The following is a 46,736-nucleotide window of genomic DNA, read 5'->3' on the forward strand; positions in this document are numbered from 1 at the left end:
ATAACTGTTAATTTTTAGTTGTTTATATATTAACAAGCAGGAGCAATTTTTGATCAAATTATTGTAAATCTGCGTAATACCGGATCGCCACCCATTATTATGCAAAGATTACAAGTGATTTTGTTGGAGAAGCTGAATTGTTAAACAGTATTTTAACCTTTGTTTTCGAAAGATTTACTGACGATTTGGGCACCTGCTGGACAGTTTTCGATTCGAAACTTGCAGTCACAACCAACCGGCTTTATAATCTCGTTACAAAAAAACTGCACGAGGACTACTGGATTGAATACCGGGAAGACGTGAACAGGTATCTGGATATTCTTCATTCCAGATCCAATCATCTCGACTATATTTACAATATGCCAAAATCAATATAATTATGCCATACGAATTACCAAAATCGCAGAAAAAAATTGCCCGCGAGATAATTGAAAAAGGTCTGCGGCGGGAATATCAAAACAGCATTGAAAAAGCAAATGCTGTTATTGAAAAATGGAAATCCGGGAAACTGGAAACCCGGGAAGCTTACTTTTCCATCTACAAACAACTGATTTCCCATGACAAGCACCTGGCCCGCAGGTATGATAACATGTCGGGATCAAAATACCTGATGATTATTTCCGGGCAGGTGGCCGATGGAGTTATCTCATTCGAAGAATTGAGCGAGTTGAACGACCAGGCCCGGCAGGTTGTTCAAAACTGGCTGGATGTAATTGAATCATAAGAGATTATTTTTAAATAAATGAGAATGAAGTATTTAGTAAAAATTGCCGGATTGTTTGCCTTTCTGGTTGCAGTAATATTTAATGCAAAAAGTCAACATGTTCATAAATGGGAAGCTTATCCAATTGTTTTCACAGCAGACGGACAATATTCCAATCCGTATGCCGATATACCCGCCCATAAACCGGATGATTTGCTGAGGGTTACTTTTAAAGGTATTGATGGCGAAGCCAAAGATAAAACAATCGAAATTGTGGGATTCTGGGATGGCGGTAATGAATGGAAAGTGAATTTCGCTGCTCCTTATACAGGAACCTGGGAATACACTTCATTTTCAAATGACGACGGGTTGAACGGTGTTACCGGGGAAATTAAAGTTGTTGATTGGAGTGAAGAAGAATTGAAGTCAAACCCCATCAGAAATGGTTTTATTCGCGTCAGAAAAGACGGTATAAATGCCGGACATTATTTTGAGTATGACAACGGAGAGCCATTTTTGTGGATAGGCGATACATGGTGGAACTGGACAAACAGAAGAATTTATTTTGAAACTTTTCAGAAAATGGTGGATAACCGGGCTGAAAAAGGTTTTAACGTTGGGCAGTTGTTTGTTCCCGGCAATGGCTGGGGAAGGGAAAGTTCTCTCCTGGATGAATCGTATTCTGTTCTCGATGCTGATCACGCCCGAAAAGTGGAACAAATGATTGCTTATGCCAACTCGAAAGGAATTACGGTTTGGATTCACGGCTGGTGGAGCCGTCCTGAACTGAATGAAAAGATTGGGGCAGAAAAAATGAAGCGCTGGTGGCGTTACCTCATTCATCGTTTCGGAGCCTATAATGTAGTTTGGGTACTTGCAGGAGAATACAACATGCACAACAACGCTGGTTTTGACATCGATTTCTGGAAAGAACTGGGCGAACTGGTAAAAGAGGAAGATCCTTATCAACGCATTGTCAGTTTGCATAATACGCCTCCGTTCTGGGACGGCGGCGCAGATGCTCCGCAGTGGTCAACGGGGGAGGTGTTGAACAACGAACCCTGGCTAGATTACAATCAAATGCAATCGGGGCACGGGAAATATGCCAACGAAATGATACCGGTTGTTGTGGCTGCTGAATACCAGCGACAACCTGCAAAGCCCATTGTGGTTACCGAGCCCTGGTATGAATTTGTGGAAGGAAATCCAACCGGTAAAGATGTCCGGCTGGCTGCCTGGGGAGCTGTTCTTTCCGGGGCGGCAGGGCACACTTATGGTGGTGGACATGTTTGGCTTGCAAGCGTGCCGGAAGCTCCCTCTCGCGGAGGTGGCTCCTGGCCCATTGAGGTTGGGGCTGAAATCGAATCGTTTGACTATGAAGGAGCAGTTTCGATGCAGCACCTGGCTAAGTTTTTTAAAAAGGTGAAGTGGTGGGACATGAAACCTTTACCAGAACTGGTAAGTGATTCGCCGCAACCGTTTTGCCTTGCGAATCCGGGAAAAGAATATGTTGTTTATTTGCGGTATGGTGGTATGATGCACCTTGATATGGGTCAAACGGCTGAAGGAAAAAAGTTTAACTTTTACTGGTATAATCCGGCAACGGGTGAATCAACACCACAAAGACAAATTAAAGGTGGCCGAAAAGTTCAGTTTACCGCACCTGGTATGTACCCCGGAACACTTGATTACAGTGACTGGGTGCTGCATATTTACGAATCAGAATAGAAGTAATCTCAGCAAAACAATATTTGTATGAAGCCATTTTTTTTAACCGTAATAGCAACTTTTTTTTGCGGCATTTCTGGTGCTCAATTGTCTGAAAAATCAACTTTTACAGGTTCTGAACTGCAAACCCTGCGAATTCCGGTTGGCGGCGTGAGCACCGGAAACATTCTTGTTGGGGGAAGGGGAAACATTGAACATGTCGAGGTGTTTAACCGCCCCGACCGGCAGCGACGTCTTGAAAAAACATTCTTCTCGCTTTGGTTAAAGGAACAAGGCAAAGAACCACAAGTAACCCTGCTGGAACGAGAACTTTTGCCTCCCTACCAAAATATCACTCATGTTTATGCCTGGGGATTGCCCCGGATGAGTGAAGCCAGGTTAGTAAATAACTATCCGCATCTTTTTTGGAATTTCGAGGACGATGCCGTTCCGGTTGATGTTTCGCTGGAAATTGTGAATCCAATCATTCCCCTTGATTTTGAAGCAAGCAATTATCCGGTATCGAAATTCAGATGGATAATTAAAAATCCAACAAACAATACCATCGATGCCTCTATTGCTTTATCAATGGAGAATCCGGTAGAAGCAGATCGAATTATCAATGAATTTGTTTCTGAAAAAGGTGTAGAGGGAATTCGGTTTACGTCAGAAGGAGAAGATGTGCCGGTAAATTTTCGTGGTTCATTTTTTATGGGAACAACGGCTGCTGATGTGCAGATTCAAACCCACTGGTTTCCCGGCACCTGGCGCGATGAAACGCACATTTTTTGGGACGATTTCCGTGACGACGGGCAAATCGAAATAAAAAAAGAGAAATGGGTTACCACCTACAAACCTGCCTCATACAATGAATCTACCCATCGGATGGCAACAGTGCTTGTCCCCTTCAATCTGAAACCAGGAGAAGAAACCTCGGTTCCGTTTTACATGGCCTGGTATTTCCCGGAACGAATAACCACAGCAAGAGAGGTTTTTGAAATTACAGAAGCCGTAGGAAAAGTTTTTAAGAATAGTTATGCCAATTACTTTACAAGTGAACTGGATGTTTTGAACCAATTTTTAACGAAAGAAAAAACTCTTACCGAAAAAGCTGAGACATTTGCCCGTATTATTGGTAATTCCTCGTATCCTGATTATGTAATTGAAGCATTAAATACACAGGTGGCAACCTTTGCAAGTCCGCTGATACAGGTCACAACCGACGGCGAAGTTCATGGTTATGAGGGAGTGCTCGACAATGGCTGGTGTTGCCCCGGAACATGCACGCATGTCTGGAATTACGAGCAGGCACTGGCGTCGCTGTTCCCTACGCTGGAACGGAAAATGCGGGAAATCGAGTTTTTGCACAATACGTTTGACGACGGCTTTCAAACTCACCGTTCCGTAATTCCTGCCGGTGAATACTGGTTTAACGGACCTGCTGCTGCCGACGGGCAGATGGGAACAATTATAAGGGCTTATCGCGAATGGAAATTCAGCGGCGATAATGAATGGCTGGCAAAACTGTGGCCCAAAATTCAAAAAGCGCTCGAATTTGCCTGGTACGGAAGTGGCGAACCCTCACTTAATAAAACAGGCAACAAACAAAACGCATGGGACCCGCAAAAAACGGGACTGCTTTCCGGCCGTCAGCACAACACATACGACATCGATTTTTATGGCCCCAGTTCTATGACTACCTCGCTGTATCTCGCTGCACTAAAAGCCGGTCACGAAATGGCTTTGGCAATGGGCGAAAAAGCAAAGGCAAAAGAATACCTAGAAGTTTATCGGAAAGGTTCCATACTTATGTCAGATTCGCTTTGGAACGGCGATTATTTTATCCAGATTGTTGTAAATGATCCGGAATTGTACGATGAAGACCACCTTTCGCCACCCGATGAAAACGGAAGGAGAATTCCAAAGTACCAATACGGCAATGGCTGCCTGGCCGATCAGTTGCTGGGACAATATCTTGCGTTTGTTTCAGGCCTCGGTTATATTGCAGAACAGGAAAAAACTGACAAAGCGTTGATGGCGATTTATGAGCATAATTTTATTTCCAACCTTCGGGAATTTAATAATGTTCAGCGTGTTTACGGATTGAATGATGAGGCAGGGATGGTGCTCTGTACATGGCCCAAAGGAGACCGACCCGTGTTGCCGTTTGTGTATGCCGAAGAAATCTGGACCGGCGTGGAATACCAGGTGGCGGCATCGCTCATTTATTCGGGAAAAGTGGAAGAAGGCCTGCGTATTACCGAAGCAGTTCAAAACCGGTACAACGGAATAAAGCGGAATCCGTTTGAACACGTCGAGTCGGGGGTGCATTACGCGAGGGCTTTGTCAGCATGGTCGGTTCTGCTGGCGCTATCAGGGTTTGAATACGATGGCGTAAATAAAGAACTGGCTTTCGCGCCGAAAATCAACAAATCAGATTTCCGTTCATTTTGGTCCACGGGTTCTGCCTGGGGAGAAATTGTAATTGGTGATAAAGAGGCAAAAATTGAAGTGGTTCACGGAATTCTTTCATTGAATAAAATTTCAATTCAAAACCCTCAAAATCTTTCGGTAAAAACCTGGGATTTCAAAAATGAAAAAGTGGTTGCTGAAGGAGAGACGATGATATTAAAGTTTAACCAGTAGTAAGAATGAGAAAAAGATAATTTACGATGAAATTAGAACATAAAAATTTTACGAAGATGGTAGCACGCTTTTTATTTGTTTTTTTATTTGCCTTTCCTGTTAACATATTCGGGCAATCCTTTTCAAACAATGCTAAAGACTGGTTCCCGTTTACTCCCACAAATACAGTGGAACCGGGAATTATCGGAATAGAACACTGGCTCGATGCCCCTGCCGGTAAACATGGTTTTGTTCAGAATGAAGAGGATAAACTGGTTTTTGAAGATGGTGCAGAAATAAAATTCTGGGGTACTAATATTTGCAGCCGCCTGCCCTATGTTGAGGCTGAAAAGGCCGATAGTTTTGTCAACTTTGTGGCAAAATACGGGATGAATGCTGTCCGGTTTCACAAATTTTCGTGGTATGCCTATCACAACAACAAATCCACTGAATTCGACCCCGAAAAGTTTGAACGGTTCGATTATTTTCAGGCTAAATTGCGTGAAAAAGGAATTTATTATGGCTGGTCGCATATTTACGGGCATCGTGTAATGCCGGGCGACAGTAGCCGGTTGCTGGCTTATTCTGAAATTAAGAACCTGGAATATCCCTGGGCGCACCTGAACGGCTCCACTTCCAGCCTGGTGAATTTTGCCCCTGATTTGCAGCAACTCAGCATCGACCTAACTGTGAATATGCTCAACCATATTAATCCGCACACCGGACTTCGTTATGCCGACGATCCGGCGCTGGCGTTTATCGAATTTCAGAATGAAGACAATATTTTCTGGGGTGCCATTGGCAGGTCGCTGGAGCAGGCGCCCACCTACCGGTCTTTGCTTTGCAGGCAGTTTTCGCAGTGGCTGAAAAAGAAATACAACAGCCAGGCAGGGCTGGTAAAAGCCTGGGGTACAGAAAACATACCCGAAGGGGAATCGCTTGAACGGGAAAACATTTTTCCCGATCCGAACCACGGGTTATTCAGTTGGGAATACGAAACAGCTCTGAAGGAAAACCGCCCGATGGCAACCCATGTGCTCGATAAAATGCGGTTTTTATATGAACGGCAGGTGGATTTTTACAAGAAGTTTGAACAGGCTGTTCGCGAAACCGGATATAAAGGTGTACTGGTTGCCTCATGCTGGCAGGCTGGTTCAGGAATTTCGCACCTGTATAACCTGCATGCCGATTATGAAGTGGGAATGATCGACCGCCACAACTATTTTGGCGGGGGAGCCGGCGGCCACCGCATGACAGAAGGAACCGTAAAGAATACGCCGCTTATCTCCCTACCCGGTTCGGGCTTGCTCAGTACAGGCCTGCAGGATGTGGTGAACCGACCGTTTTCTTTTTCGGAATGGATGAGCCTGGTGCCCAACGAATGGACAGCCGAAGCAGCTCCGCTCATTGCCGTTTACGGGTTGGGCCTGCAGGGATGGGACACTTCCTTTTCGTTTGCCACGGATATTCCGCGGTTTTCAAGGTATTTGCAATCGGAAGGACACGGGGTTTACAATGCCACCAGCCCCTTACACATGGGGCTTTACCCGGCGCTTGCCCGAATGATTTACCGCGGCGATGTCACCGAAAGTCCGGTAATTGCTACCAGAAATGTGCATATCCCTTCTCTGGCTGAAGGGGAATTGGGATTCACAGAACTGGTGAGGCAAGGTTACGATGATAAAAGTTTTACGGGTACGGTCACGCCTGAAATGCTGGCTATCGGACGATTCCCGGTTCAATTTGCTGAGCAAAACATGGAAACGGAAATTCCCGATGTTTCGGAATACTGGAATGAGGCGACCAAAATCATAACCTCTGTAACAGATGAACTAAAATGGAGTTACGGCGATAAAAACTTTGTTTCAATAGATACAAAAGGAACAAAAGGAATCATTGGTTTTGCTCAGAATGAAAAGGTGAATTTAGGCGATTGGCAGATAGAAACGGATAATCCGTTTGCCGTTATTTTGATAACAGAACTTTCTGAAAAAGGAAATCTGCAAAGTTCAGATAAAATTCTGGTAACTGCCGTTGCCCGTGCCAAGAATACCGGGATGGAGTACGAACATTCAGAAAACAAAACAATACTGAAAAGTGAAGGGGATAAACCGCTCCTGCTGGAACCGGTGAATGCGAAAATTTCATCTAAAAACCTGAAAAATTTTGAAGTGTTGGTGCTTGATCACGATGGCTTGATTACCGGTCGGAAAGTACCTGTTCAAGAGGGGAATTTTACAATTGATGGTGCGGAATACAAAACGTTGTACTATCTGATTATCAAAAATTAATCTAAATAGCTGCTTTTCAGGATTTACATGCTGTATAAAATACATTTCGAAAAAGGAAAATGATATTTTTGTTTTTTCACAGGATTATAAATTAGGAACTATGAATAACCAAAACCTGAAAAAACTTATCATCACCCTGTTTCGCGTGGCTATTGGCTGGCATTTTATCTACGAAGGACTGGTAAAATTGTGGGCTGCGAACTGGTCTGCTGCCGGCTATCTGGCCAATGCCAACGGTCCGTTTGCCGGATTTTACCACTGGATGGCAGCTTCCGAAGGGCTGATGAAAATAATCGATCCCATCAATATTGCGGCTTTGTTGTTAATAGGACTGGCTCTTTTTCTGGGCGTTTTTATCCGCACGGCATCGGTTTCAGGTATTTTACTGCTGGCCTTGTACTATTTTGCCTATCCGCCTTTTGGCGGTTCCCTGCTGGCCCCGGTGGAAGGAAGTTACTATATTGTAAATAAAAATTTTATAGAAGCCGCTGCATTGCTGTTGTTGCTTTTAATTAAAGAAAGAGGTTACGGAATTTATGCTCTTCAGTATTTTTTGCCGAAAAAGAAATTGGCGAAAGAGCCGGTTAAACAAGAACAGGAGGTGCTTTCCTCCCGCAGAGAAGCATTAAAAAATCTGGCTACTCTGCCTGCTTTGGGAATCATTGGCTGGGGTGCTTTTCGTGAAAGCCAGGAGTTTGGAGTGGACACTCTGTCAGGAGCAACCATACAGATTGGTGGCGCCGACATCAGCGAACTGAAAGGCGAACTGCCCAAAGGGAAAATCGGCAACCAAACCATCAGCCGGCTGGTGCTGGGCGGAAACCTCATTGGCGGCTGGGCACACTCGCGCGACCTCATTTATGTACCCTCGCTTTTTCGGGCGTACAACACTGAAAAGAAAATTTTTGAAACCCTTATGCTGGCCGAGAAAGCCGGGATAGACACCATCAACATCGGCTTTCCTACCATAGAAACCATGGCGAAATACCGAAAAATGACAGGCAGTAACATAAAAATAATTTGCCAGGTTCATCCCGACATGGAAAACAACGATTACTATGTGAACATCGACAAAGCCATCGATTCGGGAATGGACATCATTCAGGTTCAGGGTAACTGGTGCGACTGGCTGGTGCGTGACAATAAAATGGATGTGATTGGAAAAATGATGGACCGCATTCGTTCGCAAGGCTATACCGCAGGATTGGCGTCACATACTGTGGACGCGCTGATTGCCTGCGAAGAACAGGGCATTATTCCCGACTACTACATGAAGACTATGCACCACGACCGGTACTGGTCGGCACACCCGCGCGAAAACCGGGTGCCGTTTGAAGTGGACGGCAAAAGGTACCTTGACCACAATCGGTTTCACGATAACTGTTTCTGCCTGTTTCCCGACCGGACAGTGGAATTCGTGGAACGCGCAAAGGTGCCTGTAATGGGATTCAAGGTGCTGGCTGCCGGCGCCATTTCGCCCGAAGACGGCTTCAACTGGGCGTTCCAAAACGGTGCAGATTTTATTTGCGTGGGCATGTTCGACTTCCAGATTGTAAACGACGTGAACATTACCATTGATGTGCTGAATAAAATGCAGGGCAGAAAACGGGAGTGGTTTGGATAAGAGGATTGTTGTCAATTAACTTTGCGTCTTTGCGTGATAATAAGTTCTCGCCAAGACGCAAAGGAAAACCCAAAATAAATTTTAGCATGAAAAAAATATTCTTTTTCTTCGTTTTTTTAATATCAGTTTTTATGGGAACTGCTCAGAATGAAAATACTATCCAGCTCCTCATCCGCGCTGACGACATTGGTTCGTTTCATGCGGCGAATGTGGGATGTATCGAATCGTACCAAAACGGAATTGCCCGTTCGGTGGAGCTGATGCCAACCTGTGCATGGTTTCCCGAGGCAGTGCAACTACTGAACGAAAATCCCGGTTACGATGTGGGCATTCATTTAACACTCACCAGCGAGTGGAGCAGTGTAAAGTGGCGCCCACTCACCCATTGCCTCGGTTTGGTTGATGCGGACGGTTATTTTTTTCCGATGGTGTGGAAAAATCCCAACTTTCCACCCGGTTCATCCATTTCCGAATCAGAATGGAAACTGGAGGAAATGGAACAAGAGCTACGTGCGCAGATTGAACTGTCACTAAAACATCTTCCGCACATATCACATCTTTCAAGCCACATGGGTTTTACCAGCCTCGACCCGAAAATTGGCGAGTTGGTAAACAGACTGGCCAAAGAATACGGGCTTGAAGTGAAAACTGAAGGGCTTCAAAGGTTTCAGGGATGGGGCAGGGATGTACCCATGGAACAGCGTATCGATAAATTTTGTGAAAACCTGAAAAAGCTTACGCCCGGCAAATACCTTTTTGTGGAGCATCCGGCAAAAGATACAGATGAGATGAAAACTGTGGGACATAAAGGTTACGAAAATGTTGGCCTCGATCGCGAATGGGTTACCCGGGTTTTTACCAGCGAAAAGGTGAAACAAACCATTAAGCAAAAGGGAATTCAACTCATTAGTTATAAAGATTTAAAGTAAAATAAAATGAACGGCAAACTGTATTTTATAGCAATTACTTTCCTGTTTTTAGTTTATAACCTGAACGCCCAGGACCCCACCCGGTTTCAATCGCAGATTAAAGAACTTGTTCAAAAAGAACATCAGTTTGAGCCCGGTAAAAAACTGGCTCTTTTCACCGGAAGTTCCAGCGTGCTCATGTGGAAAGACGTAGCGGATTATTTCCCTGAATTCAATGTGATTAACAACGGTTTTGGCGGTTCGCATTTCAGCGATTTGATTCATTATTACGAAAAACTGATTCCGAAATACAACCCGGACTACCTGTTTATTTACGAAGGCGACAATGACATTGCGAGTGATAAAAAGCCGGGGAAAATTTTGAAAGAAGCCAAATTGCTGGTTGATCGCATTCAGCGGGATTTGCCGGAAACCAAATTGGTGCTCATTTCGCCCAAACCCAGTGTAGCCCGCTGGCATCTGCGCAAAAACTACGAGAAGTTGAACAAAAAACTGGAAAGGTTGGCTAACAAAACAGATAACCTGGAATATGCCGATGTTTGGAACGCCATGCTCGATGAAAACGGCCAGGTTTTTACCGATGTGTTTCTCGACGACAATCTTCACATGAACAAAAAAGGCTACGATATTTGGGGAAAAGTGATACAAGAGCATTTGGAATAAAATTTCACAATATCCGTTCTTTTCGGGATCGGCGATTTTCCCGAAGGGATCGCTTTGCGGGCAATCGCCGGATTCTACGCGGTATTTTTTGATCATTAAATCGGCGGTTCGGAAACCACCGCACCCAAAAAGCCGGCCCCTCACAGAACCGGCTTCCCGTCTTATATCTTTGTACTCCCTACTTTGTACTAATTTCTCCCTACTTTGTACTGACTACTAAAATCTAATTTTCTTTGTACGCCTCAATCAAAATCTCCAGTATTTTCTTTCCGGCGGCGGCCACGCTGGTTCCCGGGCCGAAAATGGCCACAGCGCCTGCGTCGTAAAGGTATTTGTAATCCTGTGCCGGAATTACTCCGCCTACGATAACCATGATGTCGTCGCGACCCAGTTTTTTCAGCTCTTCGATAACAGCAGGCACCAAAGTTTTGTGTCCTGCTGCCAGTGACGAAACACCCAGTACATGCACGTCGTTTTCAACAGCCTGTTTGGCTGCTTCTTCCGGAGTCTGGAAGAGCGGCCCCACATCCACATCGAAGCCGAGGTCGGCGTAGCCCGTGGCCACCACTTTGGCGCCGCGGTCGTGACCGTCCTGGCCCATTTTAGCTACCATGATGCGCGGCTGGCGACCTTGCATTTCGGCAAATTTTTGTGCCAGCTCCTGCGCCTCTTTAAACTCCGATTTATCTTTTGCTTCCGATTTATACACGCCTTCTATTGTTCTGATTACTGCTTTATATCGTCCTGCCACTTTTTCGCAGGCATCTGAAATCTCGCCCAAAGATGCACGTTTTTTTGCTGCATCAATCGCCAGTTCCAGTAAATTTCCTTTACCAGTTTCGGCGGTTTTGGTAATGGCTGCCAGTGCTGACTGAACTTCTTCCTCATTCCGTTCGGCACGCAGTTTTTTCAGTCGTTCAATCTGCGACAGGCGCACTGCCGTGTTGTCGATGTCGAGAATATCGATGGGGTCTTCCTTGTCGAGCCGGTATTTGTTGATTCCCACAATAGTTTGCGAACCTCCGTCTATTCTCCCCTGCGCGCGAGCCGCTGCTTCCTCAATACGCATTTTTGGCACACCGGTTTCGATGGCTTTGGACATTCCGCCCAGTTTTTCCACTTCCTGAATAAGTTCCCAGCCTTTTCGTGCCAACTCGTTTGTAAGTGATTCCACGTAGTACGAACCGGCCCACGGGTCGAGCGAACGGCAGATTTCTGTTTCCATTTGCAGGTGCAACTGCGTGTTGCGGGCAATTCGTGCCGAGAAATCGGTGGGCAGTGCAATGGCTTCGTCCAGCGCGTTGGTGTGCAAACTTTGAGTGTGGCCAAGCACAGCGGCCATCGCTTCAATGGCGGTGCGTCCCACGTTATTGAACGGGTCTTGTTCGGTGAGCGACCAGCCCGAGGTTTGCGAGTGCGTGCGCAGTGCCATCGACTTTTCATTTTTGGGGTTGAATTCCTTCACAATTTTCGCCCAGAGCATGCGTGCTGCGCGCATTTTGGCAATTTCCATAAAGTGATTCATACCAATGGCCCAGAAAAATGAGAGCCGAGGCGCAAATGCGTCGATGTCGAGGCCGGCTTTAATTCCAGTGCGCAGGTAATCCAGCCCGTCGGCCAGTGTGTAAGCCATCTCGATGTCGGCTGTGGCCCCGGCTTCCTGCATGTGGTAACCTGAAATGGAAATGGAATTGAACTTTGGCATGTGCCGCGAAGTGAACTCGAAAATGTCGGCAATGATTTTCATGGAGAACTCCGGCGGGTAAATGTAGGTGTTCCGCACCATAAATTCTTTCAGGATGTCGTTTTGAATGGTTCCCGAAAGCTGCTCCAGCGTAGCGCCCTGCTCAAGGCCGGTAACAATGTAAAAAGCCATAACGGGCAGCACGGCGCCGTTCATGGTCATGGAAACCGACATTTTATCCAGTGGAATTTCGTCGAACAGAATTTTCATGTCGAGGATGGAGTCGATGGCCACACCGGCTTTTCCCACGTCGCCCACCACGCGTGGGTGGTCGGAGTCGTAACCGCGGTGGGTAGCCAGGTCGAATGCAACCGACAGCCCTTTCTGACCGGCAGCCAGGTTCCGGCGGTAAAACGCGTTCGATTCCTCAGCGGTTGAAAAACCTGCATACTGGCGGATGGTCCACGGGCGCATGGCGAACATGGCCGAGTAGGGCCCGCGCAGAAACGGCGGCACTCCGGCAGCATAATCCAGGTGTTCCAAACCTTCCAAATTTTCTTTGGTGTAAACCGGTTTTACCGGAATCTGCTCCGGGGTCAGCCAGTTCTTTGCATTGTCTGTGACACTTCCGGAAGTTTGTTTTGCCCGGAAGTCTTTTATGTTGATGTTTTTGAAATCAGGTGTCATTTTTTTAGTATTAAGATTTTTAGTATCAAGTATCAAGATGAAGAGTATCAAGTATCAAGACTAAGAATCAGGTATTGATATGATTTTTAAAGTGATAAAGCATCTTCTGAATTTCCTGAATTTTTTCAAGATAGATATCCATTTTTTCTTCTGAATAGTATTCTAAATCGTATCCCACATAAATCAAAGATTCAAGTTCGTAAGATGAACCGGTTGCAATATCAATGAATCTGGAGAAATCTTTATCTGTTCCCCTGCCAGCACCTTCTGCAATATTGGAAGGAATCGAAATAGCAGCCCGTCTCATCTGAGTAGTCAAAACAAATAGTTCCTCTTTAGGAAATTTTCTGGTAAGAATATAAATGTCTTTTACAAATTTTCTTCCTTTTTGCCAGATTTTCAATTCTTTGAAGTTATGCATGGTATTTTGTTTTAAAATTAGTATCGAGAAATTTAGTATCAGGTATCAGGACTATTAGTATCAAGTATCGGGACTTTGTTTTGTGTCTCATTGTCTTGCTACTTGTGTCTCCCCATCTTGTGTCTATTTATCTTGCATCTATTTAATTCCCAGCTTTATTTGATACGCTTTTAATTCCTCCAAAATATTACTCTTCATGTGAATGAAGTTGGTAATTCCTTTGGCTTCCAGTTCCGGTTTGCATTCGGGAGCACCGGCAACTACCAGAATTTCTTTTTCCAGCAGTTGGCCTACCTGTGGCGCCAGTTCTGCGTATTCTTCGTCGGAGCTGCATAAAACAACGATGTCAGCATTTTTTGCTTTGGCGGCTTCCACTCCGGTAATAACCGAATTGAACCCGTTGTTGTCAATCACTTCGAAACCGGCCACGGCAAAAAAGTTGGTACTGAATTGTGCGCGTGCTTTCCTGAACGTGAGATTTCCCATGGGCAGCATAAATGCGACGGGGCGTTTGTTGTTTTTTGCGTGCACATCGGTTTTGTAACGTAGCGCTTCAAACGGTTGTGCAGCGCGGTAAGGTTTTAATGTTTCCACTTCTGCATCTTTTTCGGTGAGGTCGCTGGCCTGGAAAACCCATTCCGGGAATTCTTCTTTGGCCGTTTCCGAAAAATTTGGAAACTGATTTACACCCAGCAGGTTTTCACGGCGAAGCGCCACGTTGGTGTCCCGTTTGGCAGCCATCGTTTTAATTTCATTCTGAATGAATCCGTCTTTAAAAGCCTGTACAAAACCGCCTTTGTCCTGCACCTGAAGGAATAAGCTCCAGGCATGTTCTGCCAGCGAAGCAGTGAGGTTCTCAATGTAATAAGAACCGGCGCCGGGGTCGGCAATTTTATCGAGGTGCGCCTCTTCTTTCAGCAAAATTTGCTGGTTGCGGGCAATACGCTCCGAAAATTCGGTGGTGTCGCCAAAGATGGCATTGAACGGCAGTACAGTAATGGAATCGGCGCCTCCCAGCACAGCCGACATGGCTTCGGTTTGGGTACGCAGCATGTTCACGTAAGGATCGTAAAAAGTTTTATTGTAAGTGTTGGTTTCGCAGTGGGCAATCAGTTTGGCCGATTCGTCGCTCTTCGGGTCGAATGCTTTTACAATCTGCGCCCAAAGCAAACGGGCCGCCCGCAGTTTTGCAATTTCCATAAAATAGTTGTTGCCAATGCCAAAGTTAAATTTGATATTTTGGGCCACTTCATCGGTGCTCAAGCCGGCTTCGGAGAGTTTTGTAAGGTATTCCACGCCCTGCCCAAGTGCAAAGGCCAGTTCCTGAACGATGGAAGCACCGCTGTTGGCAAAAAACTTCCCGTGAACGCCAATCACCCTGAAATAAGGCAATTCAGCCGTTTTTTGAATCGCTTCTTTCAACTCATCGAATGCGTCCGGGTTCAGTTTGCCTTTCAGCACAAACGAACCAACGGGGTCGAGCGGCGCTGAACCGATGATTTTGGTTTTGTCTTCGTTTCCTGCCAAAACATATTCAGCAAACGGCAGGGCGCAGTTGCAGTTGTCGCACGGACAAACAAAATTGATTTCGGCAGCTTCCAGACAAATGTCTTTTAAAAGCACAGCCAAATCATCTTTCGTAACTTTGGTATTGCAATCGAAATAAAACCCAAGCGAATTGACTCCTTTGCCCAGGATGGTCAGTGCTTTTTTGTTGGCTTCAGCAAAATCTTTTACAAAAATATCCTGCCGGATGAACCAGTCGTTGCCGGTTTTTTTGTTGCCGCGCACAAACGGAAATTCTCCGGGAATTGTATTCAGGTAATCGAGTCCTTCGAGGTTTTCGCGGCGGTAGTATGGACGAACATTAATTCCTTCGTAGGTTCTCCAAACAAGCGCCCTTTCATAATCTTTGCCTTTTAAATCGGCATTTATTTTGGCTTCCCACGCTTCGGTTGAAACAGGTGGAAAATCAGTAAAAAGTTTTTCTTCTTTTTCTGCCATGTTGAAAATTGTTTTAAAATCGGGGGGCAAAATTAGCCGATTTAAAAGATTGAACCTTAGAAATCAGCCGGTTTTTAAGGAATGTTAAGAAAAATCATGTTTTCAGTGTGGATATTTAAAGTTATTCTTACCTGAAAACGGATTGTTTTTTTTGTTCCGGATGAATAAAGTTTATATGATTCTCCTACCGCAAATTGTGCAATCATTCAATGATTTTTACAACTTTCTCGCAGATTTGACTTCGTCGATTTTCAATTCGCAGATAAACACTGATTTTTATGGCTTTCTGCGAAAATCAGCGCAGTCCCAGCCTGCGTATGGCAGGAGCGGCAGATATACATTCCAGGTTTTAATACAGATATTTATAAACCTTATTTCTAATCCTAAACCTTAGTAACCAGTCAGTTACCGACAAACCTGACCTTATTGCCTTATTTTAGAACTGATTAAAAAGGTAAATACAAATCAAATTATTTTCAGCCGGGAATGGTTGAAACTGATGCTTGGCATTACCGAACAGAAATTGCTCAATAAGGTAATAAGGTTTTGATATAGGGGGGTTTCGGCAGGTTACCAAGGTTAATTTCTGGAAATAAGGTTTTTGTGTTTTAGATTTTTGTTTTTTCAAAATCGGGTTAAACTGGTTTTTTCCATTGGCATAGGTGTCTTCAGTTTCCCATTAAGTATTGAAGCGTCCAATCAATTGATATTAACAAATTTTAACTTTTATTTTAATTGCCAATAAATCAATATCATAAATCATATTTTTCAGATTTTGTAAAATTAATTTCAAAAATAAATAAACAAAAATGCTGTTTAATTCTTTATGTAGTTGTGTTAAACAAGATGAAAACAAAAACAGTTCAGAAACAGAAAACAAATTGAAAATTAAAATTACAAATTATGAAAACAAAATTGAAAATTATTCCGGCTTTAATGATTGCAGCAAGTTTACTCTTTACAGCATGCAGCGACGACGAAACTCCGGTAATGGAGTCGAAGAACATTGTTGAAGTGGCTGCTGATGCCGGCAATTTCAGTATTCTGATTGAAGCAGCTCAGAAAGCAGGGCTTGCCGAATTTTTAAGCACCGAAAACAACCTGACGGTATTTGCACCAACAGATGACGCTTTTGCAGCTCTTTTGAGCGACCTCGGACTTTCGTCGCTTGATGATGTTCCGGTAGCTGATTTAACTCAGATTTTGACTTACCATGTAATTGGCGCTAAAGTGATGTCAACCGATTTAAGCACTGGCTACGTTCCCACACTGGCCAGTTTCAATGACAACAACATTTCAATGTATGTTGAAGTTGGTAACGGTGTTTCCATCAACGGCAGCGTTTCGGTAACCACAGCCGATGTTGAGGCTGAAAACGGGGTAATTCACCTGGTGGACAAGGTGATTCTGCCACCGACTGTTGTGAACATTGCGCTGGTTAACGAAAACTTTACCACGCTGGTTCAGGCGGTTGTAAAAGCCGGTTTGGTTGATGCACTGAGTGCCGACGGACCATTTACCGTTTTTGCACCCACCAACGACGCGTTCGATGCACTGTTTGCACAGCTTGGAATTTCAGGAATCGATGATTTAACCACCGAACAACTGATTCCGATTTTAACGTACCATGTGGTATCCGGAAATGTTGTTTCAACGGAACTTTCAAGCGGCGAAGTGGGCACACTGAACGGACAAAACCTATCGGTTGACCTGTCGGCCGGAGTGAAAATCAATGAAAGCGAAGTGATTGCTGCCGATATTCAAGGCTCAAACGGTGTCATTCACGTTATCGACCAGGTTTTGATTCCCTAATACTTATTTGAATAAATTTTAAAATCGAAATAGTAATAATCAATTAAAAATTCAGAAAATGAAAACAAAAATGAGAAACATCGCAATGGCAGTAGCAATTACAGTTGGAGCAACTGCAGTAACTGCTTCAGAATTTAAAAATACAGAATTGGTATTGAATACCGCAGAAAAAACAATGGCTATGGAAAGCTGGATGCTGGATGCAGACCTTTTTGGCGCCGACGATTCGAAAAGTGCCAGCTCAACGGTAGTAGAAATTGCAGTGAGCAATCCCGATTTCTCCATTCTGGTGGAAGCTGTATCCAAAGCCGGTTTGGTTGATGCGCTGAGCGCCGAAGGTCCGTTTACGGTTTTTGCACCTACGAATGATGCGTTTAAAAGCCTGTTCAGCCAGTTGGGTGTTTCAGGTGTAAAAGACCTTACAGCAGAACAACTGACCCCGATTCTGACCTACCACGTTGTTTCCGGAAAAGTAATGTCAACCGATTTATCGAATACTTCGGTGGCCACACTAAACGGGCAGAAAATCAAAATTGACCTTTCATCGGGAGTAAAAATTAACGAAAGCAAAGTGGTGGCTGCCGACATCGAAGGCAAAAACGGTGTCATTCATGTAATTGACAAAGTGTTGATTCCATAAAGCCCCACCTGACCTCCCCAAAGGGGAGGAAGAAGAAAAAATACGCCATAAAAAATGTACCGGCTTCGAAAGGGGCCGGTAATTTTTTTGTGATTGATTTGTGCTTTTATCTTTGAATCCAGTTTTCGATTTTAATGTTGGAAATCCTTTCAAATGTAATTGATTCTCCGCGAAAGAAGTGGATGCAAATATTTGAGTCAAGCAGGTATTTCATTAAAAGTCGATTAAATCATTTTTTTCAACCCTTGATTTTCTGATGTCATTAATAATTTCGTCTGAACTTCTTGAATCTTCCCAAGCACCATATAAGCTTAATAAATCAATATCTGCTTCCTCTTTGGTTTCCATCGATTTTTTCAATTTTACAATAAGCTTTTTCTTGGATTTGTTATCTAATTTGGTTAGAAACCCAAAATATTTATCAATCGTGTTGTTTGTCAATACTAAACTCATAACCAATCATTTTTTACAAATATAAGGCTTTCTTTCCGTATATAATATAAGTCATAGCATCACTTTGAGTGATACCATGACCCATTAAAAAAACACGCCATAAAAAATGTACCGGCTTCGAAAGGGGCCGGTACATTTTTTTACACATTATTCGATTCTGGAAAAAAGTAATCGATAATTTTCTGGTAACTATCCTGAGCGCTAAGGCAAGTATCAATTAAGTAACCCTTCACTTTCGGGTATTCTGCCAAACCTCTGTAATAGAAAAATTTGTGTTCATCTTCTACAATAAACGGGACGATATTTTTTGCCAAACATTCTTTAAATAGAATTAATCTGCCTACGCGGCCATTCCCATCCTGGAAAGGATGAATCTGTTCAAACCGAAAATGAAAATCAATGATATCGTTAACACTTATGTTTTGTTTTTTGCGGTACGTTTCCATTAAAATTTTCATATCAGACGGTACTTCCGAAGGCAAAGATGTTTCTGTTCCCCCAACAATGTTTGGCCTCAGTTTGTAATCGCCAATACGAAACCATGATTTTTTAGAATCGGATGTATTTATTTTCAGGAAGTAATGAAATTTTTTGATGTGCTCTTCCGATAAAGGCTCTTCTGCAATGTCGAGCATATAATCAAAACAGGAAAAGTGATTCACCGTTTCAATAATATCATCTACATTGGCTGTTGTTTCGCCTTCTTCTAAAAAAACCGTGTTTGTTTCGTAAATATATCTTGTTTGTTCTTCTGATAACTGACTGCCTTCAATGCGGTTGGTATTGTATGCCAGTTTTATTTGCGTTTTATGATAGATGCCTCCTTTCAGGCCGCTTCGTTTTTCTTCCCGTAAAACCGATAGAAGATCCATATATGTTCACTTTTAATCCTGTTTCAAAGGTATGATTTTTCCAATCATATTAAAAGATATTGACCCCTGTTGTATTTTGGAAAGAATAATTCGAGATTCATTTTTTTACCACCTGTACGTAAACGAAACCGACGGAATTACCGGGAACAGTGTTATCTGTTTCATCCGGTCGCCTTTTTTGTAATAGTACCACGGATTCAGGCGGTTGTAAACATTATACACCGAAAAATTCCAGATATAGCTTTTACCGGCATTTTGCCGCCCGATGCGGTAGGAAAGGTTGAGATGATGAAAATCGGGCATCTGGTAGTTGTTCACCGAATTGATTAAACTGCGCCGTGCAAACCATTCGGCGTTGTAGCGCGAGCCTTCCATTAAAGGCAGCGGAATGGCCTGGTATTCCTGTTCGGCCAGGGTAATGTACTTGCCCGAGGCATAACTGAAGGTAGCCGAAAAATCTTTGGTAATGGTTTTGCCTTTTTTGTGTTTTTCGCCCAGGTTCCAATTTGTGTTTATGTTAAGCTGGTGGCGACGATCGTAAGTATAAGGAAACGTCCGGCCAAAGTTTATTTCGCTGAATTGCCGGGTGCTTTTGGAAAGTGTGTAAGACACCCAGCCGTTTAAACTGCCTGTTGTTTTTTCAGCCATCAGTTCCAGTCCGTACGATTTTCCCCGGCCCTGTTCAACATGCTCTTCCCAACTGTCGCCGCGTTCTTTCGCGGCCGGGGTTCCTTCCCTGTACTGCACCACGTCTTTCATGGCGGTGTAAAACGTTTCGACTGAAAACTGGTAATTTTTTGGATTCCAGAATACGCCAGCCGAAAACAAATCGGAAGTGCCGGGTTTAATTTTTTTGGTGGAAGAAACCCATAGTTCGGTGGGGATGCCCAGCGTGGTGTTTTGCAACTGGTGCAAAAACTGTTTCATGTGCGACCACGAAACTTTGCCTGAAACCTTTTCCGAAAACAGCTGCCTCACCGACGCCCGTGGCCGCAGGCTCCGGTAGTTTTCCCCGCCGGTTGACAGGTTGCCGGCACGAAAACCGACGGCGCCTTTTGTTCTATCCGTTATGTTTAATTCAGTTTCGGCATAAACTTCGGCAATAAAATTCCGGGTAAAAACATCGGTGTTCAGTTTAAAAGAGGAGGAATCGGACCGGTAGGAGATGATTTCGGGGCTGAACTGCTGCATGGAGAACTCGTACCCGAACCGGAATGTTTTTCCCGCTGCGGGGTACCAGTCGAAATCAGCCTTTGTGGTCCAGTCGTTCAGGTTGTTGTACCCTTTGTAAACTTCGCCGCCTTTTTTGTCGAACTCATTCAGGTACATTTGCCTGAACCGGCTGTTGTATGCCGAAAAATTGGCAAACAGCACGGGCGAAAAAATACGGTTCCAGCGCAAAACCGAGGTCAGGTTTTGCCAGTTGTAACTGAACCGGGTGTAATCTTTCAGGCGGGTGCCGCCATCTTCCATGTTGTAAGCATCACGGCCGGTGTAAAAGCTGAGGTAAACCCGGTTGCGCGGATTAACCACCCAGTTGGTTTTGGCGTTGATGTCCCAAAATCCGTAAGTGAGCACCTGTTCGCCCTGTCCTTCCAGTTTTTGTGCGGCCAGCAACAGGGCATCGAGCCAGGTTTTCCGGGCCGAAACCATAAACGAAACTTTTTCCTTTACCACCGGCCCTTCCAGGGTAAAGCGCCCGGCAATGGGGCTGAGCGAAAACGTACCGGTCTGTTTGTGCAGGTTGCCTTCTTTCATGCTTACATCGAGCACCGAGCCCATCCGCCCGCCAAACCGCGCAGGCAGGTTTCCCTTGTAAAGCCGGGTGTCTTTAATGGCGTCGTTGTTAAAGGCCGACATAAATCCCCACAGGTGGTTTACGTTATACACCGGCACGCCGTCGAGGCGGATTAACGTTTGGTCGGGACTGCCGCCGCGCACACTGAATCCCGTGGAACCTTCCGTAGCAAACGAAACGCCGGGCAGCAACTGAATGGCTTTCAACAAATCGGGTTCGCCCAGAACAGCAGGAATGCGTTCCACCTGCTGCGCGTTTAGCCGGTGGGTACCCATGGCCGGCGAAAGCAAAAAATCTTCTTTGGGAGTGGCTTTCACCTCCACCTCCTTTACGATGTTCCGGGTTTCGAGCGTTATGGTAAGTAGCGTGTCGGTTTGAACATTCAGGGTTTTATGCAGCGGTTCAAAACCCACAAAACGGAACACCAGCGTAACTTTTCCGGGATGAACGCCAAGGCTGAAAAACCCAAAATCGTTGCAGGCCGCGCCTGATTCATGTTCAGGAAGAAAAACCGTGGCGCCGGCAAGCCGTTCGCCGGTTGCTGTGTCCGAAACATACCCACTGACGGTTGCGGTTGGCTGTGCAAACGAATGAAAGGAAATTGCAATGCTGAAAAAAGCAATGACGATGAATTTTATATGGTGTTTTAATTCCATTTCAATCCCTTGAAAATTCTTTTGAAACACTGGTAAACGAACCAAAAATTCCGGTACCGCCATTGATGTTGGAATAGATGGGGAAAGGTGCGTAGATAATTGGCATATCTTCGGCGTAAATTTCCATACGCTCTGTTAAAAGGCTCGATTTCATGTATTTGTCGAGATGGTAGTCGGTTGAAAGCAGAAATACTTCCATTGGTAAACCAATACATTGCGGCCTGAACAGAATCTCCATCTGGTTTTGGGGCAATTGATTGTCGGGAAACCGTAAATAGTAATCGTACTCAAATTTAAAAACTCCGCTTTCGCTGATGTACCGGTTAAAATCGTCGGCATATTCAAAATTGGAATAAATCAGGCAGGCAATGTTTTTTGTGCGATTTTCATCTACGCCTTCGTAGCCGGTGGCCGAAATCCAGTAGGAGTTATTTTCCTCCGGGTTGTCGGTTAAAATGGCCAGGTAGTTGTTTCCGTAAACTTCGGGATTTTCCTGTTCAATGGTTGCACTTACCGGTTGCGGGACTGTGGTTTCCGCCCAAACGGTTTTGCCCCCAGCCGAGGCTTCAATTTTATAGGTTTTCCCGGGAATCACCTGAAACGGTAAATAATAAGCGCTGCTGTCTTTCCAACTGAACTCACCGGCAAATTGCCCGTCCTCAAAAAGTTGTATCCGGGCTTCTTTTTCGTGTTCAAAAGATTGTACAGACTGGATGGGTTTCGACCAGGAAAAATGTACAGCCAGTGTATCTTTTGCAGCATCCAGAATTCCGTTTAAAACCGGTTGTCGTTCCCTGTTGGTTTCGGTGAGTGTCACATCGCGGATACAACCTGAAAGTGTAGCCAGGAAAAAAATGAGTGCGAATGTCCAATTAAACGGCTTCATTTGGTTTCTAATGTTTTACGTTTACCTAAACCGGTACAATGGAACCTGTACTTTCAACTGCAAATACTTGTTGCGATGGTTAACACCAAAAGGTGTGGAATATTCAAAAAACGAAAGCTGATAATTTAATCCGTAAACATATTCCAGCATTACATCCAATGCCTTCAGGTCAACTCCAAATCCAAATTTCGCGTAGTAATTGGTTTTGTTTAAATACCTGTTTTTTATATAAACGCTGCTGCCCCAATCTTTGGCGTAATACATTACCGACCAAAGGTCAGTTTTTCTGTTCAATGATTTGCTTATTTCAAAACCCGGATACACAAACAATTTGTTATTCAAATAAAGTTTAACACCTGCCGAAGCAGAGAGGTAACTGAATGTAGCATCGCGAAAAGTACCGGAAACTGGTTCCCCGATATTTCCGGTTTCGGGCTCAAAAAACCTGTGCTCAAGTATAAAGTCACTTGAAAAATTACTGTAGTTTAGTTCCAAAACCGGATTGATTTTGGGTTTCCAGTGCTTTTCATAAAAAAATCCGGCGGACCAGCCAAAACCGTTATCAGCCTGGTTATTTAAACTTTGGCTGAAAAATTCTGTTTCCGGGTAAAATCGTGCAAATCCTCCTGTAAGGCCAACTTCAATGTTGGGCTGCGCATTCGCAGTGCAAGAAAAGATTATCAAGGCAAAAAATGCGGGTATTTTAAAAGCTGTTGTCATTTACTGTATTTTACTGAGGGGCAGTTGCCCGGAGTTGTTATTGCCTGTAAAAATATTTCTTTTTCGAACATAGGATAAATCGGAGGTTTGAAAAATTGTTAAAATCAACAATTTAGAATGGGTTTAGATTAGGTTAAACAGTTATCCTTCTTAACGACGACAAAAAAAAATGCATAAATCAAAAATGGGTTCTGCAATTCCTTAACTTTTTTTCACCTTCTGGTTTCAACAGAATTTTCTAACTTGCATTTTCAATTTGAAAGGAGTGGCATGGATAAATTGCAATGGACAAAAAGTATTTTTGGTTCCAGACTGGAAATCAGGCACGGCGGGGAGCTTATCGGGAGCATTCGGTGGGAGAACATGGTGAGTTCCAAGGCACAGGCCATGATTAACGGGAAGCTGTTTGTCCTGAACCGCGAGTTTTTCCTGTCGAAACTGGAGATTTACGATGCCAACGACCAGTCGCTGCTGGGCATGGTTATGATTAACCTGTTTAACCCCCGTAGCGATGTGGTTATCAACGGCAAACGGTTCGAACTGGAAATCCAGAACTTTTGGCAGTCGCGCTGGTCGTGGAAGTTCAACGGCGCTGAAATTATTACTTACACATCCAATGAATTTCTTTCAAAAGACAAAGGGGAAATTGAATTGTACACCGCTGTGACCGATGAGGTGGAAATCCTTATTTTGCTGGGATTGTTTGTGCGTAACCAGTTTATTTTGTTTATGTTGTTAATTTTGATTATCATAATTTTAATTGTTCTGTAAAAGAAAAGGCTGCCCTACGACAGCCTTTTAAACCTAAACCAACTAAACCTAATAAACCATAAACCTGCCTGAATAGCAGGCCTGATGATTATCTTCAATATTTTAATGTTTTTTTTGAACGTTTACTACCGGACAAAGATAGAAATATTTTTTTCCTGCAACAGGATGGTTAATGTTTTCTTTGGCCGGCTTCTTCCAGAACTTTTTGCACCGAACCATGCAGCAGCAGCAACCTGCGTGCCTGTTCTTCCGGGTATCCCAGTTCGTCCATAATCATGCGGGTGCCGCGTTCCACCAGTTTTTTGTTGGTTAACTGCATGTTCACCATTTTGTTGCCTTTTACCCGGCCCATCTGAATCATCAGCGTGGTGGTAATCATGTTCAGGATAAGTTTTTGTGCAGTTCCCGACTTCATACGGGTGCTGCCGGTAACAAATTCAGGCCCCACAATGGCTTCGATGGGGATGTCCACGTTTTGTGCCAGTGCAGAATCGGGGTTGTTGGTGATACAGGCCGTTAAAATTCCATGTTCCCGGGCATTTTTCACCGCGCCAATCACAAACGGCGTTCGGCCCGAGGCGGCAATGCCAACCACCGTATCCAGTTGATTCATGTTAAATTTTTGCAGTTCCAGCCACGACAGGTTTTCATCGTCTTCGGCCGATTCCACAGCTCTGCGGATGGCCAGGTCGCCGCCGGCAATGAGCCCGATGACCAAATCGTAACCCACGCCAAAAGTTGGCGGAATTTCAGAAGCATCCAATATTCCCAAACGTCCGCTGGTTCCTGCGCCCACGTAAAACAGCCTTCCACCTTTTTTTACGCGCGGAACAATTTCGGTTACCAGCTTTTCAATTTGCGGAATGGTTTTTCCCACCGCCGGCAAAACTTTTTTGTCTTCGTTGTGCATGCCTTCCAGCAACTCGCGAATGCTCATTTTTTCGAGGTTGTTGTAAGACGAACTCGATTCGGTTATGCTACTCATGGTTATCATTTTGAAGGTGAAACTCCATCAATTTTAACAAAGGTTCCTTTACAATAATTCCCGGAACCAGTTGCCGCCTCAAAAGTACATTTTTTAACTGTTCCTGAAAATAGAAGGCTACAGAACCCACAAAACAAACGGGTTGATTTTCGTAACCTGAGTATTGGGCTACATTTCTTAAAATGAACGAATCGAATGCATTTTCCACCAGGTTTTGGCAATATTCATTTTGAATGTTTTCGCTTAAAAACGGCACAAATCCGGCCAGGAACTGATTGGGTTTTTCGTGCCGGTAAACGCGGTTCAGAAATTCGGTATATTCCAGAGGATATTTTTGCTGAAACAGTTGCTGCAATTCCCCAGGCATTGTTTTTTTGAGGAAATCGCCCACCAGTTGCCGGCCCAAAACCGCACCGCTGCCTTCGTCGCCCAGAATAAATCCCAGCGGCGGAACATGAGCAGTAATTGTTTTACCGTCGTAGAGGCACGAGTTGGAGCCGGTTCCCAAAATGCAGGCAATGCCGCTTTTGTTGCCCAGTGTGGCGTGGGCTGCTGCCAGCAAATCGCTGTGCACTTCTTTTTCTGCCTCCGGGAAAAACACATCCAGCGCTTTTTTTATCACGACAGCTTTTTCTTCGTTCACAACACCGGCACCATAAAAAAACACGCGGTCAACTTTCCCGGAAAGGTTGGCCAGCAAGGTTTGTTTCCACTCGGTTACTATGTTTTCGGTGGTACGAAAAAACGGGTTCACCCCGCCGGTGTTAAATAGTTCCGGCTCTTTTCCTTTTTCCGAAAAGCACCAGCTTGTTTTGGTGGAGCCGCTGTCTGCAATGATTATCATAATTTGATTTTATATTTCTTTTTCAGTTCTTCCATAACTGTTTTATGGCTTATGCCTTTTTTCTGGTCTAATTGATAAATGGCCGATTCAATTCCTGCTTTTTGGACATCAGAAAGTTTATTCCAACTTTCAAATACTCGTTTTCTAATTATGTTCATTAAGTTAAACTTTATTCAATTTAAGTCTTAATTGTCTAAATTAAGTTTACCAAAATTAGGCATAATATATAAGATGTGGGAAAATTAGGTGTATTACAGATTACACATTTAAGGAAATTGTCAGAAAAAAGTCTTCAATATTTCGGTGCGCTGCACCTTATTCTCAGCCCATTATTCTATTCTACAAATATTCCGGGTGCGCTGCACCTTTTCTTTTCTTCAGGTTAATAAAAGGAGCTATATTGGGTTGAAAGCGGCAGAGCCGCGCTAATATTTGTAGTAATTTGGGTGCAAAAAGGAAGAAAGGTGCAGCGCACCGATTATATTAAATATGTTGATTAACATTTCATGCATATATTTGTACCTGAAAAAGCGGGTGGACCAGGAGTTAAACCATCTAAGATAAAATTATGAGGTATTTTTTAAGTCTGTTTTTCATATTAACTGCAGGGGTGTTTGTATCTGCCCAAACCATTTCTCCAAAATTCGAATTCCGTGCTGTTTGGGTGGCTACCGTGGCCAACATCGACTGGCCCTCGAAACCGGGGCTTCCCACTGAACAACAACAGCAGGAGGTGATTGACATTTTAAACATGCACGAAAAACTGGGCATGAATGTCATCATTCTGCAGGTTCGGCCAACTTCCGATGCATTTTATCCATCGACACTGGAACCCTGGTCGCGCTATCTTACCGGAACGCCCGGGCAGGCGCCCGAACCGTTTTACGACCCGCTGCAGTTTTGGATTGAAGAGTGTCACAAGCGCGACATGGAACTGCATGCCTGGCTCAATCCGTTTCGGGTGGCGCTGAATCACCAGCAGCCCCTGGCCGGAAACCACATTGCTTTTCAGCACCCCGAGTGGATTTTGAAATACGGCAACAGCCTCTATTTCGACCCCGGACTGCCACAAACACGCGAATTTGCAGCGCAGGTGGTTAAAGACATTGTTTCGCGTTACGATGTGGATGCCATTCATTTCGATGATTATTTTTACCCCTACCCGTTGCAGGAAGATTTTCCCGACACAGCCTCATTTGCCTTTTACAACCGTGGATTTTTACCGGAAGATAAGGCCGACTGGCGCCGCGAAAATGTGGATATCATCATCAAAATGCTGAACGACACCATTAAGTCGGTAAAACCGTGGGTGAAATTTGGCATCAGTCCGTTTGGTGTGTGGCGCAACATAGCCGACGACCCGCGCGGCTCCGACTCCCGTGCCGGCGCCACCAATTACGATCATCTTTACGCCAACATCATCAAATGGCAGGAAAACGGCTGGATTGACTACACCTTGCCGCAACTTTACTGGCAGATTGGTCACCCGCTGGCCGATTTTGAAAAACTGGCCCTCTGGTGGAAACTGCATACTTACGACCGCGGAATGTATATCGGCCATGGCGTGTATAAAAGCGACCCGGTTTCGGAAGTGAAAGAATGGACGCAGCCCGGTGAACTGCCCAAACAAATCAGGTTGCTACGCGAAATTCCCGGAATTGACGGTTCGGCCTTTTACAGCAGCAAACATTTTAAACGCGATTTAATGGGCTTTCAGGACAGCCTGATGCAGGATTTGTACCGTTACCGCGCACTCGTTCCGCCTATGCCGTGGCTCGATTATCAGCCGCCACAGCCGGTGGCCAAATTCAAACAACGGGGGAGAACGGTGAAATGGAAAGTCAGGGAAACGGATTTTGAACTGGATGAACCATACAGGTTTATTCTGTATTTGAGTGAAGAAGATGAAAAGCTGAATCCTGAAAACCCGGAATTCATTCATATTATTCTGGATAAACATTTGGATAAATACAAGTTTGAACGCATTAACCAAAAACGAAAAAAATACGAAGTGCGCATTTCGGTGCTCGACCGCCTGAATAACGAAAGCTGGCTGAGCCCACCGGAAATAATCAGGTTGTAATTCATCCTGAAAAAAGAATATTGTTATCTGAGAGATTGTTATGAAATTAAATTTTGGGAATTTGGAACGATTTTTCAATGTTATTTTTTCATTTTAAATTTGACGCTTTCAGGTTATAACCCGATAGCAATCAGCGATTTTTTAAATGGTATTCATTTTAGTGAATGAGTTATATAATTCACTTATTTATAGTTGATTAATCATACTTTCGTTGGATTTAAATTTGGCGACATTTCTTCATTATCAATAAGGTAATAAGGTTACCTTTCTATTGTTTGCCATTTTTACTAAGGTTTGATGAAAAAAAATAAGGTTTATTCGCAAACAAAAAAACCTTATTTTCAATGTATTAACCTTAGTAAAATAGTTACACATTTAATTTTTACCTTATTACCTTATTGCTCTCTGATAAAAACCTCTAATTAAATAATAAAATGGTCACCGCCAATTTTATAGCGAGCAAATTTATTGATAATATTCTCATTAATTGTCGTGTAAAATTCAATAATATAAAAAAATCATACTCTACAAAAACGCTGATAGCTATCGGGAATGAAAGGTCTGGTGCCCGGAACCTGACAGCGTTTAGATAGTTAAACATTTAAAAACGTAAAAAATATAAATCAAAATAGTCTCTGAATTTATCATGCCTGATGTGTTTTATTTTTGAACATTCTTTGTTCAGAATGTTTATATATCAGATTGTAACACTTAACTCTATTCAAATGAAGTTTCATTCGGCCAATGCCAAAACAATAGAACAGGAACTTGAATGGTTTCAAAAGTTAATACTCATCAGAGGAAAAATAACTTTTGAACAGTCGCTGCCTGAGGATGAAATATATAAAATCCAGTTGCCATCCGTTGAAAAACAGGATTCTCCATACGCCGGTCTGATTAAAAAACATTCAATGGGTTTGGAAGAAAGGCTGATTTTAATTCTGGCATTAATACCACATGTTAAACCTTCGCTTCTGGATTTACTGCACACAAAAAATGCCCTGTACGATATTCCGTTTACCGAATTTGGCGGAATCAGGTACAATAACATCAAAGGATACCTTCCCACCGGAGAAACCGCAATCTTTTTGCTTGCAGGCGCAAATCTGGAAAAAAGGTTTGAGTTGTTGCGGTTGTTTGGCAGGGAACATTTTTTTCACCGCGATGGAATACTTTCGCTGGAGAGCTCTTCGATGAACGAACCATTTTTAAATGGAATGTTGTCCATTTCGCAGGAATATCTGTTTCTGATAACAACCGGCGAAAAATATAAACCCGATTTTAATCCCCATTTTCCGGCAAAAAGAATTTACACCAGTCAGGAATGGGACGACCTGGTTGTTCAGGAACATCTGCTGCAGGGACTTGAAGAAATCAAAGATTATGTTCATTATGGAAGAAGTTTAAAAAAAGAATTTCAGTTCGGGAAAAAAATAAAACCCGGGTTTAAAGTATTGTTTACTGGCCCGCCCGGAACGGGGAAAACATTAACCGCCAGCCTACTCGGAAAATATTGTGAAATGGATGTTTACCGTGTGGATTTGTCGATGGTAGTTTCAAAATATATCGGCGAAACCGAAAAAAACCTGTCAAGTATTTTCGACATGGCTGAATCGAAAAACTGGATTCTCTTTTTTGACGAAGCCGATGCACTTTTTGGTAAAAGAAGCAATACATCTGATTCTCACGATCGTTATGCTAACCAGGAAGTTTCGTTTTTACTGCAACGTATGGAAGATTTTGACGGTCTGGTCATATTAAGTTCCAATTTCAAAAAAAATATTGATGAAGCTTTTTTCAGACGCTTCCAGCTTGTTCTCGATTTTGAAATGCCTGATGCACACCAAAGGCTCATTTTATGGGAAAAGTCCAAAACCAGCCAGTTTGAATACGATAAGGATGTTGATTTGGAAACTTTGGCCGAACAACATGAGTTAAGCGCCGCTTCTATTGTTAATGTATTGCATTACAGTGTTTTAAAGTGTATGGGTAGAAAAGACAATGTTATCCGGTTAAAAGATATTCAGGCCGGATTGCGCATGGAAAGAATTAAGGAGGGGAAAAGTATTCTTTAATGTAATATACTTCGCAAGGGATAAAATGTGCCATCTAAAGTTAGTTGTTCCCGAGCATTCAGCGTTTTTCCAAACGGTTTGCATTTTAGTGCATGCTCCATAATTCACTCATTTAGAATTGGTTAATAATACTATTATTTAAATTATATATGGCGGCATTTTTTTCATTATTAATAAGGTAATAAGGTTAGTTTTTTCCTGTTCGCCTTTTACTAAGGTTTTTGATGGAAAAAAATAAGGTTTATTTGCAAACGGAAAAACCTTATTTTCAATGTATTAACCTTAGTAGAAGAGTTGCACGTATGATTTTTACCTTATTACCTTATTGCTCTCCGGCAAAGATTATATTAAGAAATAGAATGGTCATCGCCATTTTTAAAACGAGTATATTTATTAATAATTAAATCAGTCACTCAATCTCCCGATTTTTCATTCATATAATATTCGATGATGATGTCGTCATTTTTAGTGGATTTTTGCATCTGGTCTTTTAAAAATTGAATTTCCTGTTCTAATTCTGCCTTCTCTGTAAACCACTTATCCAGTTTGTTTTCAGCTTCTTTAAATTGTTCCTTCAGGGCAATTATTTCCGATGAACGGGCATTTTGTTCCTTTAAAAGAATTCTGTTTTGTTCTCCGAGAAAACTAATTTTACCGGACAGGGTGTCATGATTATATGCTATTTTCTTTTTGAAATACCGGGTGACGAAAAAAATCCCCACAGGGAAAATTAAAAATCCCAATAAAAGAACATAAAAAATAAAGTTGCCAATCACAACCGTCCCAATGTATAAGGCTGGAATTAAGCTTGTTGTGCAAATAATACTGTTTTCCATGGCGCAGAATATTTTTTTAGATATCAAGAATAAAAAACCAAAATCTAAGAATCATCAAAATTATTTATGTGAAAATACGAAATAATACTAAAAGATATATTACTATTTTATTTTTTTGTTGTAAATTGTCTGAGAGATTTATTTTTTCAAGCGTTAGTTACAGCTTTAAAAGATTAGTTTTCAGGAGAATAAACCATTAAATTGACAAAAATTCATATTCTCTTTATTGACTTTAGTTGGAAATTTTTAAGCAGTTGCGATGATTGATGTTGCCTTGGGATTAATTCGGGATCTATTGAACGAACATTTCAGAAATGAATTTTCTATTTCTGAGAATAAAGTTGTTCTATCTAATATTGTTAAGGCAGATGGTTCTGTTGCACAGAATGTAGATGCAAAAGTTGTTTTTTTCCTGGTTAGCCTAGATGAAGAGGCAGCATTAAAAAACAGTATGAATCGTACGATTGGTCAGGGAAATGGTTCGTTTGCACAAAAAAATCCTTCGTTGCATTTAAATATGCAGTTGCTTTTTTGCGCCAATTTCGATAGTGCCATTTACAGTGAGGGGTTAAGTTATCTTTCATCGCTGATTCGCTTTTTTCAAATCAATAAAAGAATTGCGTTAGACCAATCCAGCAATTCAGGTTCTTCTAAAAACAGATTAAGTTTTGAATTGTGCAAGCTGGATTACGCCGAATTAAGCCACCTTTGGTCGGCCATAGGAAGTAAACTGATGCCTTCAGTTTTGTACAAAGTGAGCATGCTGGTATTTGATGATGCGCCAATCAGGAAAATTATTCCGGCAGTTAAGGAAACCCAAAACCAAACCTAATTTGCATAAATGGAACAATCTTTTGTACATATACTTACACTGTTTTTAAGGCACCAGTATTTTAGTGATAACCTTTTTAAACCAATTGAAATTTCTCTTGCTGATGCTTCAAAAAAAACAGCACTCAATTATGGAATTATAGCAAAACCTTTTCCCGGCGGTTTTCATTTGCTTGCTTCAAACACCGAAATACAGGGATTTTATGATGAAGCCGAATCATTACAGTTTTTCCTAAAATGTACTGATGCCAATTACATCAATTACACTGATTTGCCTGCTCACAGTCTGATTGACAGAATGCTGTATTTCAACAATACAGAAGAAATTAAAGGTAAGGTAGAAAATGGTTTTGTTTTGCATGCTGAAGAGTTTGCCGGTGAAAATGAACTGGTTCAAGTTGTTTATGAAAAAGTTACAATTCCGGATTTTAATTCCGGCGAAAATTATCGTTTTACAGATGCTGCCGGAAATGAAATTCCTCCCGGAAATATTACACCCTCAGCCCAAAATTCCAATACGTTTAACATTTCCAATTTACCGCAGGGACTTATTCTCTTTCATGCGGAAAATAAAGATGTGGTGAAATTTTACCATTACAACAAAGCTGTTTGGAAAAAACCTTTTGCCGTTGTTGAACTGTTTCCCAAACAACTTTTTAATCAGTTTAAAGAAAACGGGAAGGTTGAATATGCCATAAATTTCAGTAACCGAAAAACAGTCTGGAAATATTTTCTGGTAAGTCCGGTTTATAATAAATTTAAAAACCTGAGCATTATCAATAAGGGGAAAGAAGAGGTTTTTAATTCACTTCAAATACAACAAATACAGGCAAATATAGAGGCACTTGTTTTCGAATCGAAAAACAAAATACCTCTTGCAGAACAATCTGATGATTATTTCCAACTGGTTGATAATTACAGCGCCGGTAACGGTAAAAGCAAAATAGTGTTGAAAAATCTGCCGAGGGCTTCTGCTGAACAACTGTACGTAGATGAAGCCAAAACAAATGAGACTTTTTATTCTCACATTTTTATATAAACAATTAATAATTAAAAATTATGGCACAAAAATTAATGACACCCGGAGTCTATATCGAAGAGGTCAATGCTTTTCCAGGCTCCGTTGTTGAGGTTGCAACAGCAATCCCGGCTTTTATCGGGTACACCGAAAAGGCTTCCAGAAATGGAAAGTCATTGGTGAACAAACCCACCAGAATTACTTCATTTGCCGAGTATCTCCTTTTGTTTGGGGGTGCATTCAATCCAAAGTTTACTTTAGATCCGGTTGCGGAAGGAGCTAAACCTAAAAATTCAATTTCCATTAACGATGAGGAAAGGGCGATTGAATATAAGGCCGACAACCAGCTTTTCCTTTTTAACAGCATTAAACTTTTTTATGCCAATGGAGGCGGCACCTGTTACATTGTGTCGGTTGGCACATACAAAGGTAAAGCGGAACAGAAAATCAGCAAAGACGAGCTTTTGGGCACCAGCACCGATGAAAATGACAAGCCCATTGAAGGGGGTTTAGCTTCGTTACTGAAGGAGCAGGAACCTACCATGATTGTTATTCCGGATGCGGTTGCTTTGGGCGACGATTGTTACGAGGTGTACAAACAAGTGCTGGCACAATGCGCCAAAATGCAAAACAGAATAGCCATTATGGATTTGTATGATGGCTACAACAGCAGGGACGACGAAGACAACGTCAATCAATTCAGGGAAAAAATTGGAACCGAGTACCTGAGTTACGCCGCTGCCTATTATCCCTGGTTGCATACCAGCATAGTTCAGAAAGATGAAATCACGTTTAAAAACCTGGATGAAAAAGTGGATCTTTCAGCCATTTTGCCTGAAAAACCTGCCAAAGAACTTGTAACCAAATTTAAAGACCAGGCTCCGCCGGAAATTACCGAAGAAACAACTGACGAAGAAAAAGAGGCGATTCAAAAAACGGTAAAAAACAACGAACGGAATCTTCATCTCGGCTTAGTGGCTACAAGTCCAACCTATGTAAATCTGTTAGATGAAATCAGGGCAGTTATCAACCTGCTCCCGGTTTCGGCGGCAATGGCAGGAATTTACACCATGGTTGACAACAACCGGGGCGTTTGGAAATCACCGGCAAATGTGAGCCTGAACAGTGTTATTAAACCGGCAGTAAATATTACACACGATCAGCAGGAAGATTTAAACGTGAATGCAGTTTCCGGCAAATCCATCAACGCCATCAGAACTTTTCCGGGTGTGGGAACACTGATTTGGGGCGCCCGTACTTTGGACGGCAACAGCCTCGACTGGAAATACATAAATGTAAGGCGCACCATGATTATGCTGGAACAATCCATAAAAATGGCGCTGCGTTCGTATGTTTTTGAACCCAACGATGCAAATACATGGGTTACAGTAAAAAGTATGATCATTAATTTCCTGACAGAAAAATGGAAGCAGGGCGCACTCGCCGGGGCATCTCCCGATGATGCTTTCGATGTTCAGGTGGGATTGGGTGCAACCATGACAAGCCTCGATATTCTGGAAGGTAAAATGCTGATAACCGTTAAACTGGCCATCGTCAGACCGGCAGAATTTATCGTAGTAACATTTGAACAGCAAATGCAAAAATCATAATTAAAACAAGCTTTTATAAATATTAAAATTATAACATCATGGCAGGAGAAAAACAAGACAACAACTGGCCACTACCAAAATTTTATTTTATGGTAGATTGGGGAAGCACTACCAATATTCCTTTTCAGAAGGTTAGCGGACTGGATATTGAAGCGCAGCCTATTTCCTACAGGCATGGCAACAGCCCGGTATTTTCGGAAATAAACATGCCGGGAATAGTGAAAAACAGCAATGTAACCATGAAAAAGGGTGTATTTGCCAACGACAACGGTTTCTGGGACTGGTACAACAAAATTAAAATGAATACCATAGAACGGCAAAACGTTGTGATTAAACTTTTGGATGAAAGCGGAAGCCCAACCATGACGTGGACGTTGAATAATGCGTGGCCTACAAAAATCAGTTCAACCGATTTGAAGTCGGATGCCAATGAAGTGGCCGTTGAAAGCATTGAAATTATGCACGAAGGTTTAACCATAGCTAACGGGTAATTTGTATGGGAAAAGACAGTTTCTTCATTCCTGATTATACTCCTCCAACGGCGTTTTATTTTTCCGTCAGATTTGATGGTTTAGATGAAACAGACAGTGCTTTTCAGGAAGTTTCAGGTTTGAAGGTAACCATAGATACCGTTCCCATGAAGGAAGGTGGTGACAATAACTTTGTTCATCATCTTCCTACACCCGCTAAATATGATAATCTGGTGTTAAAGCGATGTCTGATGTCTAATTCTGCCCTGGATACATGGTGCCGGGAAGCCCTGGAAGACTTTAAGTTTGAACCAAAAGATTTAAAATTATCGCTTTTGGGTGCAGATGGCGATCCTTTGGCTTCGTGGTCCATCGTTCAGGCGTTTCCAATTTCGTGGGAATTATCAGCGCTTAACAGTACAAGTAATCAATTAGCCATTGAATCGCTCACATTAAAGTACAGACTTTTCAGAAAAGATTAACACATGACATTAATAGTTAAAGAGCTTATCGTCAGGGGAATTGTGTCAAGTGAAAATTCTTCATTTGGGGAGTTTTCATCTGAAAAAGAAGACCTTTCCCAATATCTGGAACAACTCAAAAAAGAAATTGAGAAAGATTGTTTAGAAAGGATAATGCAAAAATTAGAAACCAAAACAGTAAGGTAAATATTGGATATGGGCGAACTGACAAAAATGAAGATTGTGGCCTACAAGGACCCCGATTTTTCGAGCCAGCTTGGAGAATATGATCTTTTGGTAAATCCGGAAAACTACAAATTTAAAAACGAGCAGCAATACGCCGTTACCGATACAGTAAACGGGTCCAGTGCACAAACGGTAAAATATAAAGGCGGAGCTGCCGGACTGTTTGAGCTTGCTCTTTTTTTTGATGGAACAGGAGTAATCACTGACGAAAAGGTTGATGATCAAATTAAAAAAGCTAAAGATTTAGTTTATACCTACAACGGTGATATTCATGAACCCAATTACCTGAAAGTTTACTGGGGAACGCAATCACTTTTCCAGGGGAGATTGAAATCGTGGAATGTAAATTACACCATGCTCGATATGGACGGCACTCCGTTGAGAGCCGAGGCAACAATAGTAATTATTGCATCCGTCAGTGCAAAGAAGAAAGCCCTGGAGGAAAAGAAAAACTCTGCTGATTTAACCCATGTACGAACTGTTTTGGACGGCGACCATCTGCCACTGATGTGTTACAGGATCTACGGAGACAGCAGCTATTACATAAAAGTGGCGCAACACAATGAATTAACGCATTTCAGAGATTTAAAACCCGGAGATAAAATCATTTTTCCACCGGTAATTTAAAATTCATGGCAAAAGTATTACAACAGCAAGACGGTGTGGTGAGCTTTGATATTTTTATCAACGGCTCGAAAATAAAGGATGTGGTTGAAATTCTGGAAATTTCCGTTCAAATGGAGGTGAACAGAATTGCTTCAGCTACTATTCTGATGGTGGACGGCGGTGTAATCGGCCTTGCCAATGAACCTTATGAAAACAGTGAAGGCAAGGATTTTATTCCGGGAAATAAAATAAAAATCTCGTTGGGTTATAACGACAAAAAAGAAACAGTATTTGAAGGAATTGTTGTTTCGCAGGGGCTTTCGGTGAAAAACGGCCAATCGCAACTTTTGGTTACCTGCAAAGACAAGGCAGTAAAAATGACGAAAGGACGGTTTAATGCACTTTTTTCAGAACAAAAAGATTCAGATGCCATAACAAGTATTGCAGGAAATTACGGTCTTCAAACTGAAATAGAATCTACAACCCAACAATCTACACTAATGCAATACAATTGCAGCGACTGGGATTTTGTAGTTACTCGTGCTGAATCGAACAATATGATTGTGCTGACAGATAAAAACAAACTCATTGTAAAAAAAATCGATTTCAGCGCTTCTCCCAAATATGAAATCAATGCATCCCAATTCATTATTGATGTTGATTTGAATCTTGACAGTGAAAATATTCCGGAATCTTTTGAGTTAACTGCCTGGGATATCAAAGAACAAAAAGAAATTAAGGAATCGGTTTCACTTTCTGAGGGGCCTTCGCAGGGAAATATTTCGGCCAAAAAATTATCAGGTTCCGGCGTAAATGGAAAATCAAACCATTATTCTTCCGTTCCGCTTACTTCCGGTGAATTGAAATTATGGGGAGAAACGCTGGCAGATAAAGCCGCTCTGAGCAAAATTCAGGGTAAAATTACCATCCCCGGAACATCCGGAATCCTGGCCGGAGATCTCATTTCCCTGGCAGGTTTTAGTGCACGGTTTAACGGAAATGCATTTGTTTCAAAAGTCAGTCATTTGGTTGAAGCCGGTGAATGGATTATAACGTTAAATATTGGAAGGTATCCGCAATGGCACGCCTCTTTGCCCGATGTTGAAGACAATTTTGCTTCGGGTTTGATACCGGCTGCTAATGGTGTTCAGATTGCAAAAGTTAAAAAGATACACGAAGATCCTGACGGAAACTATCGTGTGCTGGTTACTTTGCCATCGTTTACAGGAACTAACCAGGAAAATGGAATTTGGGCGCGCATGGCATTTCCTTATGCCTCAGCCGACTCCGGTTTCTTTTTCTTCCCGGAAATTAACGATGAAGTGATGCTGACTTTTATTAATAACGATCCGCGGTTCCCGGTGATTACAGGCGCTTTGTACAGCGGTAAAAACAAACCGATGGAAAATCCCGACGAAAAAAACCAGTTTAAATCCATTTTTACCAAATCAGGAATAAAAATCCGGTTTGATGATGAAGATAAAATCCTGGTTATTGAAACACCCGGTGGCAATTCGTTTACACTGGACGATGAAAATAAAAACATTAAGGTGGAAGACCTCAATAAAAATTCAATGCTGATGGATGACAAAGGAATTACTTTGGACAGCCCCGGCGATATCAATCTGAAATCACAGGGGAATGTAAATATTGAAGCCACTTCGAATATTTCACTCAAGGCTACCTCCGATTTAAAAGGAGAAGGTTTGAATATTGATATGAGTGCCCAAACCGGTTTTACTGCCAAAGGAAATGCAACTGCTGAAATTTCGGCTTCGGGTCAAACTACTGTAAAAGGCGCCATGGTAATGATTAATTAAAACTGAAAATATGGGATTAGCAGCCAGATTAACAGATATGCACACCTGCCCGATGCAAACACCGGGTTTGCCGCCCATTCCGCATGTGGGCGGACCCATTATCGGGCCCGGAGTGCCAACTGTAATGATTGGAAAAATGCCTGCTGCCGTTGTTGGCGACAGCCTGGTTTGTGTGGGCACGCCCGATTCTATTGTAAAAGGTTCGGCCACCGTTATGATTGGCGGAAAACCGGCGGCCCGGATGGGCGATACCACCGCACACGGAGGAAGCATTGTTTTAGGTTGTCCAACGGTAATGATTGGAGGATAATTTATGAATAAAGAATACGATTCATTTTTAGGACGCGGATGGGCATTTCCCCCGGCATTTAATTACGACAGGGGAACTTTGGAAACGGTTGAAGATGAAGAAGACATTCGGCAAAGCATTCATCTGATACTGGGAACCATACCGGGCGAACGTGTGATGTTTCCTGGTTTCGGTTGCCCTATCAGAAAGTTTGTTTTCGAATCGAACGATCCTACACACATCAGAATGTTAAAAGATGCCGTTTACGATGCCCTGCTTTACAACGAACCAAGAATAAAAGTTGAAACGATTGAAATTAAGGATGAAACGTTGGATAAGGGAAAGATTCTCATTCACATTTATTATACGGTGATTATCACCAACACGAGAAATAATATGGTATTCCCGTTTTATTTTAAGGAAGGAACAAATCTTTAGAAGCGCTAACTGATTGAAAATATTGTAATTGTATGAATAAAGGAACAAGTCAGAAATCAAGGAAAAATATTGCTTTAAATCCTGGATATATTTCAGTCGATGAAAGATCGATGCTGGATTTGGTGCAGTTTACGCTGAATTTTTCCCAAAATCTGAACTTCTATAATTTTCATAATAAAGTAATTGATAACTGGAAGTCTTTTTTACTAAACGATTCGGCTTTTATTTTGGCATCCATTGCCTCAACCGATACCGGCAAATTCAAAAAAGATTTTAATGAATTGGAATCCCGGCCTGATGATTCTGATGAAAAAGGGCGCATAAAAAATGCAACCAGTCAAATTTACACGGTTATAACCAATTGGGCTGAAATGCTGAAGCGGTCAAATTATGAAGGGATTCTTTTAAATGAAATGGAAAAGCTTTTACAATCCGCTTCACTGAAAACTTCCCTTCAGGAAAGCAGCAATCAAATTCAGGTATTAAAAGAGAATTACGATAACATTTTCGGGAACCTGGTTTTCATTCGGGAAAAAGCAGCCAAACATTTCGAAGAAGAATTATTCAAATCCAGCCATCATCCGCATGTGGGATTGCTTCTGGCTTTTTTAAAGCTGTTTGAAAATTTGCAACTCGATATAAACACCATTACAAAAAAACACCTGGATTATTACTACCGCGATATTCTTCAGCAAAAAAGGAAAAAACTGAAGTCCCATTCGGCGATGATTGCAATTCATTTGCAGCCGGGAATGGAAGAGTTGGAAATAAACGAAGGCGATATTTTTAATTTTAGTTTTGAAGAAGAACAGCAGGTTGTTTTTAAAGCCTCGTCGAATACCCAGATAAATAACGCAAAAATTGCAGAAATTAAAACGCTGTTTAAAAGCGATTATTACCCGTTTGGAAATAAAATAGATGACGAGGATTTCTCTATTGACATCCTTTACGAAAACAATATTTTGCCAACACAAACAAACCGTTCAGATTCAGGATTAAAACAAACCGAAGATTTTCCGTCAACATTTGGTGAGGAAAAACCAGGCCATCTTTTATCAGAAGGCAGTGTGAAGCTGAGTGAAGTCGGGTTTTTAGTTAGTTCGCCGTCTTTGATTCTCGAAAAAGGAAGACAAACTATTCATCTGACGTTTAAAATAACTCCCGATTCCTACAATGAATCCAAGTCATTGTTTGACAGTTTGTTGTATCAGGAAATTGAACAGAAAAACAGGTCTTCCTCCGATAAGGAAAAATTCAGAAACAGAGTGGTTTCCCAATTTTTTTCCGATTCGTTTTTGATTTATATAACTGATATAGAAGGGTGGAAACAAATTGAACATTCAAAATCCGGAATAAATTCCGAAGATCATACGTTGCGAATTGATATTCCACTTAATGAACAGAACGATTCACTCGTTCCCTTCGATAAGGAAATACATGAAGGTGATTACAAAACCAACTGGCCATGCATAAAATTAATTCTGAATAACGATGCCCAGTACCATCCTTACAGGATTTTAAAAAATATAATTATCGAAGAAATCAACATCAAAGCTACGGTTTTGGATGTGAGTAATTTAACCTTATCCAATTCAGCAGGAAATCTCGACACGTCCATCCCGTTTACCCCGTTTGGTCCTTCACCGGTGGTTGGTTCATTCTTACGCATTCAAAATCCGTTGATTCTGCAAAAAAATCTGTCTCACCTTAAATTTAATATAAGCTGGCTTGGCCTTCCTCAGGAAAGAGGCGGATTTAGCGGTTATTTCAGGGCTTACCCAAAACCTCCCAGAAACGATGATTATAAAGCATTAATTATTCAAAATAAAAACAGCATTAGTACCGGTGAAATTCAGAATCAGCAGGTTATTGAACTTTTTGAAACCAAAGGTGATTTTCTTACCAATGAGAAAGAGATAACGGTTAACCTCGAAAATTTCAGGTTTAAAAACCAGGCGTCTCTGCAGCCAAATGAAACGGATAAAAATGCTACCCAGTTGTATATGGTATTAAAAAGTCCTGATTTTGCTTTTGGCCATCAGATTTTTTCTGAAATTTATGCCAAAGCTGCTTTGAAAATGAGCAGGTTCAGGAAAAAAAACATTGATCTTCCAAGTCAGCCTTATACCCCGGTGATCGAGCGTCTTTCGGTTAATTACACAAATATTTCCCGCGAAGTGATGCTTCGTAAACAGGAAGATACGACAAGCGACATCAAATTAATCCATATTTATCCGTTCGGCCATGTTCAGGTTTTTCCGGGGCCGGTCAGAAACAGGAATTTTCTTCTCCCCCGGATTAATCACAAAGGGAACCTCTGTATCGGACTTACACAAATAAAAGCAGGGAACATGGTAAGTATTGGTTTTGAACTGGTTCCGGCTGTTTATGAGCACACGATTATAAATGTACCAAAAGTTAATTGGCAGTATTTGTTGAACAACGAATGGGAACCATTTGATGGCTTGATGCTGGAAGATGGAACGAACGGTTTGATTCGGTCGGGAGTAATTAAAATCAGAATTCCTGAATTCGTTCAGTACAACAACACCCGCCTTCCGCAGGGAAAATTTTGGATAAGAGCAGTTTATGATGGAAAAGAAACGCTGAATTCAAGAATAAAAAATGTGTTTACGCAGGCTGTAGCAGTTTCATCATCCGATGAGGTTGACGAATCACTTTTATCAAACGAAAAAGCGTTGAAAATCAAAAAAATCAGTTCCGGTTCAAAAAAAGGCATCCTTGAAATTACCGGCCCGGTTGCATTGAAATTAAACGAATTGACAGAAAATGTTGATTCATTTTACAGCCGGATTAGCGAACAATTACGCCATAAAAACAGGGTAGTTACCAACTGGGATGTGGAACGTATTGTTCTTGACCGGTTTAATCAAATTGAAAAAGTGCGGGTTTACGGGAGAAACAGTCACCCGAAGGAATTGGTAAAAGGGAGCAATTTGCAGATTGTTTTGATTCCCAAAATAAGTTTGAGTGAGGGGAAAAAACTCCAAACCACCAAAATTGATTTTAGCACCCTCCTTGAAGTGAAAGAATACATTTCTCAGTTTGTTTCCCCTTACTTGAACATCGAAGTTTCAAATCCGGTGTACGAACAAATAAAAGTAAGGTGCAGTGTTAAATTTAATGATATTCACAAAAGCGGCTATTGCAAAAATTTGCTGAACAATGAGTTAATCAGCTTTTTATCTCCTGGCATTGAAACCGAAATGATTGAAAAGGGCTTTGATGAATCTTTTTCCAAATCAGAAATTCTGAATTTTATAGAAAGCAGGTCTTACGTAGATTTTGTTACTGAATTTTCGGTTTTGCAACTTGTTGAAGTGCAGGGAAATTATAAAATCATCGACACGGCAAAAATTCAGAAAATAAATGAACTTCGAACCATTTCGGCTTATGCCATTCTGACTTCGGCTCCCGAGCACCAGATTGAAATTGTTGAAAATGAAAAAACAATATCACCTGAAATATCAGGTATTGGTGATTTAACCATTGGGGCAGACTTTGTAATCAGCGATAATTCAGGCAATTATTATTAATAAAACGCAATGAGAAACCAAAAAAATATAACCGACAGGAACCAACTCAAATCCTTTTTTAAAAAGGGTAATCTGCCCAACGAAAGTGCATTTGAAAAGTTGATTGATTCCACATTCAACATTGCCGAAGATAAACTGGATATTAACGAGGATGGGATAATGATTTATCCCTCGGATAACGGTCAGGAAAAACTGCTGAGTTTTTTTGAAGATAAAGATGATTCTGAAGCCACCTGGACACTTTTTGTCTCGAAAAAGAAAGATGGCGGGATTTATATTCAAAAAACAGGCGAACAGGAAAATACCGATCAGCCGGCGGTTTTTATTCAGAAAAATGAAGGGAAAGTGGGGTTGGGAACCAACTCTCCGGCTCAAAAACTCGATGTAAAAGGTATTGTTTCCTCCGAAGGACGTGTTGGAAACTACCGCGAAGGCGAACTGGATGCCGATGGAACCTGGCAAAATATCTTTACCGACAAACCTTTAACCGGCAGCAACGCTTTTGAAATTATGGCCTATGCGGAAGGAGATCAGGGCGATGGAAAGTATGCTTTAATGCACGCAATTGCCATCAGCACTTACGGAAATTCGCGTCCAAAAATTACAAAAACAAGCGCCTGTTACGGTAAAAAGTGGAATAGAATTGATATCCGGTGGGTTTCAAAACCATCCCAAATTACAGAGCAGCCTGATGAAGACGAAAAAAAGTTTTTCGACCTGGCCAAATGGTGGAAAACATTCAGGGAACCCAAAGATCCGTTTAAATACAATCTGCAATTAAAAACAAAAAGTAATTACGGAGATGGGAAAAAGATACGGTATAAAGTTTCGGTTCTGTGGAACGACAGCTTTTTAATAAAATAGAAAAACAAACAATGAAACAATCTGCCAGTTTCTCAGGAAATGAAGTTGAAAGCGTGAGTCTGGATTTTTCAGAACTGCGCGAAAGAGGCCTGGAATACATTCAGAAGCTGAGTGGCGACGTTTGGACGGATTACAACTCACACGACCCTGGCGTTACCATACTGGAACAGTTGTGTTATGCCCTCACCGATATTGCCTACCGTACGTCTTTGCCGGTTAACGATCTTCTGATTCCCGGCGAAAAATTGCCGGTTGATGCAAAACGCAATGCCTTTTTCTCCCCTTCTGCCATTTTTAGTTCACATCCGGTTACCATTCAGGATTACCGGAAAATGATAATCGATCATTTCGAAGAAATTCAAAATGTGTGGATTACGACCAAAGGGGACAAAGGTTATCAGGAAGAATTAAGAGGTTTAAATGAAGTTGAAATTTTGCCCCGGCTAAGTTTTCTGAATATTTTCAAATCTGACTCCGAAAGAAGGGACTCGTTTTTTAACGAAGTCAACACGTTTTTAAATGAAAACCGGAACCTGGGAGAAAAATTTGTAGCGGCAAAAATACTGGAACCGCAGTTTATTCAGATTGAATTTGATATCCACATCAACGAAAATGCAAATTTGGATGAAACCCTGGCCGGTGTCTTTCTGAAATTGTTCGAATACGTTTATTGCCCGGTGCAATCATCTAGCTACACCGAAATGGTTGAAGAAGAAATGAGTATGGAGGAAATTTTTGCCGGGCCGCGTTTAAAAAGAGGGTTTATAAAAGGCGAAATTCCGAATAAAAGGCTCAATGTAATTCAGGTTGATGAACTTCAAAAGTTAATTTCAAAAGTTGAAGGAATTAACCAATGCAAAGTTTATTGCATTGATTACGAAGGAAATAAACTGCCGAAAATTTTTGCGGGGAAAGGCAAATTTTTTCATCTGCTGGTGGATGACGATTCGGAAAGCAGTGCTGAAAAACGGTTTGACTCCATTTATTCCAACATGAACGTGTTTGTGAAACAAAAAAGGCATTCGTCTGTAAATAAGCAGAAAATAAATCATTTGTTTTTGGAAACCTGGGCGAAAAAGTTCAGAGGATATTCTTTGGAAATTTCCGGAGAGGATTTTTTTCGAAAAAAACTAAACGGAAAATCCCGAAACCTGAGCCGGTATTTTTCTGTGCAAAAACATTTTCCGGTAATTTACGGAATAGGAGAAGAAGGAATTTCGAAAAATGAACCCGTTGAGCGGCATGCCAAAGCAAATCAGCTAAAAGCATATCTGATGCTGGCCGAACAACATCTTGCCAATCATCTTTCGCAACTCGGAAACCTGAATGAGTTTTTTAACATCGATTTTGAAAACGGCCAACAGAAAACATACTTTTCCCAACGATTGAGCTCAGTTCCAGGTGTGGAAAATCTTTTGGCTGAAAATGAGTTGTTTCCCGAATCGGAATTTGAACCTGAACATGTTTTTTACGACCGGAAGAACCGGATTTACGATCACCTGCTGGCACGGTTCGGAGAAGATTTGAACGATATTCCCTGGCAAATTTCTCTGCGTTTAAACCTGATAAAAACAGAAAATGAATTTCACCGGATTGTGCTCCGGCAAAAGTCTGAGTTTTTAAAACAGTTGGAAAATTTGAGTTACAACAGAACAAAAGGGGAGTCATTATTTCTTCAAAATGAGGAAGATGTGGTGAGGAATCCTTCCGGTTTGGAGCAGATTATTCTGGCAAAAACCGGAATTCCATCTACAGGAAAAAAATCGCTGATACCGGATTTTGGCGGATTAGATTCGGATTTATCGAAGTACAAGGAAGAAATCTTCGAGGTAAAAAAAGACCTTGAAACAGCCTACCGACCGCTTCATACCAGTGAAATAAATACATGGAAAACCAAACCGGCAACAGGAAATATTCCCAATGCCATGTTTGGCGAGATTGGAAATAAAAAGTTGTTTAAAGAGACCCTGAATGTTGAAAATTACCGTCTATCCAAATCTGAATCTGATTCAGAAAATGTCCGGGTTATTTTTCAGAGGGAACCGAATAAATGGGTGAGTTTATTCGAATGTTCTGACGAAGAAAATGCCGTTCAAAACATTTTCGAGATTATTGACTTTTTTGCTGAAAAGAACAATCAATCAGAAGGTTTCTATCTGGTTGATCACATTCAGCTAAACGATTTTTTAGTGAGCGGGTATTACGGATTTTGTTTCCTGGATGAATACGGAAATCCTTTGGTTCAAACTTCAGAAAATGAGTCGTGGTGCCTGACGGAAGCCGAAAGAAACAACAGGGTTGCAGCATTTTTTAGAGATGGAATGTCTGAAAATTCATGGCATCCGGAAGGCGGAAAATGGGTGTTTAAAAATGACAAAGGACTTATTATAGCATCAATTGATTCAAAAGCAGAATATTTTAGCGACCTGCTCAAACAGGTAAATGGACTGATTCAACTTTTTGATAATTCGAAAGAGACGAATGGCAGATTGCGTCTCCGGGAGGTGGAAAAAATTCGCCTGAAAGGAAGTATGGAAGCCAGGAACAGGAATTTCGGACAACGCCGGCTGGTCTTTCAGCGAAAACTTTTTTCCGGAGAAATTGTCAGTGAAGATTTTTTCGACCTACAGGTTTCCCTATTACTTCCCGACTGGCCTGCCCGGTTCCAGGAAGAAAGATTCAGAGAATATGTCAAAGATGTTTTTTTGGAAAGAATCCCGGCACATTTGAGCAATGAAATTTTGTGGCTGAATGTAAATGAAATGAAGTCATTTGAAAAAAAATACCACGCGTGGGAAAAACTGAAAGCCGGACAACAGAATTTTGAAGAACCTTCGGATAGTTTGAAAAAGGCAGCTTTTGAAGTGTATCAGGAATTAATGAAACTAAAACAAAACAGGAAATAATGGCAACGGCTCAAAATATTATTCATTCTTCCTCATTCAATTTTGAATATGAGACAAAGGATTCTGCAAGGCGCGGGAATGAATTGATTGAGTCCATTTTTGATTCGCAGATTTTGCCGGAACTTGAAAAAGCTGTTGCCAAAAAATTACCTTCCGAAGTTCGTATTGAGTTGTCGAAACTGGAAATAAATATTGGAACGATTTCAGAAAAAGAACTGCCGGTAAATCTGGCAGCAAGAATTCGGGAATCTTTGGAAAATGCTTTGACCTTTAACATCGGCCAGAAATTAAACGGCAAAGGCATTGCATCTGAAGGGCAAAAACCGGATAACTTTTTAATTCAGTCGCTGGAAATATTTCTTCTCAAAGGCTATTTCCCGTTTGCAATGGAAAAGTTTTTAACATTTGACGAGCTGGTCAAACGGATTTTACAACGGAATCAGGAGGGCTTATCCGAAGTTCTGTTCAGGCACCGAAACAGGGAACAGGCCATTCAGCGAATTGTAAATAATCTCGGCACTGAAACTTTTGATGAGCTTCTTACTGCACAGGAACCGGTTAACACGAAATGGATTATTGAATTCAGAGAATTCCTTATGAAACTAAAAAAGGAGTTAAATCTGAATCAATACAGCGACTCTGAGTTTTTAAAATTGATGAATGCTTCCATTTTAAAATTTACTTTGAATGAAACAAGTTTAACATTCAGCAAAGAGAAATTTTCGACAAATATTGTGCGTTGGTTTATGGATGTTCTCGATCCTGATATCAACTTAATTGCAGAGGTTATCCTAAGAAACAAAGGAACCGACCCAATTTTAATGATGGCCGAAAGTTCGTTGAAACAACTT

39 protein-coding genes are annotated in these 46,736 nt (G+C 41.9%); 27 read left to right on the forward strand and 12 right to left on the reverse strand.

The window, feature by feature from the left end:
- Positions 1–137 precede the first annotated feature (137 nt).
- The 8 genes from ACESMA_RS07835 (at position 138) to ACESMA_RS07870 (ending at position 10,542) form a co-directional block, all read left to right on the forward strand.
- On the forward strand, positions 138–377 hold the full coding sequence (locus tag ACESMA_RS07835; RefSeq protein ID WP_372948240.1) for a hypothetical protein: 240 nt from the start codon (positions 138–140) through the stop codon (positions 375–377).
- A 2-nt stretch (positions 378–379) separates the two neighbouring features.
- Positions 380–724: a hypothetical protein gene (locus ACESMA_RS07840; protein WP_372948241.1), complete on the forward strand. Its 345-nt coding sequence runs from the start codon at positions 380–382 to the stop codon at positions 722–724.
- Between the two features lie 24 nt (positions 725–748).
- A complete protein-coding gene (locus ACESMA_RS07845) occupies positions 749–2,431 on the forward strand; it encodes a DUF4038 domain-containing protein (protein WP_372948242.1) in 1,683 nt (560 codons plus the stop codon).
- A gap of 27 nt (positions 2,432–2,458) precedes the next feature.
- Positions 2,459–5,056 (forward strand): GH116 family glycosyl hydrolase, encoded by a 2,598-nt coding sequence (locus ACESMA_RS07850; RefSeq protein WP_372948243.1) that lies wholly within the window; start codon positions 2,459–2,461, stop codon positions 5,054–5,056.
- Positions 5,057–5,112: 56 nt separating this feature from the next.
- Positions 5,113–7,326 (forward strand): hypothetical protein, encoded by a 2,214-nt coding sequence (locus tag ACESMA_RS07855; protein WP_372948244.1) that lies wholly within the window; start codon positions 5,113–5,115, stop codon positions 7,324–7,326.
- A gap of 100 nt (positions 7,327–7,426) precedes the next feature.
- Complete coding sequence (locus ACESMA_RS07860) at positions 7,427–8,950, forward strand: hypothetical protein (RefSeq protein ID WP_372948245.1); 1,524 nt, start codon at positions 7,427–7,429, stop codon at positions 8,948–8,950.
- Positions 8,951–9,036: 86 nt separating this feature from the next.
- Entirely contained in the window at positions 9,037–9,879 is an 843-nt protein-coding gene (locus ACESMA_RS07865; RefSeq protein ID WP_372948246.1) for a polysaccharide deacetylase family protein, read from the forward strand.
- 6 nt (positions 9,880–9,885) lie between these two features.
- A complete protein-coding gene (locus ACESMA_RS07870; RefSeq protein ID WP_372948247.1) occupies positions 9,886–10,542 on the forward strand; it encodes a GDSL-type esterase/lipase family protein in 657 nt (218 codons plus the stop codon).
- A gap of 223 nt (positions 10,543–10,765) precedes the next feature.
- Here ACESMA_RS07870 and scpA read toward each other — a convergent pair whose 3' ends face one another.
- From scpA to ACESMA_RS07885, 3 genes are all read right to left on the reverse strand, one after another.
- Positions 10,766–12,913 (reverse strand): methylmalonyl-CoA mutase, encoded by a 2,148-nt coding sequence (scpA, locus tag ACESMA_RS07875; RefSeq protein WP_372948248.1) that lies wholly within the window; start codon positions 12,911–12,913, stop codon positions 10,766–10,768.
- 67 nt (positions 12,914–12,980) lie between these two features.
- Positions 12,981–13,334 (reverse strand): four helix bundle protein, encoded by a 354-nt coding sequence (locus ACESMA_RS07880; protein ID WP_372948249.1) that lies wholly within the window; start codon positions 13,332–13,334, stop codon positions 12,981–12,983.
- A 138-nt stretch (positions 13,335–13,472) separates the two neighbouring features.
- The gene (locus tag ACESMA_RS07885; protein WP_372948250.1) at positions 13,473–15,338 is read right to left on the reverse strand and encodes a methylmalonyl-CoA mutase family protein; all 1,866 of its coding nucleotides are present in this window, start codon (positions 15,336–15,338) and stop codon (positions 13,473–13,475) included.
- Positions 15,339–16,241: 903 nt separating this feature from the next.
- On the opposite strand from ACESMA_RS07885, the gene ACESMA_RS07890 reads away from it, so the two are divergent.
- Both ACESMA_RS07890 and ACESMA_RS07895 read left to right on the forward strand, forming a co-directional pair.
- Positions 16,242–17,150, forward strand: coding sequence for a fasciclin domain-containing protein (locus tag ACESMA_RS07890; RefSeq protein ID WP_372948251.1), 909 nt, complete (start codon positions 16,242–16,244; stop codon positions 17,148–17,150).
- Positions 17,151–17,208: 58 nt separating this feature from the next.
- Complete coding sequence (locus ACESMA_RS07895) at positions 17,209–17,790, forward strand: fasciclin domain-containing protein (protein WP_372948252.1); 582 nt, start codon at positions 17,209–17,211, stop codon at positions 17,788–17,790.
- Between the two features lie 213 nt (positions 17,791–18,003).
- On the opposite strand, the gene ACESMA_RS07900 is transcribed toward ACESMA_RS07895, so the two are convergent.
- The 5 genes from ACESMA_RS07900 to ACESMA_RS07920 all read right to left on the reverse strand — a co-directional run bounded on the left by ACESMA_RS07900 (position 18,004) and on the right by ACESMA_RS07920 (position 23,175).
- Entirely contained in the window at positions 18,004–18,243 is a 240-nt protein-coding gene (locus tag ACESMA_RS07900) for a hypothetical protein (protein ID WP_372948253.1), read from the reverse strand.
- A 140-nt stretch (positions 18,244–18,383) separates the two neighbouring features.
- Positions 18,384–19,115, reverse strand: a complete 732-nt coding sequence (locus tag ACESMA_RS07905; protein WP_372948254.1) for a Fic family protein — start codon at positions 19,113–19,115, stop codon at positions 18,384–18,386.
- Between the two features lie 105 nt (positions 19,116–19,220).
- Positions 19,221–21,569: a TonB-dependent receptor gene (locus tag ACESMA_RS07910; RefSeq protein ID WP_372948255.1), complete on the reverse strand. Its 2,349-nt coding sequence runs from the start codon at positions 21,567–21,569 to the stop codon at positions 19,221–19,223.
- A 1-nt stretch (position 21,570) separates the two neighbouring features.
- Complete coding sequence (locus ACESMA_RS07915) at positions 21,571–22,455, reverse strand: DUF4249 domain-containing protein (RefSeq protein ID WP_372948256.1); 885 nt, start codon at positions 22,453–22,455, stop codon at positions 21,571–21,573.
- A gap of 21 nt (positions 22,456–22,476) precedes the next feature.
- Entirely contained in the window at positions 22,477–23,175 is a 699-nt protein-coding gene (locus tag ACESMA_RS07920; RefSeq protein WP_372948257.1) for a hypothetical protein, read from the reverse strand.
- A gap of 270 nt (positions 23,176–23,445) precedes the next feature.
- Here ACESMA_RS07920 and ACESMA_RS07925 point away from each other — a divergent pair, with 270 nt between their 5' ends.
- A complete protein-coding gene (locus ACESMA_RS07925) occupies positions 23,446–23,946 on the forward strand; it encodes a hypothetical protein (protein WP_372948258.1) in 501 nt (166 codons plus the stop codon).
- Between the two features lie 169 nt (positions 23,947–24,115).
- On the opposite strand, the gene ACESMA_RS07930 is transcribed toward ACESMA_RS07925, so the two are convergent.
- The 3 genes from ACESMA_RS07930 to ACESMA_RS07940 are packed head-to-tail and all read right to left on the reverse strand — an operon-like array spanning position 24,116 to position 25,933.
- A complete protein-coding gene (locus ACESMA_RS07930) occupies positions 24,116–24,931 on the reverse strand; it encodes an N-acetylmuramic acid 6-phosphate etherase (RefSeq protein WP_372948259.1) in 816 nt (271 codons plus the stop codon).
- A complete protein-coding gene (locus ACESMA_RS07935; RefSeq protein ID WP_372948260.1) occupies positions 24,924–25,775 on the reverse strand; it encodes an ATPase in 852 nt (283 codons plus the stop codon). The genes ACESMA_RS07930 and ACESMA_RS07935 overlap by 8 nt, the downstream gene beginning before the upstream one ends.
- Positions 25,772–25,933: a hypothetical protein gene (locus ACESMA_RS07940; protein ID WP_372948261.1), complete on the reverse strand. Its 162-nt coding sequence runs from the start codon at positions 25,931–25,933 to the stop codon at positions 25,772–25,774. The genes ACESMA_RS07935 and ACESMA_RS07940 overlap by 4 nt, the downstream gene beginning before the upstream one ends.
- A 410-nt stretch (positions 25,934–26,343) precedes the next feature.
- Between ACESMA_RS07940 and ACESMA_RS07945 the strand changes: the two genes are divergently transcribed.
- Together ACESMA_RS07945 and ACESMA_RS07950 are read left to right on the forward strand one after the other, a co-directional pair.
- Positions 26,344–27,858, forward strand: a complete 1,515-nt coding sequence (locus tag ACESMA_RS07945) for a glycoside hydrolase family 10 protein (protein ID WP_372948262.1) — start codon at positions 26,344–26,346, stop codon at positions 27,856–27,858.
- A gap of 725 nt (positions 27,859–28,583) precedes the next feature.
- Entirely contained in the window at positions 28,584–29,933 is a 1,350-nt protein-coding gene (locus ACESMA_RS07950) for an ATP-binding protein (RefSeq protein WP_372948263.1), read from the forward strand.
- A 413-nt stretch (positions 29,934–30,346) separates the two neighbouring features.
- Here the strand turns inward: ACESMA_RS07950 and ACESMA_RS07955 are convergent, their stop codons facing one another.
- Positions 30,347–30,769, reverse strand: coding sequence for a hypothetical protein (locus ACESMA_RS07955; RefSeq protein ID WP_372948264.1), 423 nt, complete (start codon positions 30,767–30,769; stop codon positions 30,347–30,349).
- Between the two features lie 259 nt (positions 30,770–31,028).
- Between ACESMA_RS07955 and ACESMA_RS07960 the strand changes: the two genes are divergently transcribed.
- The 14 genes from ACESMA_RS07960 to ACESMA_RS08025 form a co-directional block, all read left to right on the forward strand.
- Positions 31,029–31,601 carry a DUF4255 domain-containing protein gene (locus ACESMA_RS07960; RefSeq protein WP_372948265.1) on the forward strand — a complete coding sequence of 191 codons (573 nt, stop codon included), beginning with the start codon at positions 31,029–31,031 and terminating at the stop codon, positions 31,599–31,601.
- 9 nt (positions 31,602–31,610) lie between these two features.
- Positions 31,611–32,639 (forward strand): hypothetical protein, encoded by a 1,029-nt coding sequence (locus ACESMA_RS07965; protein ID WP_372948266.1) that lies wholly within the window; start codon positions 31,611–31,613, stop codon positions 32,637–32,639.
- Between the two features lie 20 nt (positions 32,640–32,659).
- Positions 32,660–34,228: a phage tail sheath family protein gene (locus ACESMA_RS07970; protein ID WP_372948267.1), complete on the forward strand. Its 1,569-nt coding sequence runs from the start codon at positions 32,660–32,662 to the stop codon at positions 34,226–34,228.
- Positions 34,229–34,266: 38 nt separating this feature from the next.
- Positions 34,267–34,719: a phage tail protein gene (locus tag ACESMA_RS07975; protein ID WP_372948268.1), complete on the forward strand. Its 453-nt coding sequence runs from the start codon at positions 34,267–34,269 to the stop codon at positions 34,717–34,719.
- 5 nt (positions 34,720–34,724) lie between these two features.
- Positions 34,725–35,180 carry a phage tail protein gene (locus tag ACESMA_RS07980; protein ID WP_372948269.1) on the forward strand — a complete coding sequence of 152 codons (456 nt, stop codon included), beginning with the start codon at positions 34,725–34,727 and terminating at the stop codon, positions 35,178–35,180.
- Positions 35,181–35,183: 3 nt separating this feature from the next.
- Complete coding sequence (locus ACESMA_RS07985; RefSeq protein ID WP_372948270.1) at positions 35,184–35,366, forward strand: DUF5908 family protein; 183 nt, start codon at positions 35,184–35,186, stop codon at positions 35,364–35,366.
- A gap of 9 nt (positions 35,367–35,375) precedes the next feature.
- A complete protein-coding gene (locus tag ACESMA_RS07990) occupies positions 35,376–36,032 on the forward strand; it encodes a hypothetical protein (protein WP_372948271.1) in 657 nt (218 codons plus the stop codon).
- Positions 36,033–36,037: 5 nt separating this feature from the next.
- Complete coding sequence (gene vgrG / locus ACESMA_RS07995; RefSeq protein WP_372948272.1) at positions 36,038–37,831, forward strand: type VI secretion system tip protein VgrG; 1,794 nt, start codon at positions 36,038–36,040, stop codon at positions 37,829–37,831.
- A 10-nt stretch (positions 37,832–37,841) separates the two neighbouring features.
- Positions 37,842–38,141: a PAAR domain-containing protein gene (locus ACESMA_RS08000; RefSeq protein ID WP_372948273.1), complete on the forward strand. Its 300-nt coding sequence runs from the start codon at positions 37,842–37,844 to the stop codon at positions 38,139–38,141.
- Between the two features lie 3 nt (positions 38,142–38,144).
- Positions 38,145–38,558 carry a GPW/gp25 family protein gene (locus ACESMA_RS08005; protein WP_372948274.1) on the forward strand — a complete coding sequence of 138 codons (414 nt, stop codon included), beginning with the start codon at positions 38,145–38,147 and terminating at the stop codon, positions 38,556–38,558.
- Positions 38,559–38,590: 32 nt separating this feature from the next.
- Entirely contained in the window at positions 38,591–42,115 is a 3,525-nt protein-coding gene (locus ACESMA_RS08010; protein WP_372948275.1) for a hypothetical protein, read from the forward strand.
- A gap of 9 nt (positions 42,116–42,124) precedes the next feature.
- Positions 42,125–42,979, forward strand: a complete 855-nt coding sequence (locus tag ACESMA_RS08015) for a hypothetical protein (RefSeq protein WP_372948276.1) — start codon at positions 42,125–42,127, stop codon at positions 42,977–42,979.
- 11 nt (positions 42,980–42,990) lie between these two features.
- Positions 42,991–45,885 (forward strand): hypothetical protein, encoded by a 2,895-nt coding sequence (locus tag ACESMA_RS08020; RefSeq protein WP_372948277.1) that lies wholly within the window; start codon positions 42,991–42,993, stop codon positions 45,883–45,885.
- The coding region (locus tag ACESMA_RS08025; RefSeq protein ID WP_372948278.1) for a contractile injection system tape measure protein at positions 45,885–46,736 on the forward strand (852 nt) is incomplete at its 3' end. The genes ACESMA_RS08020 and ACESMA_RS08025, both read left to right, overlap by 1 nt.

It is taken from the genome of Mariniphaga sp. (assembly GCF_041687215.1).
Classification (GTDB): domain Bacteria; phylum Bacteroidota; class Bacteroidia; order Bacteroidales; family Prolixibacteraceae; genus Mariniphaga.

What these genes read in the sequence shown, in the direction of transcription:
- ACESMA_RS07895 (WP_372948252.1), top strand. Translation starts at nt 17,209, where the DNA reads ATGAAAACAAAAATGAGAAACATCGCAATGGCAGTAGCAATTACAGTT.
- scpA (WP_372948248.1), bottom strand. Translation starts at nt 12,913, where the DNA reads ATGACACCTGATTTCAAAAACATCAACATAAAAGACTTCCGGGCAAAA.
- ACESMA_RS07955 (WP_372948264.1), bottom strand. Translation starts at nt 30,769, where the DNA reads ATGGAAAACAGTATTATTTGCACAACAAGCTTAATTCCAGCCTTATAC.
- ACESMA_RS07870 (WP_372948247.1), top strand. Translation starts at nt 9,886, where the DNA reads ATGAACGGCAAACTGTATTTTATAGCAATTACTTTCCTGTTTTTAGTT.
- ACESMA_RS07930 (WP_372948259.1), bottom strand. Translation starts at nt 24,931, where the DNA reads ATGAGTAGCATAACCGAATCGAGTTCGTCTTACAACAACCTCGAAAAA.
- ACESMA_RS07840 (WP_372948241.1), top strand. Translation starts at nt 380, where the DNA reads ATGCCATACGAATTACCAAAATCGCAGAAAAAAATTGCCCGCGAGATA.
- ACESMA_RS07885 (WP_372948250.1), bottom strand. Translation starts at nt 15,338, where the DNA reads ATGGCAGAAAAAGAAGAAAAACTTTTTACTGATTTTCCACCTGTTTCA.
- vgrG (WP_372948272.1), top strand. Translation starts at nt 36,038, where the DNA reads ATGGCAAAAGTATTACAACAGCAAGACGGTGTGGTGAGCTTTGATATT.
- ACESMA_RS07915 (WP_372948256.1), bottom strand. Translation starts at nt 22,455, where the DNA reads ATGAAGCCGTTTAATTGGACATTCGCACTCATTTTTTTCCTGGCTACA.
- ACESMA_RS08010 (WP_372948275.1), top strand. Translation starts at nt 38,591, where the DNA reads ATGAATAAAGGAACAAGTCAGAAATCAAGGAAAAATATTGCTTTAAAT.
- ACESMA_RS07990 (WP_372948271.1), top strand. Translation starts at nt 35,376, where the DNA reads ATGGGCGAACTGACAAAAATGAAGATTGTGGCCTACAAGGACCCCGAT.
- ACESMA_RS07935 (WP_372948260.1), bottom strand. Translation starts at nt 25,775, where the DNA reads ATGATAATCATTGCAGACAGCGGCTCCACCAAAACAAGCTGGTGCTTT.
- ACESMA_RS07985 (WP_372948270.1), top strand. Translation starts at nt 35,184, where the DNA reads ATGACATTAATAGTTAAAGAGCTTATCGTCAGGGGAATTGTGTCAAGT.
- ACESMA_RS08000 (WP_372948273.1), top strand. Translation starts at nt 37,842, where the DNA reads ATGGGATTAGCAGCCAGATTAACAGATATGCACACCTGCCCGATGCAA.
- ACESMA_RS08015 (WP_372948276.1), top strand. Translation starts at nt 42,125, where the DNA reads ATGAGAAACCAAAAAAATATAACCGACAGGAACCAACTCAAATCCTTT.
- ACESMA_RS07900 (WP_372948253.1), bottom strand. Translation starts at nt 18,243, where the DNA reads ATGAGTTTAGTATTGACAAACAACACGATTGATAAATATTTTGGGTTT.
- ACESMA_RS07890 (WP_372948251.1), top strand. Translation starts at nt 16,242, where the DNA reads ATGAAAACAAAATTGAAAATTATTCCGGCTTTAATGATTGCAGCAAGT.
- ACESMA_RS07910 (WP_372948255.1), bottom strand. Translation starts at nt 21,569, where the DNA reads ATGGAATTAAAACACCATATAAAATTCATCGTCATTGCTTTTTTCAGC.
- ACESMA_RS08005 (WP_372948274.1), top strand. Translation starts at nt 38,145, where the DNA reads ATGAATAAAGAATACGATTCATTTTTAGGACGCGGATGGGCATTTCCC.
- ACESMA_RS07940 (WP_372948261.1), bottom strand. Translation starts at nt 25,933, where the DNA reads ATGAACATAATTAGAAAACGAGTATTTGAAAGTTGGAATAAACTTTCT.
- ACESMA_RS07970 (WP_372948267.1), top strand. Translation starts at nt 32,660, where the DNA reads ATGGCACAAAAATTAATGACACCCGGAGTCTATATCGAAGAGGTCAAT.
- ACESMA_RS07865 (WP_372948246.1), top strand. Translation starts at nt 9,037, where the DNA reads ATGAAAAAAATATTCTTTTTCTTCGTTTTTTTAATATCAGTTTTTATG.
- ACESMA_RS07850 (WP_372948243.1), top strand. Translation starts at nt 2,459, where the DNA reads ATGAAGCCATTTTTTTTAACCGTAATAGCAACTTTTTTTTGCGGCATT.
- ACESMA_RS07860 (WP_372948245.1), top strand. Translation starts at nt 7,427, where the DNA reads ATGAATAACCAAAACCTGAAAAAACTTATCATCACCCTGTTTCGCGTG.
- ACESMA_RS07925 (WP_372948258.1), top strand. Translation starts at nt 23,446, where the DNA reads ATGGATAAATTGCAATGGACAAAAAGTATTTTTGGTTCCAGACTGGAA.
- ACESMA_RS07950 (WP_372948263.1), top strand. Translation starts at nt 28,584, where the DNA reads ATGAAGTTTCATTCGGCCAATGCCAAAACAATAGAACAGGAACTTGAA.
- ACESMA_RS07880 (WP_372948249.1), bottom strand. Translation starts at nt 13,334, where the DNA reads ATGCATAACTTCAAAGAATTGAAAATCTGGCAAAAAGGAAGAAAATTT.
- ACESMA_RS08020 (WP_372948277.1), top strand. Translation starts at nt 42,991, where the DNA reads ATGAAACAATCTGCCAGTTTCTCAGGAAATGAAGTTGAAAGCGTGAGT.
- ACESMA_RS07960 (WP_372948265.1), top strand. Translation starts at nt 31,029, where the DNA reads ATGATTGATGTTGCCTTGGGATTAATTCGGGATCTATTGAACGAACAT.
- ACESMA_RS07905 (WP_372948254.1), bottom strand. Translation starts at nt 19,115, where the DNA reads ATGGATCTTCTATCGGTTTTACGGGAAGAAAAACGAAGCGGCCTGAAA.
- ACESMA_RS07975 (WP_372948268.1), top strand. Translation starts at nt 34,267, where the DNA reads ATGGCAGGAGAAAAACAAGACAACAACTGGCCACTACCAAAATTTTAT.
- ACESMA_RS07855 (WP_372948244.1), top strand. Translation starts at nt 5,113, where the DNA reads ATGGTAGCACGCTTTTTATTTGTTTTTTTATTTGCCTTTCCTGTTAAC.
- ACESMA_RS07980 (WP_372948269.1), top strand. Translation starts at nt 34,725, where the DNA reads ATGGGAAAAGACAGTTTCTTCATTCCTGATTATACTCCTCCAACGGCG.
- ACESMA_RS07845 (WP_372948242.1), top strand. Translation starts at nt 749, where the DNA reads ATGAAGTATTTAGTAAAAATTGCCGGATTGTTTGCCTTTCTGGTTGCA.
- ACESMA_RS07965 (WP_372948266.1), top strand. Translation starts at nt 31,611, where the DNA reads ATGGAACAATCTTTTGTACATATACTTACACTGTTTTTAAGGCACCAG.
- ACESMA_RS07945 (WP_372948262.1), top strand. Translation starts at nt 26,344, where the DNA reads ATGAGGTATTTTTTAAGTCTGTTTTTCATATTAACTGCAGGGGTGTTT.
- ACESMA_RS07920 (WP_372948257.1), bottom strand. Translation starts at nt 23,175, where the DNA reads ATGACAACAGCTTTTAAAATACCCGCATTTTTTGCCTTGATAATCTTT.